We start from the raw sequence: 57,671 nt of genomic DNA, 5'->3' as shown, positions 1-57,671 counted from the left end.
ACAATCCGCAAGATTCCCTCGGGCGTCAATCCAAGGCCCCAGTGATTCTCGAGCGCCAGCACGACACCGCACTTCTCTGCGGTTGGCAAGCATTTTTCCAGTGCTTCAATTACCCACGGATAACCATCTTCATCGGTGTAGCCTTCCAAAGGTGGTTCTATGCCGCGGTTGGCCATCAGTTCGTCGAAACTTCCGGAGGTTCCCCAGCGGCCGGTGTTGACCCGCATGACCGGAATCCCCAATTCGTAGGCAATTTCGATCTGCCCAATCGTTCGGTCGATGTTTTCCTGGCGTTTCTCTCGATCTGGGGTCACAAAGCCTTGGTGCGTTGAGAGTCCCACAAGCGGCAACCCAAGCCGCAATGCATGTCGTTTGTACGACATCATCTTCGCATGGCTGAGTAGTTCGTTTTGTTCCAATTGATAAAGCAGCAGTTCGACCCCGTCGAATCCATATTCATCGGCGATATCGATGCACTTATGGAAATCGCGGAATTCTTCATTGCGAAATCGCCACAACGAATAGGTCGAAAGAACGATTGGCGAAGTTTTTCGTGCTCCGTTATCGTCGGCGGGCGTTTCGTCGTGTGCCTGGCAGGCCTGACTTAGCGGAATCAACGATGCTCCGGCAGCCGCGGCTAAGAAATTACGTCGGGTCGATCGGGATGAATTGGATGCCTGATTGCTCATGATGATTTTCTCTGACGAGTAAAAGAGGGAAGTAGAAGAGAGAAAACGGCCGTACCAGAGTCGATTAAGGTTCGGCCAGCATCGATCTCATCTTTTCCGCTTCCTCTGGAGGCAATGTCTTCAGAAGCGGACGCATCGTGTAGTTTCCGTAGATCTTGCCATTTCGCATGTACATCCAGTCAGAGATATCCCCTTTCGCGATTGTCCACTCTTGCCCCGCTTGGACGTTGGAGACAATCCCAGGGTCGTTGTCGATCGTTCCTGTAAACTGACCGTTGTCGAACTTCACTCCTGTTACCCAGAAATGTTCGACCTTTTTTCCATCTTCAATAGGTGCTTTGACCGCGAAACTCTCGCCGTCGTGGCTCTCGAGTTTTTCAATGAACTCGTCAACGGTTGCTTGTGCTTTTGCGATCGCCGCATCCATTTCCTTTTCATCGTAGCCATCTTGGACCAGCGTTTCTGGAGGAGAGCCACAACCGGTTAGCAGAAACACAGCAAGCAAAACTGACAGGCAAAATCGCATAGAGATTCGTCCCAATGGGTAGCACAAGGAAAGTAATTCACCGAAGAATCAGCATAGGGGCAGCATGTACGCATGACAATCATTTCACGTATCTTTTTACGCAAAGCGATTGCTTGGCAGCTTAACTTAAGTCTTGCCCGAAGAAGCACTCCATGCCCAATCGGCAGAAGCAGCGCGTTCCGATGGCGGTGGCCAAATTACCATCCGCCTCGATAGAGTCGCTTAATGCGCGAGGCCGAAGCGGCACCACTTACGCGACGTTTCTCTTCGCCATTCACGACGTAGACAAATTGTGGAATCGAACGAATTCCATACTTCTGAGCCAATGACGAATTTGAATCGACATTCACTTTGCGGATGGGATAGCCGGCATTTCGCAGTTCTTGATAGGCGGGATCAGCACGACGACAAGCTGGGCACCAGCCAGCGGTAAAGAACAACACCTTGCCCGGCAAGTCACGCGGGGCCACATCGTCCGTAGGTGAAAAGTCGCCGGAAGAATAACTTGCGAGTGTCAGAAGTACAGGAGCAGCGAAGCAAATCAGCGCCACTACAACTACGATTGCCTTTTGCATGAACGACTTTCCCCCTTATCTGTCGGTACGCACGACGCGTTAATCTGGCCTCCGTTACTTCAAATAAAGCTTACGGTAGAACTGATCCCCACCCATTCGAGTAGAAACCGATCGTCCTTTTCTCACGTGATCGGTCTAACCGTTACATCGAGCAGAAACGGATTACGGCGCGAGTTGCTGGAAATGGATCGCTTTCGCATCCCAAACAGGCTCCGATTTCGCGTCTCGACGGCCAAGTTTTCGTTGCAACGAGTACGCTTTTGGTTCAACTTCGGAGAATTCCAGAAGATTATTACCCTATGTTTTCCCGAGTAAAACGCACTGTTTTTGAATTTCCTTCGTCAAACGAGCGCGGCCCGTTGACACCCCAGTCGTTTCTGGTACTATTTGTCTCTTCCCAGTTGGGCAACATTGCTCGCAGGGACAAAAGCAAAACGCTTTTGATGGTGTGAGAACACCAAAATGATCTTTGACAATTTGGTAGTGACCTCTGTTTGAGAGCGAAGGTTGGATGTGTTTTTGGAGGCTGCTTGCAGCTGAAGAGAACGATCAACTTTTGAACTCAAGCTAGTTCAATTTTTTTTAAAACTAGTAGCTAGTTCAAACATTTTCGATTGCTAACTTGCTCATACGCTGGTTCACCTCGGTGGACTAGTTAAGCAAATATTTAATTGAAGGGTTTGATCCTGGCTCAGAATGAACGTTGGCGGCATGGATTAGGCATGCAAGTCGAGCGAGAACCAAGAAAGCTTGCTTTCGAGGGGACAGCGGCGAAAGGGAGAGTAACAGGTAGATACCTACCTCCAGGCTGGGAATAGCGTCGGGAAACTGGCGGTAATGCCCAATAACATCTACGGATCAAAGCTCCGGCGCCTGGAGATGGGTCTGCTCACTATTAGCTAGTTGGTAAGGTAATGGCTTACCAAGGCGACGATGGTTAGCGGGCGTGAGAGCGTGGCCCGTCTCACTGGGACTGAGACACTGCCCAGACACCTACGGGTGGCTGCAGTCGAGAATCTTCGGCAATGGACGCAAGTCTGACCGAGCGATGCCGCGTGCGGGATGAAGGCCTTCGGGTTGTAAACCGCTGTCAGAGGGAAGGAAATTTTGACCAAACCTCAGAGGAAGGTCGGGCTAAGTTCGTGCCAGCAGCCGCGGTAAGACGAACCGACCGAACGTTATTCGGAATTACTGGGCTTAAAGGGTGCGTAGGCGGCCATGCAAGTCAGATGTGAAATCCCACGGCTCAACCGTGGAACTGCGTTTGAAACTGCATGGCTTGAGGGAGATAGGGGTGAGCGGAACTGATGGTGGAGCGGTGAAATGCGTTGATATCATCAGGAACACCGGTGGCGAAGGCGGCTCACTGGGTCTCTTCTGACGCTGAGGCACGAAAGCTAGGGGAGCGAACGGGATTAGATACCCCGGTAGTCCTAGCTGTAAACGATGAGTACTGGATCGAGGGACCTCCCACAGTTTCTCGGTCGTAGCGAAAGTGTTAAGTACTCCGCCTGGGGAGTATGGTCGCAAGGCTGAAACTCAAAAGAATTGACGGGGGCTCACACAAGCGGTGGAGGATGTGGCTTAATTCGAGGCTACGCGAAGAACCTTATCCTAGTCTTGACATGCTTAAGAATCTCCCTGAAAGGGGAGAGTGCTCTTCGGAGAGCTTTTGCACAGGTGCTGCATGGCTGTCGTCAGCTCGTGTCGTGAGATGTCGGGTTAAGTCCCTTAACGAGCGAAACCCTTATCTCTAGTTGCCAGCGAGTAATGTCGGGGACTCTAGAGAGACCGCCGGTGTTAAACCGGAGGAAGGTGGGGATGACGTCAAGTCCTCATGGCCTTTATGACTAGGGCTGCACACGTCCTACAATGCAACATACAAAGGGAAGCAAAATCGTGAGATCTAGCAAATCCCAAAAAGTGTTGCTCAGTTCGGATTGCAGGCTGCAACTCGCCTGCATGAAGCCGGAATCGCTAGTAATCGCGGGTCAGCATACCGCGGTGAATATGTTCCTGAGCCTTGTACACACCGCCCGTCAAGCCACGAAAGTGGGGTGCACGCGAAGTCGCTAAGCTAACCTTCGGGAGGCAGGCGCCGAACGTGAACTCCGCGATTGGGACTAAGTCGTAACAAGGTAGCCGTAGGGGAACCTGCGGCTGGATCACCTCCTTTCTAAGGAAAACTTTTGGTCAAGTCGGTTTCACGACCGCAACGACCTAAAGTGGGACATCCACCAATCACTCAAGCAAGTCACTACCTTATTTATATTAGAAGCCTCTTAGAGCTGTTGCAGTTCTAAGAGGCTTTTTTTTATGCGCTCAACTTCCAATCAGCCGCTCCCAATCGCTTGAGACCTGTTCCGGTCCCCTGCCCTGTCGCTCGCGGCAGAACGTATCTCAAAGCCCCTCTGCCGAGCCACGCAAACTTCGCGCACGCTCCGCGCATACTACCTGCATACTTGGGAGATCGACGCGCAAGATGATGAAACGCCATGCTCACTCAGCGTGAGAATTCTGGAAATGGCTTACTGCGGCTTGGCTCTCGGGGCCACATCAAAGAAAGTTTCCCCCAACCGAAGCTCATCAAAGTCAGTCGAGTAACGGGCCTTGATGGTCTGGAGCTTTTTCTCATCAGTGTGGAGCTGCAAGGTGCCCGTTCTTTGTCTTCTGTTTTCAAGCTTGTCCCTCGAAGGGTGGTTCGATACACTTCGGCGGCTTTAATTTGGGGAGGCTGTGCTAGCTCGTTGGCTGGTGGGCCTTGTCCGATGGTGTTGTCCAGGAAGGAAGCTCGTCATGGCTCAGGTAGCCAGAACTGATCAGGCATGGAAGCAATGGGGTGATGTCGATCCCTACTATGGCGTCCTGACTGACGAAAAGTATCGTGGCAAGAACCTAGGCGATGCCGAGAAGGACGAGTTCTTTGCCAGTGGTCGCGAACGAGTCGACTACATCTTGCAGGAAGCAAGCCGTTTCCTGGGACGCGATTTTCAGCCACAGAAAATTCTCGACTATGGTTGCGGCGTTGGTCGCTTGGCTTTGGCGTTCGCGGATCGTGCGGCTGAAGTTACCGGAATCGACGTTTCCGAAGGGATGCTGCGAGAAGCGGAAGTCAACGCTCAGCGTCTAGGCACGCACAACATTCAGTGGTTGGCCATCGATGGAACCACGCTGCCGACTGACGAGCAGTTCGATTTTGTGCATTCCTTCATCGTGTTTCAACACATTCGACCCCAGCAAGGGCTTTCGTTATTCCAACAATTGGTCGAACGAATTCGGCCTGGGGGAATAGGAGCAATCCAGCTTACCTATTCGCGTTCGCAATATGCGGAATATCAAGGGTTGCCGTCACCTCGACCTTCAGCACGAGAAATTTGGCGACGCGTCTGGTTGAACTCGCCGGTTCGCCGTCACTTAAAGGCAATGCTCGGCAAGCCGGTTCAGCCAGAGATGGAAATGAATGCCTACCACTTGAACCAGGTTTTCTTTCTACTGCAATCGATTGGAATCGACCAAGTTCATACCGAGTTCACCAACCATGGCGGCCACCTGGGCGTTTCGCTAATGTTTGCCAAACCGAGTGCTGCTGGTCAGGTCTCGAAGGCGGCCTAGGCAGTTCTAGCCAGCCATAAAGATATAGGCCAGTGTGCCTGCGATTGGGGCGATGACTAGGAGCGTGAGGGCTGTCTGGAGGCACGTTATCCAGAAAGCTCTGGTGATTGGTGCGCGGAGGAAGAACGCGAGCATCAGCATCATGATGAAGAGGTTCAAAAAGACCAGACCACCTCGGAAGCCGATTTCGCCAGGCAAGCTCAGGTTAACTTTGTAAAGTCGAATCCCAATTTCGATAAAGACTGCCATGCTGATCAGTACGAGATTGATCAAGAGCATGATCCCCATGGCGATTCCGATCGACGGAACTTGGATTAATCCGTCGTAGCGCATTTGGTCGGCTAGCTTGTTGTGCAGGCGAACGGAAACTTGCAGAAAGCACGCCCCGATCATCGAGCCGACCAGAAGATAGATCGGCACAGCGCAGATGGAAAAGAGAAACGCCTCGACAGGATTTGCAGCCATGAGGGGACCTTGGCAAGGACAGAGTAATGCTCGCACGTCGGTGCAAGTTGCCGCCTAAGATACCACCTCGAACAGGCCAAAGGGACCGGGCATCCAGGAAGGGGTTGCCCGGTCTTGGGTTGGCTTTCAACAGAAGCGTTATTTCTTCGCTTCTTCGGCAGGCTTGAACTCGACTTTCGTCCGCGATTCAGGAATTGCGTATCGCGTTGTGCGAGCAAGATAGTCTTGGGCGAGAACCAATTCGATGTCTTGGTACGACTCGTCGTGCATCTTGCCGAGGTAACGAATGTTGAAGCTGATCTTCTGCGACTCGCCAGGAGCGACATGCCCGTGCGTATGATTCGGGGCCAGACTCCAGCGGGAATCGCGGCTAGTTGGTGTCAGCGTGAAGTCGATCGGTCGATCGGAAGGGTTCTTGATGACCGTGGTCAGCTTGCCCTTGAAGACGCCGTCTTCCACTTCTTCCAGCGTGGTGGTGACTTCCGGCTTTTGTTTTGCGAGCGCGATGACCTGCCCTTGCAGTTCCGCAGTGATCTCGCGAACGTCCATCGCTTCACCAACAGGGAACGCGGCCATGGCGACTTGCTTCGGACGAACGGTGACCAGGTGGTACTGATGCAAATAACCTGCTTCCGGAACTTTGCTCGATTGCCCACCGCCGACGGTTGCCAGAGTGACGTATTCGATGCCATCTTCCGGATCGTAACGCATGTAGTGGATATGGCCTGCGAAAACAGCGGTTACGTTGCCGGTCTTCTTCAACAGTGGGTGCACGCGTTCTTTCCAGTCGTTTCCATAGCCACGGCCGAGCCATCGCGGGTGGTGCAGGAAGATGAACTGGTGATCGCAGTCTTTGCCTCGTTCGAGCGATTCGGTGAGGAACTTCAGTTGCTCTTCGCTGATCTTTTGCGACTCCGGCTTGCTGAAGTTTTTCTCGCCGGTTTCTGGATTGCCTTCGTCAGAGTACAGCACGATGAAGTTGCAATTCTTGTGCTGGAATGAATACCAGAGCGGACCGAAGTGCATTTCGTAATGTTCGTCATGCTGGCCAACAGGCATTTGCGGATCGTCGAGTGGACGCCAATAGACGTCGTGATTGCCTGCGACGGGGAACCAAGGGCACAGCAGCTCTTTCATGATGGCTTTGAACTCGCGCATCTGCCCGAGCCAGGCTTCGGTGCCGTTATAGCCATTGATCAAATCGCCGACCGTCATCACCAAGTCAGGTTCGATCAAGTTCACGTCGCGAACGGCGTCGGCAAGGACGTTGACGCCTTCTTTCGGACCGCCGGTTCGGTCACCGAAAACGGCGAAGACGAATGCGTCTTTCTCGGTCGGCAGCGGCAAAATCACTTCGCTGTTACGCGTGGTGAAAAACCGCTTTGCGCTGGGCTGCTCGGTTTCGTGGTGGTGATTGTGATGGTGCATGTGACGGTCGTGCACCAGATTGGGAGTTTCACTGACCGGCTTTTCTGCGGCTGGCTTTTCCTGGGCACTTACCGCTCCGAGAAAAATAACCGAGAAACAAACCCAACTTTGTAACGCCAACGAGTACTTCATCGCGCTGATTTGCCTTTTGCACATTGGAGATTTTGCAGAAACTTTGTAGACCAAGACTATCTAAGACCATCGAGCGAAAACAGGGTGCCGTCGGCCATCCGCGTTGGACTAAACGATTTCTTCATCAAAAGAGCGGCTTGTCGCGGGGTGGGGAGCCCCTCCATTTCACGGTTTCCCCTCGGCTGAAGGGACCTCCGTTTCAGGGTTTCACCAGAGGTGAATCAGGTAGGACGATCCTATGCTAACCCGGATGACGTTGCCTGCTCAAGCAAGTCGAGGAAAAGATACGCAAAACGACGAGTCTCAATCGCTCAGGCGAGAGTCAGCCATGAATCGACTGTAAGTCGGCAAGTAACATCTCGCGTGACGATGCTTCCTCGACGCGCTCGACCAACGTCCGAGCTGCGGCTAAGTACTTTTTGGCGGCGGCCGAGTCACCAGAAATAACGGCTGCTCTGGCTAACGCTTCGTAGGCGTACGCTTCATAGAACGGCAGAGTCCCTCGGGCATACTTCAATGCCAATTGCCCACAACGCATTGCCATGCTCCCTTCACTCAAAAGTGCGAACGCGCGCGAGATCTGCCAGTAGCCGACCGAGCGAGATTGATTGGTTAAGTCATCGCGATGCTTCCAATGCCATAGCGAAGCAAACGCACGAGCCAACATCTCGAGTTCTTGCTCGGCCGTTCGATCCTTGCTGTCGATCAAGTCCCACGCCGTGTTGAAAGCCTCGGCCGCAAAGTGTCGATGGGCGGTTTGCAGGTCAAAAGGTGGGGACGCGTTCATGGGAAGAATCCAGATAACGGCGAGAGGTCGATTGCGTGTTCACAGTTCTAAGCAGCCGACTGGGCTTCTGCAACCAAATTTTGCGGCTACGTAATGCGAGAAACGTCCCCAAGAAAAGATGCATGCCCGTGCAGAACACGGGCATGACACCTGAGATGGTTGACTTGTCAGTCAGGCTTAGCGATATGCCAACGCCGACTTCGGCATGCGTTGGGACCGCAACTGAATGTGCAGCTGTTCCATCGCATAGCGATTGTTTTGAACCTGGAAGCGAATGTTCGGTGGAAGCGAATGCAGCCCTTCCTTTTTGACCATCGCTTGAATTTCCATCAGCTGATCGCGGAAGATCGGAATCTCGCGATCGGCTGTGCGAAGGATGCCCAAGTGCAGCACCAGGTAAGCAGGATCTTCCAGAACCAACTGGAATGGATCGGCTTTGCTGGCCGAGTGCTTTTCGCGGAAGGCTTGAGCCATCGCTTTTTGCTGAGCGACGAGCACTTCCGGACGTTCGACTTCTTCGCCAATCATGAGCAAGCTTTTCGCTTTCAGCTTCTGACCGATATCGAGGCTACCAAGCAGCATCGAAAGCGGAATCGAGAAGACCAAGCCGACCAATACCGGCGACAGCCAGAAGAGGAAGGCCGGGGCGGTGGCGTAAAGCGTCAACGTGGCAGTCAAACCGATCAACGTGTGCGCCCAATGCATCATAATGGCATCGTTCAGCGTCACACCGGTGTCGTCACGCTGTTGAGCGTTCCACTTCACCTTCTTACCACGCAGGGTGGCCAAAACGAACTGGCTGTGCAGCAGCATCATGATCGGAGCGATCAAGATAGCGATGCCGGTTTCCAGCAGGACGCTTAACCAGGCACGTTCGCGAACTTGTGCCGTATCGCAGTCGCGTGGACGCAAGTACAACGCGATCAAACCATAAGCTTTCGGCAGCAGCAGCATGCCCATCGTCGCGGCGAACAAGCCACCAGCAAGCGCACCCAGGATCGCACTTCCTTCGGCTCCTCCGGTCACGAAGGCGGCCACCAGCGAAAGCGTCAGGAAGACAAGCCAGAGCGGCGAAGCGAGGTAGCTCATCACACCCATGCTCAAGTGGAGTCGGCTGGCGGGATGGAACCCATCGGCCAACAGCAAACCCATGTGCTGCATGTTCCCTTGGCACCAACGTTGGTCACGCTGAGCGTAGTCCAACATGGTCGTGGGACATTCTTCGTAACTTCCTTGGAGATCATGTGCGAGGCAAATCTTCCAGCCAGCGCGACGCATCAAAGCCGCTTCAACGAAGTCGTGGCTGAGGATTTCGCCGCCGAGTGGACCGTTGCCTGGCAAAACCGGCAGATCGCAATGTTCCATGAAAGGCTTGATGCGAATGATCGCATTGTGGCCCCAGTAGTTGCCATCGCATTCCGACCAAAGCGCGAACCCTTCGAGGAAGACGCGGCCGTAAATCTGGGCAGCGAACTGCTGCGTTCGGGCGAAGAACGACTGACGATTGACCGGAGTCGGCGGGACTTGCAGGATGCCGATCTTCGGATCGTTCGTCATGCGGCGAACCATCTCGACGAGCGTTTCGCCTGCCATGACGCTGTCGGCATCGAGCACCGTCATATAAGGATAATGGTCACCCCAGCGTTGGCAGAAGTCGGCAATGTTGCCTGCTTTGCGGCTGATGTTCTTTGGGCGATGGCGATAGAAGACCTGGCACTGTTCCGGCAGGTCGATCACCAGCTTGGCCCAAGCACGCTCTTCTTCCAGCCAGATGTCTGGGTTAGTGGTGTCGGAAAGCACGAACACGTCGAACTTCTCGGCAGCACCCAACGAGTGCAGCGACTCGGCGACCGCTTTAACGTTCGCCATCACGCTGGTCGTATCTTCGTTGTAGATCGGCATCAAGATGGCACTCTTCGGCAAGCCATCCAGATAACCAGGATCGTCCGGGCTGATCGTCTGTTTCTTCTTGTGCGAAAACAAGATCGAAGCCAATCCCATCGTCGCCGTCCAGAAGCTGAACGCGATCCAGAAGAACAGCACGACAAACAAACCGACCAACGGATATTGGAAGAAGCCGGTGCCTGCGACCGTTTCCCAATAGACCGCGGCGGCCGTTCCGGTCGTCAGGACCGTCAGGAATGCCAACAGCCCACGCGTCACGTTAAAGCAGTTGAAGAACGAGCAATCGTTCTTTTCGCTGGCGTTGGATGCAGGGCCGTGGCTTGGCTTACGTTCCAGCTCGAAGCCAAACATTTCGGCCACTTGATGTCCCCAGCGAGGAAGCAGCGGCAACTCTTGCTTGGTCATCTCTTTCGGCTTCGCTTCCGGAACAACTGGCTTACGCTTGCTCTTTGCGGTGGCGACAACCGTTTCCGGCAGATCTTCACCGAGCAAACCTTCCGGATGCTGACTAAGCAGTTCCGGCAAGTGCGCTCCGATCACGCCACTAGGAATTGGTTGATCGCTGGCGTCGTTTTCGACTTCGATTGCATGCACCCATTTGGCCAGCTTTTTCACTGTCAAACGAATGGCCGCTTTCCGCAGACGTTTACCGCTCGCTTTCGGATCGGTCGCCATCTGCTCGAGGGCTTCGTTGACGATTCGTTTGCTTTCCGCGGCGATGAAATCGGTATCGGTCAGCCCGAGGTCGCGCAGGTAATCCGCAACCACGAGTTTCGCAGCACGAATGTCGGACTCGGGAATGTTGTCCAGTCGGCCTGCATTCGGAAATACAGTCGCGAGACCATCAGCGCTGAACGAGTCGAATACAGCGCTAATGTCAGTGGTTGAACTTAAATGGGACATAGGTATCTCCACGATTCAGAGAAGAGTTCGTCCTCGTCGGTGAGGAAGACTTCCATCTCCATTGCGTACGGTGAATCTGGAATCAAGTTGCACGACACCTCTACGGTGTTTTCCGCAGTACGTCGCACTTCGACGTTTTCTGCTTTGCCGCGTTGCACATCAATGGTTGATTGCAACTGGCGTTCCGGAGAGAGTTTGGAAATGGCGTCGCCCTTAAACACGACGGTAAGACGGAGAGAAGATTTATCCGAGCGATCCACTCGGAAATCAGACACTTTCGCAAGCGAATGCTGCTTGGGTGCCTGGTTAAGAAAAGCAATTTCATATTCCAGGTCGATCGGCTGGCCGACTTCCACTGGTTGTTTTGGCATCCAATAGGCACCGATGTTATCAATGCCCTCATGCTCCGATGGCAGTTCCAACAACTGGACGGCGCCATCCTTCCAAGGTGTCTTGGGCGTGATCCACACGCTGGGACGAAGATCGTATTTCGCTTCGTTATCGTTATAACGTTCCGGAGCACGCTCGGCTTGCATCAGACCGAAGCCATGAAGTTCCTTCGCGTCGTAGTTACTGAGCGAAGGAAAATCGAGGCGATTGAGCGAACGGCGAATCCAATCGTTGTCGCCTTTCTGAATGAGCAAACTGTCCGCATCGTGAACGCGGGGACGAGGATCCCCTTCAGGTCCCTTCTTGCCCATGCCCCACATGAACATGCTGGTCAGCGGCGCGAACCCGACTTTTTCAGGCACCTGGCGAAAGAACAACTTGGCTTTCACGTCGATGGTCATCGTCTCGTTCGGATGGATTACCAAAGCGTACGCACCGCTGACACTAGGACTGTCCAGCAATGCCCACAGTTTGAGCTGCTTGGCATCCATGCTTGGCTGTTCGATCCAGAACTCGCGAAAGACCGGAAACTCTTCCGTCTTCGCCAGTCCGATATCGACCGCCAATCCGCGAGCGCTGGTTCCGTAGAACTGGCCCGGCGAGATCGCTCGGAAATAGCTTGCCCCTAAGAACGAAGCGATTTCCAGCGGATGTTCCGATTCAGGAAACTTGCCGATGATCTTGATTCCGGAGTAGCCGAGATCTTTCGGAGGATCGAGCCCGGCAATTTCGCCGCGGTATTGAAATAGCGACTTATCAAAGTCCATCCGCTGAGCCTGTTCGGCCGAGGAAGGTTCTTCCGGCAAAAGCGAAACCTGGACTTCGTCGCGGAAGATGTAACCTCGGTGAAACAACTCAAACCAAAACGGCAGAGCTTCTTTCTTCCAGATCGAACGTTCGTGCTCGAACGCGATCAAACGGTAGGTATCGTAATTCAGACTTTTGAGATCGTCGGGAAGCTCATGCGAAGATTCGTAGGGCTTCGCAGAAGTTGCCTTCGCTTTGGCGACCATTGCTTGAAAGATCGGGTCGGTCGACGCCTCGGCAGCGGAGCGGTTGGGTGCCATCGTTTCTTCCGCGCTCACTTGGCAGGCGACCGCCAAGAGCAAAGTCAAACCAAGAACCGATCCACGAATCGTTAACTGACGATCCGAGCGAGCGGGTTGATTTACGAGCGCGTGTTGTTGTGTCCTATTCGAACAATCAAACATGGAGAGGGCCTGTGGTGTTGGTGTTGCTGCGCGTCGGTGCGCGATGTGCCCTCAGAATTGCACGCGCTGTGCCAAAGTTTCATTTGGTTTTTCCTGACAGAAGATGTTTACCCATGCGCTGCGCAGAAGGCGTTCCAACGCCGAGAACTGGTCCCATATCACGTGCTCAAGGGACGCCATGCGAAGAGCTAAGATCACGTGCGGATTGGATAAATTTTGCTCACCTGGTCGAACTGGCAGACAACCTTTCGAAGTGATGCCAAATTGACCGATGTCATGTGCAGATATTGCACAAACAGACGTCGAATCTACAAATTCACATGGTTTTAAGGGATCGCGCAGTGGACAACGCGTAATTTGTCGTCTGGTTCTGGACACTCTTGGCCGTCGTGCCCCCTGAATACGAAACATTTGTACACGCAGTTCAGTTGGCTTATCCTAAAAACCAGCCAACCGCTGGCAGGCGCGCGTCCAGAGAGATCGCATTGTTACCGCATCTTCCGTTAGCCATCACACCGACCTCACGGTTGTCGGCGTAACAATGAGCTCCAAGGACTTGGCCCGTTAGTTGCTTTTCTCAAAGGGCCTTCATTCGTCTTTTTCACCCCAGGGCCAAGCACGATCATGATTTTGCCGAATTTCTCTCTTTCGCATGTCGATCAACAACCGGCGACAAGTATTCCTCGCGATCGCTTTTTGGATGACTCGCTGGCCGGGCTCACACGCTCGCCAAAGCAACTGCCGTGCAAGTATTTCTACGATCAACGTGGTTCGCAGCTGTTCGATCAAATTTGCGAGACGCAAGACTACTACGTCACGCGGACCGAGGCCGAGATCATGCAGCGGTACGCAAAGGAGATGGGAGAGTGTCTCGGCGAGAAAGTAATGCTGGTCGAATTCGGTAGCGGCAGCAGCACCAAGACGCGCCGTTTGCTGGATAACCTGATCGATCCGGTGGCGTACGTACCCGTCGATATTTCGCGCGAGCATTTACTGGCCTCAGCCAAACAGATTTCCAGCGAATACCCGACGATCGAGATCTTGCCGGTATGTGCCGACTTCACCAAGCCGTTCGCGCTGCCGAACCCACGTTTGCGACCAAGCCATGACGCGGTTTACTTTCCTGGCTCGACGATTGGCAACTTCCGACCTGATCAGGCAAAGACGTTGCTGGAAAGTATCGCCCACATGTGCGGCGAACAGGGAGGCCTTTTGATTGGGGTCGACCTGCAGAAGGACAAAGCGGTTCTTGAAAAAGCCTACAACGACGACGATGGCGTCACCGCTGAGTTCAACTTGAACTTACTGCATCGCATGCAGAAGGAACTTGGCGCGAGCGTCGACGTCAGCGCGTTCGAGCATCATGCGTTCTACAACGAAGATGAAGGGCGAATCGAGATTTACCTTCGTAGCCGCATCGACCAAACCATTCAGCTGGATGGCCAAACGGTGCAAGTGGAGGCGGGCGAATTGATCCACACCGAGTACTCGCACAAGTACACCATCGATGGCTTCGCCGAAATGGCTGCCGATGTCGGCTGGACGCTTCGCCGAGCGTGGACCGATCCGAACAACTACTTTGCCGTGCTTCACTTCGTCGTACTTGGCAACGACCAATCGCGATAAATCATTCGGGGGAAAATCTGATGAGTTCCATCCAGACCGACCTGTCCGCGCTGGCCAGCGGCTTATTGCCAAAGTATGAATCGGTTCGCGGTTTCTCACATGTGCTTTGCGAACCGCTAGAGATCGAAGATTTCGTCGTTCAATCGATGCCGGACGCCAGTCCGATTCGCTGGCACTTGGCCCATACCACATGGTTCTTCGAGACGTTCATATTGAAACCGTTCGCGAAGAACTACGAACCGATTCATCCGATGTACGAGTACCTGTTCAACTCGTACTACAACGGAATCGGCGAGCAATTCTCGCGGCCGAAACGGGGGCTGCTGACGCGACCGACGGTGGCCGAGGTGATGAGTTACCGTCGAGAGGTGGATAACCGGATGGGGCAGTTACTTTTGGAAGCAAGCCCTGAACTGGCCCAACAGATTGCTCCGTTGGTCGAGCTCGGTCTGAATCACGAGCAGCAGCACCAAGAGCTGATGCTGACCGATCTCAAACATGCGTTGGCCCAGAACCCGATGTGTCCTGCTTACGATCCAGCAGCGATCGTCAATTCAAGCTTAGCAACGCCGCAATCCTGGCATGGCTTTGAAGGAGGCATCGTCGAGATCGGCCATGCCAACGAAAGCTTCGCGTACGACAATGAAACGCCACGGCACGAGGCATTGATCTACGACTTTCAGCTGGCTGGCCGGTTGATTACCAACGGCGAGTACCTGCAGTTTATCGATGACGGCGGCTACCAGCGACCGGAGCTATGGCTATCGCTGGGCTGGAACATGGTCCAAAGCGATGCTTGGATCGCCCCTTTGTATTGGATTGAGCGAAACGATCAGTGGCACGAGTTTACCCTGGCCGGGCTGGAGCCACTCAACGAAACCGCCCCCGTCACGCACATCAGTTACTTCGAGGCGGACGCATTCGCGCGCTGGCAAGAGGCACGTTTGCCGACCGAGTTTGAGTGGGAGACTGCCAGTCGCCGGGTAACGTTGGAAGGGAACTTTGTCGAATCAAGGACCTTCCACCCTGCCCCGGCCACAACCCAGGACGGCCTTCGCCAAATGCTGGGAGATGCCTGGGAATGGACCGCGAGTCCTTATATCCCGTACCCTGGCTACCAACCTGCCGAAGGTGCCATCGGTGAGTACAACGGCAAGTTCATGTGTCAGCAGTACGTCCTGCGAGGCGGATCGTGCGCGACATCGAAGAGCCACATCCGCAAGAGCTATCGCAACTTTTTTCCACCGGAAGCCCGCTGGCAATTCACCGGGCTACGCTTGGCAAAGTAACGCTTAGTACTCGATCAAGCTGAAAGAATCGAAGGGGGCGATGCGTTGTTCCCCTTCTAAAGCTTTCAGATGAATCAAGAAGCAGCAGCCGACGACGCTGGCGCCGATCTTTTCGACCAAGTTACAGCAGGCTTTCATCGTGCCGCCGGTGGCCAAGAGATCGTCGACCATCAACACATTCTGGCCAGGCTGGACGCCGTCGATATGGATTTCGAGCGTATCGGTGCCATACTCCAGTTCGTAATGGAACGCATGGGTATCAAATGGCAGCTTGCCGGGCTTACGAACTGGCACGAAACCGCAGTTCAGCTTCAGCGCCAAAGGAGCTGCAAAGATGAACCCGCGAGCTTCTGCGGCGACAATGGCGTCGATCTGCTTGCCTTCGTAGTGGGCCGCCATTTGATCGATCGCTTCATTAAAAGCGTGCGGATTGGCGAGCAGCGGCGTGATATCTCGGAACAGAATTCCCGGTTTGGGGAAGTCAGGGATATCACGGATGTACGCTTTAAGATCGATTTCCGACATGCTGCTCTCTCCAGCCAATAAAAAAGCACCTGAGACTTGGGTAAGCTCCAGGTGCTGAATATACGAGGAATTTCACGCCGCGTGAAGAATGGGCAGCTGAGGCCTCTTCCTATATTAACGTCGCGTTCGGCGTCGGATTGGGCCTTCGAGCATGCGTTCGCGCGGGTCTTGCAGTCCTTCCGCCAAACGATTGAGGGCCTCGGTTTCGATCTGGCGAACACGTTCTCGGGTCAGGCCGAGCTTCTCGCCGATTTCTTTTAGCGTGTGTGGTTCTTCGCCATGCAAACCAAAACGCATCTTCAGCACGGTCGACTCGCGGCCATCCATCGTCTTGAGCATCTCGCGGACATGCTTCAAGTCGTCATGTTCGACAAGTTCGTCTTCCGGGTTCTTCAGACGTTCGTCGGTGACCATCTCGCCGAGCGACCAACCGTTGTCGGCTTGATCGGTTTGCGGGGTGCTATTGTAGATGCGGATTGCCTTTTTGATGATCGGCAGCTTCTTCTTCTGCAGACCCAGGACGCGGGCAATCTCTTCTGGTGTCGGCGTACGACCGAGTTCTTCCGTCAGGCGGTTGGTGGCCCGACGCCACTTCGAAAGCAGTTCGACCATGTAAGCCGGAATGCGGATCGTCTTGGCGCAGTTGATCAGGGCTCGCTTGATCGACTGCTTGATCCAGTAACTGGCATAAGTGCTGAACCGCGTTCCCATCGCAGGGTCAAACCCCTCGACCGCACGCAAGAGTCCGAGGTTGCCTTCTTCGATGAGGTCTTGCAGGCCCAAGCCTTTGCCAGTGTAGCCGCGAGCGATATTCACGACGAGACGCAAGTTGGCACGCACCATGCGATCGCGAGCTGCCACGTCGCCGTTGCCGATCGCGGTGGCGAGTTCGCGTTCCTCTTTGGCCGAGAGGAGAGCGGTCTCGTTGATTTCACGCAAATAGGTTTCGAGAGGACTTTGCACGGATTCGAAATCGTCGAACTCCGTTTCACTCCGTTTGGTCTTCGTGGCCATGGTTTCGTCTATGCTTTCGATACGTGGCGGGGGAAAAACTTTTCACGCTGTCACACCACTGCTATCGTCCATGTGCTATCACTTTCTTTGGCAGGTAGAGAAACGATCCCCAATGCGCCGAATGTTCCGGTCGTACGGGATGCACTTGGAACGACCCTGCGTTTGGGAGAATTCGTAACGAGGGTTTCGATTAGAAGCATTAAAACGGACTAAGCACGCACCACAGGCAACAATCTTTCGACTATTGAATGACGTTCCCAATGTCACGAGAATAGTGCCCGGCAAGTCTTCCGACTTCCATTCGCCTCCACTGCATAACTCTTACGAAAGCGCCTACATCGATGGGAACATGGTCCGCAGAACCGTTTGGTAACGATACCGCCGCAGACTGGGCCTATGGCCTGGAGGAAACAAACGACTTCTCACTGATCCAGGAGACCCTGGACGCTGTCGTACAAGAGGAGGACTACCTCGACGCCGACCTCGCACAAGAAGCGGTCGCCGCGGCAGAAACCTTGGCCAAGCTACTGGGGAGGGGATCCCAGGTAGATGCGTACACTGAATCGGTCGACGAGTGGGTTCAATCGGTATCACTAAAGCCAGACGCTAAGTTGCTCGCGACGGCGGACAAAGCGCTGGAGAGAATTCTGGCCGACGAGTCCGAACTGAAGGAGCTTTGGGAAGAAGGGGACGAAGGAGGAGAGTGGACCACCTCAATTCGAGACCTGCAAAAGCGTCTTCGCAGTTAGTAAACCGACGCGCCCTGCTCACGTATTAGTAGACAGAAAAACGGAATGAAGGCTTGCGAATCAAGTCGCAGGCATGGCACCTGCTGTACCGTTTTTTTCACAATTCACCACCGTCTGTTGCCACCGCAGAAGCGTTCATAAAAAAAGCCTCGAGGTTTCCCTCGAGGCTTTTCTGTTTTTTGAATGATAACGAAGTACAGCGGACTAGCCGTTGTCTTCTTCGCTTTCGTTGTTCTCTTCTTCGGCAGGCATCGAGAACATTGGGCCGCTCGAGCCGAGACCACCCTTGAGTTCGCTCGGAGCTGGCGAACCGGTGCGGCCTTCGCCACCGCCGCCTGCAGCACCTTCTGGAGCTTCGTCTTCGGCCCACTGAACTCGCTTGCGGGAGAGACCAATCTTGCGGTCTTCGGTGTCGACTCGCAGGATCTTGACTTCGATCTCTTCGCCCACTTTGACGACGTTCTCTGGGTTTTCGACTTTGTCGTCGGACAGCTCGCTGATGTGCAACAGGCCTTCCAGACCATCTTCCAGGCCAACGAAGACACCGAAGTTGGTGATCTTGGTGACTTTACCCTTAACCAACTGGTTCGGCTGGTATTTTTCGGGAATGGTGGTCGCCCATGGATCGGATTCGAGCTGCTTCAGACCCAGTGCAATACGACGACGTTCTTCGTCGATGCTGAGGACTTTGCACTCGACTTCCTGGCCCTTTTCGAGCATTTCGCTCGGGTGACCGATCTTGCGAGTCCAGGACATGTCCGAGACGTGCAACAGACCGTCGATGCCTTCTTCCAGTTCGACAAACGCACCGTAGTTGGTGAGGTTGCGAACACGGCCTTTGACGACCGATTCGACAGGGTAACGGTCCTTGATGTTTTCCCAAGGGTTGGACTGGGTTTGCTTCATACCCAAGGAGATCTCTTGCTTCTCCTTGTTGATGCCCAGGATGACCACTTCGATTTCGTCGTTGATGTTGACGATTTCGCTTGGGTGGCTGATACGCTTGGTCCACGACATTTCGGAAATGTGGACGAGGCCTTCGATGCCTTCTTCCAGCTTGACGAAAGCACCGTAGCTCATGACGTTGACGACCGAACCCTTGACCTTCGAGCCAACAGGGTACTTCTCTTCGACGCCGTCCCATGGGCTTGGAGTCAGCTGCTTGAGACCCAGAGCGATCTTTTCGCGTTCGTGATCGATGTTCAGGATTTGAACTTCGATTTCGTCGTCGATGTTGACCATTTCGGTCGGATGACCGATGCGGCCCCAGCTCATGTCGGTGATGTGCAGCAGACCATCGATACCGCCCAGGTCGACGAACGCACCGAAGTCGGCGATGTTCTTGACGACGCCCTTGCGGGTTTGGCCAACTTCCAATTCCTTGAGCAACGATTCGCGATCGCTCTTACGCTTACGTTCGATAAGCGAACGACGGCTGACGACGATGTTGCGGCGTTCGGCGTCGATCTTGAGCACTTCGCACTCGACCGTCTTGCCAATGTAGTCGGCGATGTCGTGTGGACGGCGAATGTCGACCTGGCTCGCTGGAAGGAACACATTGACGCCGATATCGACGAGCAAACCACCCTTGATTTTGCGGGTAACTTCGCCAGAGACGACTTGACCTTCGGCGATGGATTCCATCGTCCGTTCCCAGTCGTCGATCTTGCGAGCTTTTCGCTTCGACAGGGCAACCATGCCGTGTGGGTCGTCGGTACGGCCGAATTCGTCTTCGACGTCTTCAACGAGAACACGAACGACAGCCCCAACTTCTGGCGGATCTTCGTCCTCATCCCATTCGTCGCGGGGAACGCTGCCTTCGCTCTTCCCGCCGATGTCGATCAGCACGAATTCGTCGTCCATACGAAGAATTCGTCCTTCGACGATTTTGTTGATTTCGATCGATTCTTCCATCTCGATCGTGTCGAGCCAGCTGTCCTCGTGAGCGGACGCCAAGCTATCAATTTCTGCTAAGAGAGTGTCGTCACTTTCGAGATTGCGAATGAGATTACGGTTGACCATGCTTTAAAGTTTGAACCAGGGGGCTCGAAGTCGCGGGAGATAAAAAGGGTGCCGCAATAAACGATGAAATGGCGGCTGAGCCTGATCTCCGAAGGCGAGGTTTCGAGTGCAAAATGCCAGGATGAATGAACCTGCGCAGGGTAAACCACTATACCCTTCATAACGCTCGATCCAGCGAGAACCCGTAAAAGTATCAAATCCCCAAAATACCATCAACCACAGAAGGTGGGGTGAGGCACTCCGTTTCGGGAAAAACGGTCAAAGAAAAGTCGGTTTAGGCAAACTGGGTCTTATCTTCGGTATGTACGCGGGGATTCATCGAACGTGCTCGCGAGTATTGCACTTCCCGAAACATGGTATGCATTCGCTCTTGCAGCAAAGTCAAAAGCTCGTCGTCCGACAACGTCGAAATCTCCTCGGGCACGATCGGCTTTCCGATCAATACGTGCACCACACCGATCGATGGCAAAATCTGCCATTTAGGCCATGCCTGAAAAGAACCATCGAACACAACCGGAACGATCGGCACTTTTCCTTTGCGAGCCACGGCAATAAACCCAGGCTTCAACTGGCCGATCTCGCCCGTTTCACTACGCGTTCCTTCCGGGAAAATTAGCACGAAGTCCCCTCCGCGCAGTCGTTTGAGCGTTTCCTTCAGCCCATCAAGCCCCGTTCCAGCTCGATTCACCGGAATAGCGTTCAGCTTTTCAATGAAGGTTTTCAGAGGAAACTTGAAGAGCGACTTCTTTGCCAGGAAGCTCAGTTGACGATCGCAACTCAAGCCGACGATCAGTGGATCGAAGAAGCCTTGATGGTTCGAGCAGACTAACGCTCCCCCTTCGGTGGGCCAGTTTTCGCGGCCGAACACGCGAACACGATAGAACCCAACCGCGACGATTCGTGCTGCCACGCGTAGAAATCGATACAAAAGCCGTTGTGCCCACGACTTCGTTCGTTGCTTCTTCGTTTCACGCATGCTGGCACCGCTGCACGATCTGAACCAACTTCGCGAGCACTTCTTCCTCGGTCATTCCGTCGGTCATCACTTCTGTCGCATCCTCTGCTTTGCGCAAGGGACCTACTTCCCGCTGGCTATCTTCTTCGTCTCGCTTCGCTTGTTGCTGCAAGATATCGTCGAATTCCACCGATTCGCCACGAGCGGCTAAATCGTTAACACGGCGGCGAGCCCTTTCCTCGGGCGAAGCGGTCAGGAAGATTTTGCACTCGGCGTTGGGAAAGACAAGGGTTCCCTGATCGCGACCTTCGGTGACGATATCCTTTCCGTGTGCGATTTCTCGTTGCAAACGGACCAATTGCTCTCGGACGCCAACGTTTTTCGCCGAGTAGCGTGTAACGGCGGTGACACGCTGCGTGCGGATTTCTTCGGTGACATCTTCACCAAACAATAGAACGCGGGGGCCACTCAGATCCATCTCGACAGTTCGCGCGAAGTCGACCAATCGCTGTTCATCTTCCCAGTCGGTGTTGGCCCGCAGCCCAAGCAGGGCAATGACTCGATACATGGCCCCAGTGTCGAGAAACTCGTATCCGATCGTATCCGCCAATCGACGGGAGATACTGCTCTTTCCTGCCCCGGCGGGGCCGTCGATGGTGACAATCATGCAGAAAGGTCAACTTTATCGGGAAACTTCTGACAGATTCGCGCTGAGCATGAATGCTCGTACGCAGTTATAGCAAGAAGTAAGTCGACCTTCGACGGGCCCCGTCTCGTTGAGCAAACCGTGACCAGCTACGCAGTTGCCTCCTGAGCAGGCTGCGGCTTCGCTCCCAGGAAAAGCGAAAACAACATGGGCCGTCGCAACACCAACCCCGTCCACATGATGCCGCCCACAATGACAGGGAAGAGCACCTCGAACCAACCATCACCGACTCGCAAATGCGTGAAGACTGCTCCTCCCAGATAGCCCGTCGTCAGAACCGCTCCGAGAAATGCTGTGCGAGGAATCAAAAACAAGACGGTAACCGCGATCTCAATCACTGCGATCGCGGGCAACAAATTTAACGCAATGCCCATGTGTTCCATCATTTCTTCTTTGCCAGGCCAATCGAAGAGGAACTTAGGCAGGCCGCTCGCTCCGATCAGGAACAGCCCAACGAGGCCTGTCAAAATCCAGCCGATGACGGTTTTGATGGTTGAGGATTGCATCGCGTGTTTCTCCGCTCGTTTCGATGATGTGGTAAATCAGGACTCACCAGCTAATCGAACGGGCAACATGTGACTCGACATGTTCTTGAAAAGAATTGGCACATTGCGCGGAATTGCGATCGGGGCTACAGCATGCTGAGCGATCTTCCACAGTAATCTTTCGCGAATCCGGAAATTCTGAAACAATCGGCAGTTAAGAAGCCACCCTTGTTGCGAAGCGGTCCATGCAAAGCTCGTCCACCTCGAAATCCTGCCAGAACGTTGTCGTCCTCGGATCTACCGGGAGTATCGGCTGCAGTACGCTGGATGTGATTCGAGCAAGCAAGGGGGCGTTCGCTCCCTTTGCCCTGACAGCGCATGGGCGTCTGGACGACCTTCTGAAGTCGGCCATCAAGCATCAACCAAAGTTTATCGTTGCGAGCGACGAAGCTGCCGCCGCCGAATTTGATTGGTCCGATCTTCCCACCGAAACGACCCTGCTAACCGGAACGGCCGGGCTGCAGGAAGTGGCCGCACACCCCGAAGCGGATATTATTGTTTCAGCCATAGTTGGCCGAGCCGGACTGGAAGGCACCTTCGCAGCAATTGCGGCCGGAAAACGAGTCGCGCTGGCCAACAAAGAGACTTTGGTCGTTGCGGGACATTTGGCCACACAAATGGCTGCCGAGTCGGGCGCCGAGATCCTTCCGGTCGACAGCGAACACAGCGCCATCTTCCAGGCTCTGAAAGCTGGCCGAGAAGCCGATGTGAAACGCGTGATCCTGACCGCCTCGGGCGGCCCGTTCCGTAAGTTCACGCAGCAACAGCTTTTAGAAGTTACCGCTGAAGAAGCCTTGGACCATCCGACATGGAAGATGGGCCCCAAAATTACGGTTGATTCGGCAACGATGATGAACAAGGCCCTCGAATTGATCGAAGCCAAGTGGCTTTTCGATTTGACGGTCGACCAGATCGACGTGGTGGTCCATCCCCAGTCGATCGTCCACTCCCTTGTGGAATTTGTGGATGGTTCGGTTGTGGCCCAAATGAGCCCGCCCGACATGCGAATGCCCATTCAGCTGGCGATGACCTATCCCCAGCGAACCGAGTGTCCGGCGAAAGAGCTGGACCTGACGAAAGCCTTCCAACTGCAATTCGAGCCTCCAGACTACGAGCGATTTCCCGCCCTTAAGCTAGGGAAAGAGGTTGCTGAGCGGGGAGGCACGTGCGGAGCGGTCTTAAATGCGGCCAACGAAGTCGCCGTGCAGCAGTTTTTAGAAGGTAAAATTCGTTTCGTAGACATTTACCGGGTATGTCGTCACCTTTTGGACGAACACCCGTTTGAAACCAACCCAGAATTAACCCGGCTGCTCGAGCTTGATGCTTGGGCCCGAGAGGAGTCTATCAAGTGGATCACTTGCTGTTTGCGGCAAGCGAAGGACCAAGCCTGCTCCAATACTTAGGCGGCATTTGGGCCTTCATGCAGGGCATCATCGGCTTGGGCATCGTGATTTTCGTACACGAACTGGGTCACTTCCTGGTCGCCAAAGCTTGCGGCGTGCGTTGCGACAAGTTCTATGTCGGCTTCGACGTGCCGATCACCCTCGGTCCTTGGACTTTTTCCGCACTGTGGAAAAAGAAGTGGGGCGAAACCGAATACGGTATCGGAACGATTCCGCTGGGTGGCTACGTCAAGATGCTCGGTCAGGACGACAACCCTAACAATGCAGATGACGAGTCGGCCTCGACAATGATCGAGACCGTCGACGAAGCTGGCAACAAGCAGGAAGTCGTGAATCCCCGCAGCTACACCGCCAAAAGCGTTCCTCAGCGCATGGCGATTATCTCGGCCGGCGTGGTGTTCAACTTGATCTTCGGCGTGATCTTCGCCGCGGTCGCCTACAACATGGGCGTTCCTTACATTCCTGCTCAGATCAGTTGGGTTCAGCCTGGCTCGCCTGCGTGGGAAGTTGGTCTCAGCCCTGGAGATGAAATCGTCGGTCTTAACGCTCAAGGCGACATCCGCAAGGATCTCCGCTTCGATAAAGACATGACGCTGCAGATCATCATGAACGGCGACGACAAACCAATGCCGTTTGTCGTGCAGCGAGCCGACGGCGAAAAGGAAGTGATCGATATCACGCCGAAGAATACCTATAAGGATTCCAAGCGGCCGACGATCGGCGTCGCTCCGATGTACACCACGCAAATGGTCATCGCCCCGGAATTGATGGGCATTGTCTTCGGCAGTGAAGTCGCCGACCAAATGAAACCTGGCGATAACCTGATTGGCATTAACGATCAGCCGATCAAGAACTTCCTCGACTATCAGAAGTATGTCGCCAATCACCCTTACGATGCGTTAAAGCTTAAGCTCGAACGCAAAGTCGAAAGCGAAGGGGACACCGAAGCGACCGAAGAAGTGGAAGTCGAAATTCCAACGGTGCCTTATCGCGAGACCGGTCTCGTGATGGAGATCAGCCCTATCCGCGCGATTCGTTCCGGCTCACCAGCCGAAAAGGCAGGTCTGAAAGTGGGCGACAAGTTGATTTCGATCAACGGCGAACCACTTGGCGACGGTTACACACTGCCTAGTCGCGAAACGAAATGGGCTGGCGACACCGTCGATGTCGTCATCGAGCGAAGTGGCAAAGAAGAAACGTTTTCGATTGATACGGTCGTCCCGCAGGGCTTTTCCTCGGAATACATGCCCGGCTATGAAATCGGCCTCCAAACGCTTGGCTTGACGTTCGACTTAACCACCACGATCGCAGAAGTTTTGCCTGGCACGTCTGCCGCTGAAGCAGGTCTCGCTGCCGGCGACGAAATTCTCATCGTTGGCTTTGAAGGCACAACCGAAGCGGCCAAAGTGGTCAACGAGAAGATGAAGATCGGTGCCAAGGACGTGAAAGTCAAAACGGACGAAATCGCTTGGCAAGCCGTGCAGTGGACACTGCAAGTCGCCCATCCCGATACGGCGATGATCCTGACGGTAAAGAAGAAGGATACCGGCGCCGCGAAAAACGTTTCGGTCGAGAACAGTCTTTCCGAAACCGAAATGCTTCAAAGCCGCTACTTGCGATTTGAGATCGAAGAAAAGATTCAATACGCGACCAGCATTGGCGATTCGCTTTACCTCGGCGTCCGTGAAGTGGGCGAAGGGATGAATCAGGTCGTCATGGTGATCCGCAAGATCTTCTCCGGCGAGATGCAGATCAGCGGACTCGGCGGACCAGGCACGATTTTGTACGTCGCCACCGCCGAATCTTCTCGAGGCGTTTCACGGCTGCTGACCTTCCTGACGTTGATCAGTGCCAACCTGGCGGTGGTGAACTTCCTGCCGATTCCGGTTCTCGACGGCGGTCACATGATGTTCCTGATTTACGAAGGCATCCGTGGCAAAGCGATGAACGAGAAGTGGATGCTTCGCCTGACCTATTTAGGGTTAGCCATGGTGCTGACATTAATGGTCACCGTGATATTCCTCGACATCAACCGCTTCTTCCCTTGGGGTTAGTCCGCTGAGGGAAGCAGGTAAACCAATGCCGCGTCCGAAGGTGATTCTTCTGGACGCGGTCGGAACGGTGATCGAATCATTTCCTTCGGTCGCCGCGGCCTATCAATCCGCAGCCCTTTCTATAGGGCTCGGTCGTGATATCGACCAACTGAAAACGCGATTTCGCGAAGCGATCCGTCGGTACAGTGTTCAGGCCTTTCAGGCATCGCGGGGACAAGCAGATCCGCTTCAAACGGACGAAGCAGCCGAGCGTCAGCGATGGTTGGCCATTGTGAGCTATGTGGTTGATCCCCCAGAGCACTTGCAGCTCGATCTATTCGAGAAGCTTTGGGACCATTTCGCGGATCCCCAGCATTGGCGTGTTTTTCCAGACGTCTCCCCTGCCCTGTCCAAGCTTGCCGCTGCTGGCTTTCGCTTGGGGCTAGCATCGAACTTCGACGAACGCTTGCGGCCGATCGTCGCCCAGCACTTCCCAGCGTTTGATCTATGCTTGTTTATCTCTTCCGAAATGGGATGGGTAAAACCTTCCCATCATTTCTACGAGTCGGCGACCACCCAGCTGAATGTCGCCCCGGATGAAGTTCTTTTGATCGGCGACGACTGGGAAAATGATGTCGAATCGCCGAAAAATTTCGGCTGGCAAACGATCTTCCTCAATCGAACGGACCAGGCGTTGCCCGGTGATATCACGAATCACTTCCGCAACTTAGACGAAACGGCAGAAGCCATTTTGCGGGACTAATTCTCCCAGCTTCCGCGACTAATTGATGTTGGTCGCTGTGGGGCAAAACGGATACATTAGGGCGATCCGTATCGCAATGACCCGCTTTGGAAAGGATTCCTCCATGGGCACCACGCTGGCACAAATAGCCGAACTTGTTGACGGCAAGGTCTTCGGCGACCCTGATCGCGTCATCACCGGCGCGAATATCATCCGCGACGCGGTGGCCGGCGAAATCACCCTGATGGACAAGCCTGACCAGGCAGCACTGCTGATGGAAGACTGCCAGGCATCGGCCGTCCTCGTGCGCGAAGAGTCAGACAAACTGAGCATCGACGGCATCGTGGTGGCGAATGTTCATGAAGCGTTCGGCAAAGTCATCCGCTTCTTTCAGCCGTGGGAACAGAAACAAACCGTCGGCATTCACCGCTCGGCAATTGTATCCTTGGCCGCCGTCGTCGATCCAACAGCCACTGTCGGTGCTGGGGCGATCATCAGCGACGGGGTGACGATCGGCAAAAATAGCGTCATCCATAGCGGCGTTCATATCCAAGCTGGCTGTCACATCGGGGATGACGTAGTGATCTTCCCCGGCGTTGTCCTATACGACCGCACCGAGGTAGGCGATCGCTGCATCATCCATGCGAATGCCGTGCTGGGCGCTTATGGCTTCGGATACGATTCATCCTCCGGCAAGCATCTCCTTTCCGCCCAACTGGGGAATGTTGTTCTGGAAGCAGATGTGGAAATCGGTGCCGGGGCGATGGTGGATCGAGGAACCTATGGTTCGACACTGATCGGCGAGGGAACCAAGATCGACAATACCGTACAAATTGGACATAACTGCCGTATTGGTAAGCACAACCTGATTTGCTCGCAAGTTGGTATCGCTGGTAGTGCCACGACCGGCGACTACGTGGTGATGGCTGGACAAGTCGGTGTTCGCGACCACGTCCATATCGGATCTGGGGCGATGATCGGCGCGAAAGCTGGTATTGGCTCCGATATTCCAGAACACCAACAAACGCTGGGAATTCCGGCAGGTCCTGCCAAGGTGATTCTGAGCGAACACATGGCGATCAAAAAGCTGCCAGAGATGCGTAAGACGATCAAGATGCTGGCCAAGCGTATCGAGCAATTGGAACAGGAAGCCGAAGCGATCGCCGAACCGATCATTCGCAAAGCCTCGTAGGTCGCACATCATGGATGCATTACCTTCGACCCCCGTGGGCCTACTGGCTGGTTGGGGAAATCTACCGATCGTCGTTGCCGAAGCGGTGAAACGAAGCGGACGCCAAGTGATCTGCGCCGCGGTCAAAGATCATGCCGATCCCGTGCTCGAAGAGATTTGCGACGCGACTGTTTGGGTCGGTCTCGGCCAGCTTGGCAAAGTGAAACGCCATTTTGTGAAGCATCGCGCCGCCGAAGCGACAATGGCCGGCAAAATTCACAAGATTCGTCTGTTCGATCGTGGGGCCGTTTGGAAACATCGTCCAGACTGGTTCTGCATCCAAACGTTTGCTCCGCAGCTTTTGTGGGGCAGCAAAGATCGCAAGGACGATACGTTGCTGCTGGCGATTGTGGACGGCTTTGCCAAGAGTGGAATTACGTTTCTGCCTGCTACCGATTATGCCCCGGAGTTGCTCGTGAATTTTGGAGTCCTCGCTGGTCCTCAGCCTGGCGGAAAACTGCTGAAGGATATCGAGTTCGGGTGGGAAATGGCCAAGGAACTCGGCCGACTCGATGTTGGACAAAGTGTTGCCGTCAAGAATCAGGCCGTTCTGGCCCTGGAAGCGATCGAAGGGACCGACGCTTGCATTCGCCGCGCCGGCGAACTGTGCAAAGCGGGCAACTTTACCGTCGTGAAAGTCGCCAAACCCCAGCAAGATATGCGGTTCGACGTCCCCACCATTGGCGTGAAAACATTGCAGACGATGGTCGACGCCGGGGCAAGCACGCTCGTATTGGAAGCAGAAAAAACAATTCTCCTCGACGAGCCTGCCGTGTTAGAATTTGCAAAGACGCACCGTTTGTCGATCCTTGCCGTGAGCGAGGATCGCCTCGCCGAATTCACTCCTTCTTCCGAAGCGGCCTAAGGAACACGTTCCCGGCCGCACTTGCCGAGAACCTATGTTTCGCACCTACGCTTTCGCCGCTGCTCTTCTTTGCGCCACTGCCTGCCAAACTTATGCCCAGGAAGGGGTCGAGCAGATTGATGGCCGTCCGGTCTACTTAGGTCGGCAGATCGCTCAAACCATGCACTATACCGGTGCTCCGTGGCTGATTCGAGAAAGTCGTCAGCGCGAAGAAGACTGCGAAAAGATGCTGAAGAACCTCGGCGTTGAACCTGGCATGACGGTATGCGACATGGGCTGTGGCAACGGTTTCTATAGCCTGCAGATGGCGAAGCTGGTGGGCGAGAACGGCAAAGTCCTTGCTGTTGATATTCAGCCAGAAATGTTGCGACTGCTCAAAGCCCGCGCCGCCGAGCAAGAGATCGACAACATCGAATTGATCCTTGGAGATATCGACGATCCTAAGTTGCCCAAAGAAAAAGTCGATTTGATTTTGTGCGTCGATGTTTACCACGAGTTCTCGCACCCTGTGGAAATGCTGAAAGGGATGCGCGAGTCGCTTAAGCCGGACGGCAAGATCGCCCTGCTAGAGTTTCGCATGGAAGATCCAAACGTTCCGATCAAGTTGCTCCACAAGATGAGCAAGAAGCAAATGCTCAAGGAATATGAAGCAAATGGTTTTCAACTGGCCAAACAGTTCGACGGACTGCCATGGCAACATATGATGTTCTTTGAAAAGGCCAAGCCGAACGCCGAAAACTAAGAGGCTGCCTAACGCTCGGCAGCATGGCATGCGACTTGCACCCTCGATGGCGTTTTGATTTCCCTTTCTTCAAGGAACGCCACAATGGATGCCATATTCCACGATCAAGTTGTTCTGGTCACCGGCGGTGGCTCTGGAATCGGCCAAGCAGCCGCCATTCAGTTTGCTCGACAAGGGGCCAGGGTCGGCGTTCTCAACCGCAGCTTTCCTGAAGAGACCGTCAAAGAGATCGAAGCGGAAGATGGCTTGGTGATGGCGCTGCAAGCCGATGTTACCAAGCCGGACGAAGTACGTGTCGCGATCGAACGTTTAGTCGAGAAATGGGGACGCCTCGACGTGCTGTTCTGCAATGCCGGCGTAAATGGTGTTTGGGCTCCTCTGGAAGAGATGCCGGAAGAAGAGTGGGAGAAGACGTTCAACATCAACGTCCATGGAACGTTTCGCTGCATTCAACAGGCGATCCCCCACTTGAAGAAGGGCACTGGATCAATCGTTTTGAACGCCTCGGTCAACGGAACGCGAATGTTCAGCAACACCGGAGCAACTGCTTACTCGGCAACCAAAGCGGCGCTGATTGCGATTACTAAAATGTTGGCCCTGGAATTCGCCGATGCGAAAGTTCGAGTGAACGCCGTTTGTCCTGGCTGGATTGAAACAGAGATCGACGATAACACCGAAAAGCGTGACCTCGACTCGGTTGCCGAACCGGTCGAGTTCCCCGAAGGCAAAGTTCCCCTGACCGACGGTAAGCCTGGCACGCCAGATCAAGTCGCGAACGTAGTTTTGTTTCTTTCGTCAAAAGCAGCCAGCCATGTGACCGGAAGCGTTATTTATGTCGACGGAGCCCAGTCGCTGCTACAAGGCTGATCCTTCGCACTTTGCCCTGCGGTGACGTCTGGCGTATGCTGGTAATTTGGCAGACAAATGCCCACGAGTACGTGAGCATGGACCTCAATTATTTTGTTCGTTGCCAATGCCTTACAGAAACTTTCGCAGATCAACCGACTCGCCATGTCGATAAGGGACTTCCGAACGATGCTCCGCGTTATCGCACTGCTGATGCTCTTAGTGCCACTCTCCAATACCTATGCCGGTGAATACAATCCTGTGCTCAGCATCGGTGATGTTGCTCCGCCATGGGAAGATCTGAGCGGGACGGACGGAAAGTCGCACAGTTGGAAAGACCTGGAAGGCAAACAGGCCATCGTTGCGATCTTTACCTGCAACGGTTGCCCGTACGCTGTCGATTATGAACCACGGATCAAGCAGTTAGCCGCTGATTGGAAAGCCAACGACAAAGTGGGAATCGTCGCAGTGAATTCCAATCTGATCGAGGAAGACTCGCTGAAAGCCATGCAAGAGCGAGCCAAATCGGCAGGCTTCAAATTCCCGTACCTTAAAGACGAAAATCAGGAACTGGGCAAAGCGTGGGGAGCGACACGAACGCCTGAGTTCTTCGTGCTCGATGGCGACCGCAAAGTGGTTTACATGGGAGCCATGGATGACGATACCGACGCGTCAAAAGCCAAAGTGAACTACGTCTCTCAAGCGATTGAAGCAGTACTCAAAGGGAAATCGCCTGAGGTAACGGAAACGGTCCCGATCGGCTGCAACATTCGTTACAAGCGAACACGACGCCGCTAGGGTGTTTAATCGACAGCGACGAATTGAAACAGCTTGATACGGTTTCCATCCGGATCCGAAACCGTCCACTGCAAGAAGCCTTCGTCGCTTACTTCGATCGGTAAAGCAGGCTCCTGCAAATAGTTGGAAACATGCTCTCGAGCTGCGTTCAGATCGGTCACTTCAATTGCCAGGCTAATTGCGGAACGATCGCGCGGTGCGTCATCAGCTTGCTGAAGCAGCGAAAGCCGCCATCCTTTCCCAGCCAATAACGCGTAGCCTTCTTCCGTGCTGCGAACGGCTGACTTCATTCCGAGAGCGGCCGTATACCAAAGAATCATCGGTTGCCACTGGGTGGTCCGAATCTCAACGGCGAACAATTCCATCAACGGCACCTTCGCTAATCTTGCCACGCGGTCATTTTGCCAACTGCGAACCAAGGTACCACGCCACCCACGGAGAGTCACGCCCCGATCAATCAGCTGGTTGTAAACTGCTGTTCGAACGAGACGTTTCCGTCGACATCGCAAAGCTGAAAGGTGATTGACGAACTGTTGACCGAGACGTTCAAGAACCCGCCTTGGACTTTGTGGAAACGATGCATGTTGGGGTCGCGGCCAGGCGTTCCTCCAGCATGCGAGTTACTCGCTGCACCAACGCTAAACTCTTTCACCCCGGTTTCGGGATGGACCGAATGATATTGCCAGTGCCGATCGCCACAAACGACAAAGAAATTGTCCGGCACATGCTCCTGCATCCAGCGACGAATCTCGTTTCCTTCGTGGGCGAAACCTTCGTTGGCATGATTGTCGTTCTTACGTTTGCGGTCCGGCCCCACAATCGGCGTAGGACTGATCAAGATTTTCCAAGTCGCATCGCTCTCGCGAACGGTTCGCTTGAACCAGGCTTTTTGCTCGGTACCCCAGATGGTCTTCTCGGGACCGTCGGGCATTTTATTAGGCGTGCGAAAATCACGACCATCGGTCAGCCAGATCTGCAGATCTTTTCCCCAGCGAAACGTCCGGTAAGATTCGCTTCCCAGGGGAGCCTGCTGACGGAAGATATCCTGGCCTTTCTCGAAAGTCAACGTTCCATACTTCTGACCTGGCCACGAGTCGTCGTCGAGCGTGTCGTGGTCATCTTTCAGCCAGTAAGTTGACGTTTTGCTGAGGGCATCGACCAATCGAGGCAAGCTGAACATCCGTTGCCAATGCAAACGAGCCAAGTCGACCGACATCGCACTGGGGGCATCATTATCGTAGTAGATTAAATCTCCGGTAAGCGAAATGAAATCGGGATCTTTCGCCGTCATTGCCGGATAAATCGGATGGCCATCTTCGTGATCGCGATCCGGATATCCCTGGCATGTCATCACGCAGAAGTTGACCGGCTTCGGTTCATCTGGTTTTGGTGCCGTGCGGAAGTTTGCCAACCGCGCACCGTCGTGTACCTCGCCGTCGACTTGGGTCTGGCAGATCACGTGGTATTCCGTGGCTGGCTGCAAATCGGTTAGTTCAAATTGATGGATGAAATCGGTCGATTCATCCACTTCGATCCAATCGGTCATTTGCAGAGCGTTTTGATTTGGATCGTTGGTATAATGCAATCGGATCTTGCCCGGCTGCCCAGGACAGGCTCCTTCGATTTGCTCGACGGGGGTCTTCAGTGCTTCTTCCGACTTGCCACGCTTCTTGAAAACGATGCCGTCGTTAGTCCGCGTTGCGTTCTTCGTCAGACGCGTCCAAACGATTGCCGATGTCGGCGTGACTTCCCCGACACGAATTCCTGTCGCTTGAAAGACCGGATGCTGCACAATTTTCGTATCGTTCGCCTGGGCGGAACTAATCAATGCAGCCGTAGCGACCGACGACTGCAAAAACTTGCGGCGGTTAAATGGCGAAGCGGTCATGGGGAGGGGATCCTGAACGGTGTTTGGAAAAGGGGCGTGACGGAGCTTTCTTGGTCGCTTCGCCGGTGGGATTCCCTTTAGAATATAACCCAGCGGACTGAACCGCAAATTTTCCGAATACCGGAGCACGCTTGTCATGGATTTTCAAGCCGAAGCGTTATGGAACAAGATCGAAGCGTTTACCTTTGACGACGAAGGAACCACGCTCACGTTCGCTGCCCGATTGGCGAGAGAGAATGGTTGGCGGCTCGGCTACGCTCAGCGAGTTGTCGATGAATATCGCCGATTCGTGTTCCTATCCATGGTAGCTGGTCATGCGGTATCGCCTTGCGAAGCGGTCGATCAGGCATGGCACTTACATCTGACGTATACGCATTCATATTGGCAGAAGCTGTGCGAAGAGATCTTGCCTCGTCCGCTGCACCACGTGCCGACGACCGGACGAACGGAAGAAGCCGGTAAGTTTGAAGACTGGTATTCGAAGACACTCGAAAGCTACGAACGATTCTTCAAACATGCGCCGCCCTCGGACATCTGGCCACCGCCAGGAAAGCAAATGGAATCGGTGGTCGATAGCCGCTGGGTGAACGTACGGGATTATTTCGTGATTCCCCGCAATCCGCTGAATTGGTTTGCCCTTCTATTGCTGGTCGTCCTACCGCTGCTGAGCATTGGTGGCTGCCAGGCAGAAGTCGCTGGCGATGTTACCCCATTCGATTTTGACGGCGTGACGTTTCTGAAGTTCTATGCGATGGTGGCCGGGGTATCGTTTGTGCTTGCCGTAATGCTTCGCTGGATGATTCCTATCTCGGAACCTCCGATACCTGTTGACGTGAGCGATCCTAATTTGGCCGCTTATCTGGCCCATGGCCCCAAGGGACTTGTCCTGGCAACGATTGCCAAGCTGCTGCAGGAAAAGAAACTGGAAATGGCCGAGGGCAGCTACAACGGTGGTCGAGTCGAGAAGCAATTGATTGCGGTGAATACTTCGGCGAGCAATGCCTCGACATTGGAACGCCACATCCTGCGGGAAGCGAACTCGACCGGCAAGGACAACCTGAAGAAGGTCATCGCCAACTCGGTTCCCATTGCCAAAGAAATGGGGGCCAAGCTGACCGAAATGGGTCTGTTCGAGCCCAACCCGTTCGAGCCCACGATACGTCGGTGGCTGCCGAGCCTGATCTTATTGGGGATCGCCCTATTCGGTTTCGTCAAAATGGGCATTGGGATCGCTCGAGAGAAACCGTTTCTGTTTGTCGCTATCATGGCCGCGGCGGTTTTGGTAGCAAGCATATGGCTGGCCATCCGCAAAGGACGAACCCCTCGGGGAGACGCGATCCTGGCCGACTGGCAGCATAAGCATGCCCATCTAAACCCAGCCGCCCCAGGGACGCAAATCAACACTCCGGACGACTATTTCCTAGCGACGGGGCTGTTCGGCATCTTTGCATTTTCATCAGGCGATCTTTATCCGCTTGCCCAAGAGTATCGTCAGGAGCAAAATTCGTTTTGGGGCGGCTACGGAGCTGGCTGCTCGTCTGGATGTGGCGACGGAGGAAGCGGCTGTGGAAGTAGTTGCGGCAGTGGCTGCGGAAGCGGTTGTGGAGGATGTGGATCCTAGCTCTTACACCATAAAAAGGAGAACGATTATGATGCAAACGGAAATCACCTACGTCTGCAATGCTTGCGGTGAAGACATCGTCATCCCGCTCGATCCATCGCAGGGAAGTGCCCAGCAGTTTGTCGAAGACTGCCCGGTTTGCTGCCGACCACATGTGATTCATGTCCAGATCGACCCTGACGGCGAAGCAACCGCCTGGGCCGAGCCGGAACAAGATTACGACTAGTCGACTAGCATCGACCGATCAATAGGGAAGTGCGGCTGGGCCTAGATGTCCATCTCGACTCGCTGAGGCTTCCAGATATCGAACAGAACGCTCAGCAGGACTGGGACAAGGAACATCGTGAATACGGTCGAGACGACCAAGCCACCGACAACCACTGCCCCAAGACCTCGATAAAGTTCGCTCCCAGAGCCAGGCATCAGCACCAGCGGCAGCATACCACCGACCGAAGTCAGCGTGCTCATCAAGATCGGTCGAACGCGACTTTCGACACTCTTCGAGATCGCCTCGCGTGGCGTCAAATCGCTGACGTCTTCACCTTCTTCACTTCGCCCGCCGAGGAAGTTGATCGTCTGGTAAACGATCAAGATCGCGTTGTTCACCACCACGCCAGCGAGAATCACAAAGCCAAGAATCGTCAGTACGTCCATATTTTGGATCGGCATATAACGGTCGATTTCGCTCCAATGATGCACCAAAGCCAAGCCAGCAAAGCCGCCCAAAAGCGCCAGCGGCACGCTCACCATAATCACCAACGGATAAGTCCAGCTTTGGAACAGCACCACCATTAGCAGATAGACAATCACCAAGGCGAGAAACAGCGAGCTGAAGATCGTCCCCATAATGGTTCCGTCTCCCATCAGTGCTTCGCGAATCTGCGACAACTGCCCTGCGGAACCTGCCAACTGCATTTCCACGTCCGGCGTAATGGCCCCGGCTTCGCGTAGTTCGCCCACCGTTTTTTCAACCGCATCAATTGCCTCTTGCAGAGGAAGCCCCGGCGGAGGAGTGAACTGCAAAGTCACCGCTCGTTGACGATCGACATGTTTAATCTGATCAGCCGCTTCAACACGTTCGGGCGTCGATAAACTTTCCAAGTCAACGACCGCTCCGCTTGGTGTCGCGATCGGCGAGTTAAACATCGCGTTGGTCGGATCGCTACTCAATGCTTCCGCGTTGATCACTTTCAGGTCTTTGAGTTCACCGCCGACATCGAACGCACGAGGCAACAAGATCCCGTCACCATTGGCGGCCACGGCCAAGCCGATATCTCGTCGCGTCATGTTGACATCTTGCAGCCGTTCATCATCCGGCGTGATCCGAATCTCAGGCGTTGGCAACGCAAAGTTAGCTGGCTCTGGAGTCACCGAATAAGGTCCATAGTTTTCGACAAGTTTCCCCAGCAAAGCCCCAGCGGCGCCACTGACACGATCGAGATCGTCCCCGATCAGATCAATCTTGATAGCCGACCCTGTCGTTCCCCCGGTACGGAACAGCGGCATCTGGAAAGCGAAATTAATCACCCCCGGAGCTTGATCACCCCCGGCCGCGTCGCTGAAAAGTGGCAACGTATCGACGACTTTCTCTTTGTCCTTTGAGATACCAACTTGAAACACCTGACCATCCCAGGCAACCAGGAAGTAGTGATCCAGCGGCGGAGGCAACACCGTTTCCTCCGTTCCCATCATCGGCACAGGAACACGGTTATCCTCACCGTCCCACTCATGCCCACGAATGGCTGCTTCAGCACCGAACTTATCGCCGGCCGCTTCCCAAGCTGGTTTGATCTTCGCTTCCATTCGAGCACCGATCTCAGACAATTGATCGACGTTGTATCCCGGCGGAGGAAGCAGCATCCCCAGAACGATGTTTCGATTACCTGTCGGCAGGTAATCGAGAGGTGGAATCAACAGCCAAATGCCAACGATCGTGGCAACACCGAAACCGCCGATGACCGCTAAGCGTGTAGCCCAGTTGCCAATCAATGTATAGACAGTGCTCCCGACCATCGCCGGCACGTCGGTGATCGCTATCATCCATTTCCAAACCCGAGCACGAAACGTCTTCGGTTTCGCATTCGGATTCTTCATGATGGCCGACTCGCTGGCGTGTTGTTGAATCGACTTCGCCTTCAGCCACTGCCCCGCGGCTGAAGGAATAACGGTCGTCGAGACAATAAAACTGACCCCCACGGCTGCCATGATGGCCAAAGCAATATCGCGGAAGAGCTGACCAGCTTGCTCTTCAATCAACAGAATCGGGAAGAACACAACCAACGTCGTCAGCGTCGATGCCAGTACTGCCCCGGCCACTTCCTGCGTACCATCGGCGGCGGCTCTTGTGGCCGACTTGCCCATCTCGATATGCCGGAAGATGTTCTCGATTACCACAATCGCATTATCGACCACCATCCCGACGGCAAATGCCATCCCGGCCAGCGAAATAATATTCATCGAACGGCCCATCGCCACCATCACCACGACAGCCACCACTGTCGAAATCGGAATCGCAATCGCGATAATCCCGATCGTTCGTAGCGATCGCAAAAACAAAAGCAGTGTGGCGATCGCCAGCAAACCGCCCATTAAAATATTGCTTTCAACCAGCGCAATCGCGTCCACGACATAGGTCGTCGCATCGTAGGTTTGTACCAGTTCCAGCGTGCCGTTGAGCCCCAGTCGGTTTGCTTCCTGCTCGAGCACACCGCCTGGTTGGTTCAACTCTTCCAGCTCTCGATTGATGCCATCCATCGTCTCGAGCAGGTTGCCGCCGCTTTCCAGCATGAAATTAAAGAACGGCATCGTCTGCCCACGAGCACGCACCCATTCGGTCATCTCCTTGTGAGCGACTTCAACGGTGGCAACATCTCGCAAATAGATCGGCCCGGTCGTTTCGCGGCGGATCACCAGGTTCTCAACCCACTGAGCATCACGAAAACGGCCGACGCTACGCACCCGAATATCGCTCTTCCCCTCCGGCAGCTTTCCGCCAGAGAAGTTTCCGTTGTTGTACTGCAGCGCGTTGACGAGTTCCTGGTAGGTAATGCCACGCTGAGCCAGCGCGACAGGGTCGACACGAATCTGGACTTCCTTTTCACGAGCCCCTCGAATACCGACTTGCGACACGCCAGGAATACGCTCGAAGCGAGGTCGTAGTCGCCGCTCCATGAAGTCGTATAACGTCGTCGCATCGAAGTTCGGATCGGTCGAAGCCAATCCGATCCAAGAGATATAGTCGACCGATTCAGGATCGAAGTCTTCCACTTGCGGCTGATCGACTTCCGGGGGATAGCCCGAAACTTCCGATAACTTCTGATCGACTTCGGCCATCGCTTCGTCGATGTTCGTGCCGGTCATGAATTCGAGACGAATTTGCCCTGAGCCTGGCTGGCTGATGCTCGTCATCGAAACGAGCCCCGACAAGTCGCCCAGGCGTTGCTCTTGCTCTTCGATGACGTCCGATTCGATTTCCTGAGCCGAAGCGTTTTCCCAATAGGTCATCACCGACACAACGACCGATTCGACTTCCGGTGTCATTCGAATGGGCATGCGAGTGAACGCAAGCACCCCAGCCATCAAGCTGAGAATAACGCCCACCGCGACGGTGATTGGCTGTTTGACCGCAAGGTGAATGAAGTTCATAACGTGGTCCTAAGTGATCTACTAAAAGCACTTCTTGCGGCAGGAAATCGGCCTGGTTCGTTCCGAGGCCGACAAGACGATTAGCGAGGCTGCGACGACATATTGACGGCAGTCTTGGAATTCATCGGTGACTCTTCCGAAACCGCAATCGGGGTGCCTGGCAGAAGTCGTTCGTTGCCTTCCACGACGACGAGATCTCCATCGGCAAGTTGCGGCGATTCGACAACGGCCAAATTGCCTGTTTCAAATTTGACGGTTACCGGAGTTCGCATTGCCGTGGTTTGTCCTTCGCCGTTGACAGCTTTAAACACGTAAGCCAATCCGGCCGAACGAATGATCGAGTCTTTGGGAACAGTAAGCGATGGTGCCGAGGGCCCTGTGGGAAGCCATGCCTCGACTGACATTCCCGGAGCGAGAATGGCGTCTTCAGCATCCAGCGTCAGAACGTACTGGAACGTACGTGTTCGCGGGTGCACTTCATGTACTCGTTTGGCCGATGCCGAAACAAACTTGCGATCGGTACCCACAATATGGACCGGCACTTTTTGAGCGTACTGCGAGACGATCCCGGCATAACGTTCCGGCAGTTCCAACCAGGCTTCGACTTGTCCGGTTGAAACCAGGGTCACGAACGGCTCTCCGGCTCGAATCCATTCCCCAGGTTCCGTGTGTCGCATGATGACCTGGCCGTCATACGGAGCACGAACGATCGTATCGTCCAGACGCACCTGAATGAGCTCCAACTGTCGGCGGATTTCGTCGAGGCGGCGGCGATCAGTGGTCAGCTTGGCCTGAGCAATCGTAAGCTCGGTTTCGCTTCGTTCATGCTGTTGTTTCGAGATGGCATTATTGCGGATGAGCGTCGCCGAGCGGTCCATGTCGAGATTGGCTTGGCGGAGTTCGGCTTCGCGTTGAGCGATCAATGCTTCTGCCGTTCCATAGGCCGCTTCCAGTTCACCCTTTTGAGCTTCCAAGCGACGAGCATCGATTCGAGCGATGACGTCGTCCTTCTTCACGGAAGCACCTTCACGAACGGTAACTTCAAGCACGCGACCATCTTCCAACGCCGCGACACTGCCTCGAGCGACCGCTTTCAGGCTTCCGGTGAAGCGATGATGCGGCTCGACCGTCATCGTTTTGGCAGCTACGGCTCGAACCGCCGTGGGCGGCATCTGAGCCATTAATGGAGAAATCATCGTCATCAAGCCTAAAAAGGCCATCATTGTTGACCGCGCCATCATCTCCATCTCCAACGTTAAATGAAATTAGTAGACCAGTCGTCTTGTTCGGATGCCAGGAAAACGATTCGGTTTCAGCTTCGTTTCAGGAGGACCTGAAAAACGAAATGCAGGAACTGGTTCACCGGGCGAATGTGATTATCTACCTGAACGCGTATCATTGCCCCCTCAAAGGAGTAAATGATAAATTCCGCGAGCGATTCAGGGTCGTGTTCCGACGCGATTTCGCCAGCGGCTTGCGCTTCGCGAAGGCATTCGGTCATGATTAAACGCCACTCATCCCAACCATGACGCACGGCGTCGCGGAGGGGTTCACTTAAGGACGATAATTCTAAAGCTAGCTTACAGATCAAGCATTCTTGTCGCAATTCTCGCGAATTAATGTCGTCTCGGGCCCAGATGAAGTATTCCTCTAACCTCTTCAAGGGACTCAACTTCGCGTCCGTTAAGGCCTCGCGAAGTTTCTCGGTGTTCTCCGTTACGGACGACTCAATCACCGCGACGCCCAATTCCTCCTTCGATTTGAAGAAGTGATAGAACGAGCCCTTCGGCACGCCGGCTTCGGTCAGAATCTCGTTCAGTCCGACTCCGTTGTAGCTTTTGGCGATCATCGCCTTGCGGCCTGCCTCGATGATTTCGCTTTTGGTCTCGTTGCCCACGTCGTTATACCTTCCAACCGAATTGGGGTGTCCGCGGAAATATTAGACCAGTCGTCTAGTAGCGTCAAGGGCGAGACCACCACGTAGTTTCCGCAGATATTCCTCGCACACTGGACAAACACTTGTTAAAAACTTCATCAATAAAACCATATAATGGAACAACCCAAGCTGCAAACTCTACGCGCCACTCAACTTCCGCTGGCGTTCGCCCCTCAGATTGGCCGTCATGCTATCGACACATTTCCGATTGAGCGATAGATTGAGAGCATCAATTCACCCGCCGATTCCAATTGCAATTGCCTCTCACAAATGGAAGAACATGACCTAGTCGAACGGATGCTCAGGGCCATTCGTCGGGTGATTTTAAAAACGTCTCGCTACTCGCGATCGCTGGCGAGGAATTCTGGCTTGACGATTCCCCAGCTGCTTTGCCTTCGGGCCATTCGTGACTTGTCGCAAGAGAAAGACGAAGTCACCGCAGCTCAAGTCTCCAATCGTGTTGGTCTGGCAGCTCCGACTGTTTCCCGCATTCTGGAACGGATGGAACGTGGCCAGTTGATCGAACGGATCCGCAACAGCCCTGATCGCCGCCGCGTGCTGATTCACCTGACCGAGACCGGCAAAGAAAAGCTGGCCGGCATTCCGACTCCGCTGCAAGAGCAGTTTGTCAATCGCGTAACGTCGCTCGATGAAGAAGAGCAGCGCAACTTAGTCGCATCGCTCGAACAAGTTGTCGAACTCATGGAAGCGGCCGACCTTGATGTCGAACCGGTCATCTCCGCCGAATACGAACCACGCGACGATCGCCGACTCTCTTAATTGCCCCGATGTATTGCCGGGACAAACTTCTTTCGATCTAGAAGCATAAAGCCGCAACCGTTGCCCTCTGCCTAAGCTTGGAAGAGGGCCGAGCATTTTCGTTCGAGTCTTCTGCGATCCGCGTAGCTTTTCGGCTGCCTACGGGCGATAGCTCAAAAACTTGGGCCGAGGTGGGGTTCCAGCAAACGGGGCTTGCAGTTGGTTCTCGACGCTGTTGAACACAAGAAACAAGTTCGTCCGCGGTTGCGGGCTCAAGTTGCCGACCGAGGCATGCATCGTGTTGCAGTCGAACATTACCGCGGAACCAGGACCACCTTTGGGAGCGACGATCGCTCCGTTCTCGACCAACTGCTCGAGTGCTTCCTGACTTGGTACACCATACTCCTGCTTTTTCAACGAGCTCCGGAAGTGATCCTCCGGCGTCTCACCGACACAGCGGACATACGATTGATGCGAACCTTCAACGAGCATAAGCGGCCCGTTGAATTCGTTGTTCTCGGTCAAACTAATCGAGACGCTCACGGCCCGCATCCGCGGCATGCCATCTTCCATGTGCCAGGTCTCGAAGTCGGAATGCCAGAAGAACTCTTTCCCTTGGAAGGCTGGCTTGAAGTTGATCCGCGACTGATGCAGATAAACATCGCTACCGAGAATTTGCCGTGCGATACCAACGATACTTTCGTCGCGACATACCTTGGCGAAGTAGTCGTTGTCTTCGTGAACGCGAAAGATCGAGCGGATCTCGTGGCTTGTCGGTTCTGAGATGACATGATCCAGATGGGGATCCAAAGACTTTTGCAGATACCGAGCTTCGGCGAGTAAGCTGCGTGCTCGATTTTCGCTGACGAGCTGAGGAAACGGATGATATCCCCATTGCTCGAAGTTTTCTAACTGTTCTCGCATCAGAGGGCCAGCGGCGTCCGGATTCCACAGAACGGGATCCATCCGAGGTGCCATCTGCCAGGTCGTGCTAAAACGCGATGCGTACGGGTCCGTATCAACCGAATGTGCTTGCGGCATGATCCTTCAAAGTACTTAACGGAGTTCGTGATTCGTGGGTTCGACGGTCCCATTCGGCACACAGCCGATCAGGGCGGTCGCGATCCGGTCAGGGACCGTCACGATTCACGACGCATATCCCAGCGGCCCATGGGGGCGGCCGCTGGAAATCGCATGATGCGTCGAGTGTCGCCGTTCGTCCGATCTGAAGTAACTACGGAATGGGACATGCCCACGCAAACGTGAGCATGGCACCCTGACCCATTGCTTCAGATCAGGCAATCGGCTCGCATTAACTGTCGGTCGCCGCAGGATAAACGCCATTTTCGTCGTGGACTTCGTTACCCACCACAGCTGGATTGAATACACAAACCATGCGTGTATCGACGTGCGCCGTCAGCAGATGCTTGTCGTTTTTGTCGAGTGCATAGACCGTGCCAGGCTTGATCTCGAATTTCTCGCCGCTTGGGACGAGCTCGACGGTGGCGTGGCCTTCGATGCAGTAGACCGCTTCCAAGTGGTTCTGGTAATGAATCGGCGTGGTGGTCCCTTCACGCAAGATCGTGTCGTGCAGCGAAAAGCCCATCTTGTCGCCAGCGAGCAGCAAGCGACGGCTGTTCCAGTTGCCACCTTCGACGTCGCGGTCGGTTCCTTTGATCTCGTCGAGACTTCGTACCAGCATGTTGAATAACTCCTGATTTTCTATCGATTAAACGTGAGTGATTTTCCGTTGAGTCTCCGGAAGCAATGCCCGAATGGGGTCAAGCCACGAATTCATTGTGGCGACATTCGACGGCACTTCCAGAGGCAGGATGCCACGGGGGGACAACCTATAAAAAAAACAGGGGCACTCCACCTTAGCAGAGGCCCCCGGGTATTGCTTACCGGAACATCGCCACAACGGACGATGCGGTTGGGCTGTTTTTAGTTGCCGTCGGTTACGACTTGGCAGGAACGATCGACTTCGTCGAAACTTCCGAGCGAAGGTTTTCGTGGATCGCTTCGGTGATGATCCGCAGACCTTCCTTCAGGGCGTCGTATTCGATCGTCAGTGGCGGAAGAACCTTCAGGACTTCGTCGTTTGGTCCGGCCGTTTCAACGATCAAGCCGCGGTTGAACGCCGACTTCGAGATCTTGTTGGCCAGCGATTTGTCCGAGAATTCAATCCCCTGGATCATCCCGCGACCACGGACGCTACCGTCGTATCGATCAGCCATTTCGAGGAACGCATCCTTGATGATGCGGGCCTTCTCGTGGACTTCCTTCGACAGACGATCGTCACGCCAGTAGGTTTCCAGAGCGGCAGCGGCGGTCACGAACGCAGGGTTATGCCCACGGAACGTACCGTTATGCTCGCCAGGATTGAAGGCGTCGAATTCAGGCTTCATCATCGTCAGTGCGAATGGCAAACCGTAACCGGAAAGCGATTTCGACAGACAGATGATATCGGGCTGGATGTCAGCGAACTCGAAGCTGAAGAACGGACCGGTACGACCGCAACCGACTTGAATGTCGTCGAGGATCAACAACGCACCGGAAGCTTTGGCCAGTTCGGCAATCCGCTGCAGCCACTGCTTGGAAGCGACATTCACGCCACCTTCGGCCTGAACCGTTTCCAAGATGAACGCCGCAGGCTTATCGATCCCGCTGCTGTTGTCTTCCAGATAGTTTTCGATCATCGAGATTGTGTCGGTCTCGGCGTCGAAGTAATCGCAGAACGGCATGTGAGTCGTGTTGTGCAGAGCAACCCCGGCACCGGCTCGTTTGCCACTGTTTCCGGTGATCGCCAGCGAACCGAGCGTCATACCGTGGAAACCGTTGGTGAACGAAATAACGTTCTGGCGGCCGGTGACTTTACGGGCAAGCTTCAAAGCGCTTTCGACCGCGTTGGTTCCCGTTGGTCCAGGGAACATCACTTTGTATTCCATACCGCGAGGAGCGAAGAGGACGTCCTGCATCGACTGCAGCAACTTCTTCTTAGCGACGGTGGTCATGTCGAGCGCGTGGGTAATGCCATCGTTCGAGATGTACTCGATCAACGCGTTTTTGAGGGTTTCGTTGTTGTGGCCGTAGTTCAGCGAGCCAGCACCAGCGAAAAAGTCGATGTACGCTTTGCCTCGCTCGTCGATCATCAAGTGGTCCTTCGACGTCTTGAACGTCGTAGGGAACGATCGGCAATAACCACGTACGTTTGATTCCATTCGGTCAATAATATTCATGATCTCTCTTATTGGTTTGAGGCCAATTTCGAATATTCGATTACTGTTTGGGGCTTATGGGGCCAACCCGGCATAGCTCTTCCGGATCGTGCGCAAAGTTTCCGAAGTGTTCCGCGAGGAAATAGGGTGTGAATGCTATTTCTGTATGCAAGGAACGTGCCAGGGCAGCAAAGAGTCCGCGAGATGGCTGGTTGTCAGGCGTAATGGTCGCCTCGACCCACTCAAGCTTGTCTGCGGGGAATTGAGCAATCAGTGCTTCTAACATCCGCTTGGCTAAACCCTGGCGTCTCGCTTCCGGCGCGACAACGACCTGCCAAACGAATAAGGATGTTGGTCGCGTCGGCGGGGTATATCCCGTAACAAAACCAACGATGGATCCATCAAGTTCCGCGACGACACAAGTGTCGGCGAAATCTTGGCACAACAGTAAGTAGAGGTAGCACGAGTTATCGTCTATCTCTTCGCTGTTGGCGACCAACTGACGAAGCTTCGCGCCGTCTTCGACGCAAGGTTTCCGGATGATCATCCGGGCTGATTACCTCCTCTAGAGTCCATCTGCTTCGCGTCCCGTCGATCCACACGACCGAGGGGAGTACCCAGGCAACTGGATTCGCGAAAATTACTGCAGCAATGGTTGCTGCCGCAACTAATTAGCTTTAGAATTTAGCACGTTTGGGCTCCGAGATCAATGTGCTCACAACTGTTTTCTCGGAGAACATGCCAAAGACACAACTTGTCTCGCTATCAATAGTTACGAAACGAACAAAATAATGTTCGATGAAAATAAGTCTGAGATTTCATTAACCGGTATATCAGTACTGCTAATACTAGTAGCAGGCCTGGGCGTAATCTTTTGGCAAGCAACCCGGACTAACGTCAATGATGAAAACACCTTAGCCCGGATTCAGCGGACAGGAACAATCCGCATCGCGTTCGCCAATGAGGCCCCCTACGGATACCTCGATACAACTACAGGCGAGGTCACCGGCGAGGCTCCAGAAATTGCCAAAGCGATCTTAAAAAAGATGGGTGTCGACCATGTGGAACCCATTGTGGCGGATTTCGGATCACTCATTCCTGGTCTGAAAGCGAAACGAGTCGACATGATTGCCGCGGGGATGTACATCACCCCCCAGCGAGCCAAAGAGATCTCCTTCTCCAATCCGACGTACGGAATCGGTGAGTCGTTTATCGTGAAAGCAGGCAACCCGCTCGATTTGCACGGATACGAAGATGTCCGCGACAACCCCGACGCCAAGATCGGCGTGATGGGGGGAAGCGTCGAGCAAGGGTATGCCCGAGATATGGGTGTCAGCGATAACCAGGTGTTAGTCTTCTCGGACTACAACAGCGCTATCCTGGGACTCAAAGGTGGGCAGATCGATGCCGTCGCCGCGACCGACTTAACGGTCAACGATTTGCTACGCAAGCAAGACAGCGACGAGATCGAGAAAGCAAGCGACTTCCAAGACCCAGTGATCGATGGCAACACGATTCGGGGCTACGGGGCGTTCGGCTTTCGCCAAGAGGATGTCGCACTGCGAGAACGTTTCAATGAAGAACTCGCCAAGTTCATTGGTTCGCCGGAGCATCTGGAACTGATCGAACCATTCGGCTTCGACGAGTCGACCCTGCCAGGCGATGTTACTGCGAAGGAATTGTCTGAAACACCGTGAGCAATCTCCCCCCTCCCTTTGACCTGCTTCCCTTCCTGCTGCAAGGGCTGCACATCACTGTCATCATCACGCTCGGCGGCTGCGCTGTGGCGATCTTTTTGTCGGTGCTGTTTGGCGTGTGGAGCAAGTCGACCGATCCAATTCTGCGTTGGCTAAGCGCGTTTTACATCACCGTTTTCCGCGGTGCGAGTGCGTTGATCTTGCTGTATTGGTTCTACTTCGCGATGCCGGAGCTGACCAATATCCGCCTCGATGCCATCTCGACCGGCATCTTGGTTTTGGGTGCGAACGTCGGAGCCTATGGCGCCGAAGTCGTGCGGGCCAGTCTCGAATCGGTTCCTAAAGGACAATATCAAGCTGCCGCCGCGTTGAACCTCAGCCGATGGCAAACGATGCGATACGTCATCTTTCCTCAAGCAATCCTGGCGATGATTCCGCCGTTTGGGAACTTGATGATCGAACTTCTCAAAGGAACCGCGTTGGTCTCGACAATCACCGTGACCGACCTCACGCTGCAGGGCAAGTTCCTGCGAGACGATACTCATCGTTCGTTCGAGATCTTTGGCTTGCTGCTGATCGTTTACTTCCTGCTCTCGATGATCATCACCGCCATCTTCCGCGTGCTGGAGCATCGCTATTCCCGAGGACGTGATTACGGAGGAGGGAACTAACCATGTGGAAATGGGACGTCGTGTGGCAAGTCATGCCGCACATCCTTAGCGGTTTAATCGTCACCCTGGAAGCGGTCGCCGGCGGCATGGTCCTGGCGTTGATCCTTGGTTTGCTTTGGGCCGTGATGCGCCGCTCGAAATCGACTTACATCAGTTGGCCAGCGTGGGGCGTTGTCGAGTTCGTCCGGAGTACGCCGCTACTGGTACAGCTGTTTTTCGTCTATTACGTCATGATCGACGTGGTCGGCCGAGGCTTCTCGCCGCTGATGACCGGTATCCTGGTGCTCGGCGTGCATTACAGCTGCTATACGGCTGAAGTCTATCGGGCAGGGCTCGATGGTATCGCTCGGGGCCAATGGAACGCGGCCAAAGCGCTGAATCTGACCCCGCTGCAAACCTATCGCTACGTGATCCTTCCCCAAGCGATTCCGCCCATCCTGCCGAACCTCGGCAATTACCTGATCGCGATGCTGAAGGAAGCACCGCTGCTGTCGACGATTACTGTCTTGGAAATCTTGAACGAAGCAAAGATCTTCGGCAACGAACATTACCGATACCTGGAACCCCTGACGATCGTGGGTGTGCTTTTCATCCTGCTAAGCCTATTGGCTGGGCTGTCGGTCGAATGGCTTCGCAAACGCACCGCGGCAATGACCTCATGAGCGACACGACCCCTCAACTTCAAATTCGCGATCTCCAAAAGACCTACGGCACTAACCAGGTGCTGCGAGGCTTGAACGTCGATATTCATTCCGGCGAAAAGATTGCCATCATCGGTCCCAGCGGTTCCGGCAAAAGTACGTTGCTACGGATCCTGATGACGCTGGAAGCCCCCAACGGCGGCACGGTGATGGTCGATGGCGAATCAGTTTGGACGATGAACGTCAACGGCACCGAGAAGAAAGCGGACGAAGCCCACATGCGGCGGATGCGTTCGAAGCTGGGGATGGTTTTCCAGCACTTCTTTTTGTTTCCCCATCTTTCCGTTCGTCAGAATTTAACGCTCGCCCCGAAACTGGTGAACAACGTTTCCGGTACCGTCGCCGACGAGAAAGCGATGCAGCTGCTGGAAATGGTCGGCATGGATGGCAAAGCGGACGCGCACCCGGCCCAACTTTCCGGCGGGCAGAAACAGCGCGTCGCGATTGCGCGAGCCTTGGCGATGCAGCCAGAGATCATGCTGTTCGACGAAGTCACCTCCGCGCTCGACCCCGAGTTGGTACACGAAGTGCTCAACGTGCTGCGGAAGCTGGCCGAAAAGTCGGACATGACGATGCTGTTGGTCACCCACGAGATGAACTTCGCACGAGAGATCGCTGATCGCGTGCTGTTCTTCGACCAAGGCGTCATCCTCGAAGAAGGTCCGCCGAGCCAGATTTTCACCGAACCCAAAGAAAAACGCACCCAGGAATTTCTCAAGACGGTATTGGAAGCCTAGCCCCACGATGCTTAGCCAAGAGCTGATTGACTCCGCGACACTGCTACTAGTTCTCTTAAATCCTTTTCTCCTGTGCATCTACCTGCTTGATCTAATCGAAGGATTAGACCTGCAGAGTTTCACCAAAACGATGGTGCGCACCGGGCTTATGAGTGCTGCCATTTACTTTGGCTTTGCGGTTGTGGGAGATCAGGTCTTCACCACAATCTTCAAAGTCCGCTACGAGTCGTTCTTGATGTTCGGCGGAGTGGTGTTTTTGCTGGTTTCGATTCGCCTGGTGATGAACGGCAGCAGTGCCCTTAAAGGCCTGCGAGGTGAACAGCCGCACGGCGCCGAAGGAACGGCTTTGCCCTTTATGCTGGGACCAGGAACGATCAGCGCTTCGATCGTGACAGGCTCCAAAGTGTCGATCCCGGAAGCGGCTGGGGCGATCGGATTTGCCGTCTTCGTCTGCGTGATCTCGATCATCGTCCTGAAATGGATTCATGACATGATCCGCAAACGCTGGGAACCGATCATGGAACGCTACCTCGACACGATCGGCCGAATCATGGCCCTGCTCACCGGCACGATCGCCGTCGACATGATCCTCAACGGCATGGGCCAATGGCTAGGAACCGGGGCAAGCTAGAGAGTGCTGAGCATGTGTTACGCCCCATCAACGATTCGATCGGCTCGTTCTAAACGACGATCGACGACGACAATGTAATACCGAATTTCGACAGATCAACCTGGGCAGTGTCAGTTCAGACAAGTCAGTCGAGACAATCTCCATGATCAGGCAATAATCCCGGCTTGAGCAAGACGGTCACGAACGCGTTGGATTACCTCTTCTTTGTTAAGCGGCGAAAAATTGCCCGATTCGCTATCAGCGATGGCCTGCTGGGTTTTCGCGTTCCACTGGAGAACGGCTTCCTCTTCCATGCGATCCAAGGCATCTATCGCTTGGCGCAACACTTCCTCTTCACTGTTAAAGTTGCCCTTAGCAATTCGAGCCGCGATTCTTTCCTGAACGTCTGGGGGAATTTGTTGGTTCATAAAATGCATTCTAGCTTTGCCCACACGTTCGACAATCAAAATCGGGATCATTAGACTCCGAGACATCACGGAGGCTCTTCGGTAGAATCAGGCCATGCAACGCACGTCCCAAAAACTTTGGCAACTGGGTGCCGCCCAGTTGGCCCGATTGGTTTCTTCCGGCGAGGTCTCGTCGAGCGAAGTGGTCGCCGCACACATTCAGCGGATCGAAGCGGTCAATCCTTCATTGAATGCCGTGGTCGAAACGTTCTTTGATCAGGCCACCGAAACGGCCAAACGGCTCGACAACGATCCTCACTTTTGCGAAGGAGGCTTGCTGCGCGGTGTTCCTCTTTCGATTAAAGAATGCTTCCACGTAGCGGGCGGAAAGTCGACGCTGGGGATGACGACTCCCGCGGTCGAACATCCCAGTGACGGGCCTTTGGTCGCGCGGCTTCGGCAAGCTGGTGGAGTGGTCTTGGGGCTCACGAATGTGCCGCAATTAATGATCATTCACGAGACACGCAATCCGGTCTTCGGCACGACGCACAATCCTTGGAACGTCGATCGCAGTGTCGGCGGAAGCAGTGGTGGCGAAGCAGCCATTTTGGCGGCCGGCGGAACGGCCCTCGGACTGGGCAGCGACTTGGGCGGAAGCATTCGCCTGCCGAGTCACTTCTGCGGAATCGCCGGTTTGAAGCCGACATCGCGGCGACTGGTCCGCAGCGGAGCGGTCGAAAACTTACGTGGCATGTCGTGGCTCGAATTCCAGCCAGGTCCCATGGCACGGCACGTGGCCGATCTTCGCCTGGCGATGCAGGTTTTGTCGCGTCGAGATCCCCAAACCAAATGGGACGAGGCGGAAGATCCTCCGCTGGGATTTTCTGACCATGGTCCGATCGATATTGCTCAGCTGCGCATCGGCGTTTATGACGACGACGAGTTCTTCCCCCCCTGCCCCGCCGTGCGAAGAGCGATTGCCGAGGGCGCCGCAGGCCTGAAAGCTCAAGGGGCGACGATCGTTCCACTTCCACCTCCCCGCACGCTGGAGGTGCTGAAGTCGTACTTTGCGATTGCCAGCGCCGACGGTGGAAAAGACTTTCGTCGGATGCTGAAAGGTAGCAAGCTCGATCCAGAAGTGGCCCGACTCGTTCGCTTGGCCGCGATGCCCCGATGGCTACGGCCGCTGGTGGCGATGCTCGCGCTGAAGCCATTTCGGAAACGTAAAATGGCTTCCCTCTTTCAAGCGTCGGGGCCACGCTCGGCCAATTCGCTATGGCAAATTACGTACGAAGCTGCCCAGCAAGTCGGCGAGATCTTCCAGACATGGGACGCGGCAAACGTCGATGTCGTTCTGTGCCCCACCCATGCCACTCCCGCGCTGAAGCGGAACTACGCCGTCGACATGATGCCTGCGGCAAGCTACAGCGTAGTGATGAACCTGCTAGGCGTGCCGTGCGGTAACGTTCCCGCGACACGGGTACAGCCTGAAGAAGAAACCGACCGCGAAACCAAGTCGGACGCCAGCTACCGCCTGGCGAAGTCGGTCGAACTGGGCAGCACGGGGCTTCCTGTCGGCGTGCAAGTCGCCGGTCGGTTTTGGCGGGAAGATCAAGTCCTCGCCGTCATGGAAGCCCTCGAGTCGCACTACCGCACGCGGCCTGACTTCCCCGATATCAGCGAGCTTCCTCCGCTCGCGAAGTCGTAAAGGCAGATGCATGTTGACCTGGCTTAAATCGTGGTGGCAGCCCAAGTCGCTAGGTCAACGTGGCGAACAGTTCGCCTGCAAGTACCTTCGCCGCCGCGGCTACACGATTGTCGCGACCCAAGATCGTTCGCGACTCGGCGAAATCGACATCATTGCGGTGCAAGATCACACGATCGTTTTCGTCGAAGTGAAAACCCGCGCCGCGGAAGAAAAGGGCTCGCCGGATGAAGCGGTGAATCGCGACAAGCAGCAGCGACTCACGCGTGCCGCGCTAGCGTATATGCGACGACACGACCTGCTGGGAAACTGCCCGGCCCGATTCGATGTCATCGCCATCGTCTGGCCGGCACACCAACGTACGCCTGAAGTCCGGCATTTCGAGAACGCCTTCGAACCGACAGGGCAGTTCCAGATGTTTTCCTGATCGATACCATTCTTTCTTAATCTCCTACAGCACTGGCACTTACAACGCGTGCCGATTGTTTTTCCTAATTATTTTTCTACGCCAAATCGGAAGTGACCCAACGTGTCATCCGGCTAATCGATAGTACCTGTGTCGCGGATGGGAAAGGTTTTCCGCCGGGCTGCACACGACACAAACACATCACTTTGCCGAGATATGGAGAGGTCTGTCATGGCTTTGGGAATTGGCCTGGAATTGGGTGATTGGATCGAAGAATCGACCGAAACAAAGTCCGCTTTCGCGGAGTTGTCCCTGCTGGAAGATCTGTTCGAGGGTGTCGATGCTCAGCCGCGTCCTTATCAAAAACGAATCGTCACCAAGGCGATCAAGGCTCTCTTAAACGCACACGCCGATCCGTTCGACGAGTTCGCTGGGTCGAGTGCCTCGGTCCTGGTCGAAAGTCCCACGGGCAGCGGGAAAACGGTCATGGGCCTGGCAATCGCCCAGTGGATGCAAAAACATTTCGGTCTTTCCATCGGCTGGGTTTCGATGCGTCGCAATCTGCTTAGCCAGGCTCAAGCCGAAAACCTGGCTCGCGGCTTCGATGTGAAGCTCGAACTGATCTCGATGTTCGACAAAGATCCTCCGAAAGTCGACATGCTGATTGTCGACGAAGCCCAGCACGATGCCGCAATGAGCATGGCCAATCTGCACTGCACGATTCGTCCGCAATACATCCTGGGGCTGACCGCGACTCCCTTCCGCGGCGACCGTGTCAAGCTTTGCTTCGATCATGTCATTCGCGATGCCGGAATCCATCAGTTGATTCAAGATGGTTACCTGAGCGAATACCACCACTACACCATTCCGGAATATACCCCGGGTGCCGTCGCGGAGACCTACGCGTCGGACATCACGCGGTGGGGGAAGTCGATTGTCTTCTTCCACCGCCACGACCAATGCGTCGAATGCCAAGAGGAGCTCACGCTTCGTGGCATTCGCAGCGAGATTGTGACCGCCAAGAGTGATCGCGATCGGCAACTGGCCGACTTCATTGCCGGCAAAGTCAACGTGCTGATCAACATGAACATTCTGACGGAAGGATTTGACTGCCCCGACTTGAAGACGGTCTTCTGTCGTCCTTCAAGCAAGGCCTGCACCATCCAGATGTGCGGCCGAGTGTTCCGCAAGCACTCGGATCACCCGCACAAGCAAGTGGTGCAATGCCAACAAACCCCGCATCCGATTCTGAAAACGGCCGCGGCCAACGAGCAGTACGTGTGGGCCGGCGATCAGTGGAACAGCCTCAAGATGAACCGCCAGATTGAAGCGATCAGCCAGCGGTCGCGCAAACTGATCGCCGGTACCCCAGTCAAACTGCCCAAGCTAGTCGCTGCCCTCAAAGAAACGAGACCGATGTGGGAACAGCGGCGGAATCGGTTTTAGTAGGGCTCGCTGTGCGGACCAACGTCGGGATGGCACTTCGCACTTAGTCAGCCATCACGATCATGCCAACCAAGCGTTCCTCCTTGGTATCGCCTCAGGAGGATGCAAGCCTACGGAGTCTGGAACCCAACTGCATTTTCGGTCCGCACAGCGGACCCAACGGGAGAAAATCTCATGAAATGGAACTTTGAATACGGACATGCTCGCGTTTCCGATTTTCGTGTCGAAGCGGAGCGGGACGCAAAATCAGGCCGGGTAAATGTGACGGGGATCGAATTGCATGGCGAGAAGCTTCGCCCGACCAAGCGATTCTGGAAGTCGATGTTCATGCGATTTGGTTTTTCCGAAAGCGTCTTCCGTTACTTCGACCACGGCGAAGTCTTCCAGCGAATCTCGGAAAAAGCCCCGAACGACTCGGTTCGATTTTGCCTGGAACGTGGTGGTGCCAAGGGGCCGCGTTTGCTTTCGGTGAGCAATCCAAAACGCCCCGTTATCACGCATGAAGAAGTTCGCGGGCTGCTCGATCAATACGATGGCAAAGACATCAAGTACACCGAGGGAGTGATTACCAGCACGCATCGCCCTCGCAGTGGTGACTGCGATTTTGAAATCGGCGGCGATCGATTCAAGCATCGCTTTGTCATGGAAACGCCGATCGATGGATTCAGCCAGCCGAAAATTTACCTTTCGTTTCTCCGCATGTTGTGCAGCAACGGGGCGATTGGCTACAGCCGGGCCTTCCGCAGCGACATCAGTCTAGGCAAAGACATCGGCCACTGCATCTCGCGGGCCCTGGAAAGTTACGACAACGGCGAAGGCTACGCCGGACTGCGTCAACGTTTCGAGAGTTCGCAAACGTCGTGGGCTTCGCTCAACGAGTGCAACAAGCTGTACAAGTTGCTGTTCAAGTGGGACCGCTCGAAGTCGTTCGATCGCCCCAACGTGCTCGGCGACTTCCACCGTTTGACGGGGCGGATGAATCAGCTGTACGGTCTGACTAATCTCGATGCCCTCAGCGAAAAGCGACTTCGCGTGCTACCAGCCAAGTGCCGCGTGTACGACCTGGTCAATTTCGCAAGCGAAGTAGCCACGCATCACGCCGATGAAGCAGCTTCGCGGACGTTGCAAGCCTACATCGGCAGTCTCATCTCGGACGAATACGACATGGAAGGGACCGCTGGGGAAGGCTCCGAATTCGCCGACTTCTTTGTCACCGACGAAAAACCCGCGAATGTCCTGATGAACTAGAGTTCTGTCGCCCTTACAGAGCTCTTTGATTTGTATGGCAACCGATACCAGGGGCTCAACGCCCCTGGCTATTTTCTTTCGTCCCTTCGGAGTCTATGGGCCTTCCATTGATCGCTTCTGATGCGATGCACGCCAATGCTTCTCGATGTGAGTGGCTTTGCATTCCTGGAATCGTTTTGGCAAAATATCGGCTCTTTCGCTTTTCTCTTTTCTGAGCCCCGATGTCTGAAAACGCCCCGCCTCGTCCTTCTGCTGTCCTGATAGGATTTGCCCTGATCGTGATCGGCAGCTGTGTCTACCCGGTCGGCGTTGGCTTGGAAGCTCAATGGATTTCTGATCCGATTACCAATTGGCTAGGGCTGATTCTCATCGCCACTTTCGGCTCGCTCGCATTTTCCCAGTACGTGGCCGTTTTCCGGAAATCACGGTTCTTCTCAAGCGTTGCCATCTGCTTGTTGGTGACGATCAGCCTGCTGACGTTCGTATTCGTTTTGTTGATGTTCAAAGCCGTCACATCGTCGAATGACGCAGCAAACTTCATGCTGCCAATTCTCGCCTGCATGTGCTTGGTGTACGCGTGCACGGTCGTATTGACGTATCGCTGGCAAACCGAATTGATCAACGCCAAGCTGTCGCAATGCGTGAGTGAACCAGCCAAGAACCTGAGACTGTTCGATCTGTTCGCGATCACCTCGTTCACGGCAGGCATCGTCGCGTATTTGGCTTCCGTCTTTTAGCGATTCAAGACACGAACTGGCGTTTCGGCAAAAACGTAGGGTCCGCTGTGCGGACGCAGTAACGTGTTTTCAAACGGAAACCGCAATGACTAAGTAATGTCCGACATCGATTTACGACGCAATGCGTTCTGCTCGTGGTCGCCGTAAACCGCGTCCGCACAGCGGCCCCTACTTAGTCGTAGAGGCGGAACAAGCGTTTCAGGGCATCGAGAAGTCCCCCTTGGGCGCCGCTTTCGATGTCGTCTCGTAGCGACTCCAGTGGCGGATGCAGCAGTTTATTGACCAAGCGATCGAACGAGCGTTCGATTTCCTTTTGCATCTTTGGGTCGAGATCGGCCAGTTTGTTGAGCAGGCGTTTCAGTTCATCCTGCTTCAGTTCGTCGGCCGCTTGTTTCAGCCGTTTGATTGTCGGTCCGGTCGCGCGGTGATGCAGATCGGCCATGAACTTGGCCGTCTCTTTTTCGACAATCCGCTCTGCTTTGGGCCATTCCAGCTCGCGCGACTTTCGGTTCTTCTCGCACGCTTTTTGCAGATCGTCGATGGAAAAGAGATAGACCCCAACACAGTCTCCAATCTTCGGATCGAAGTCTCGTGGAATGGCCAAGTCCAAAATGAACAACGTCTTTTGATAACGCTTCGATTCGACTTCCTGAAACTGCTCGTACGTGATGATCGGCTCGGTCGCTCCCGTCGTGCTGATGACTACGTCGGCACGTACCAGTTGCCGCGTCAGCTCTTCCCAGGAGAAGGCCTGAGCGTCGAACGCTTCAGCCAGTTTCTGCCCTCGCTCGAGGTTGCGATTCACCACGCTGAAGTCTTTCACGCCCATGTCGCGGAGGTAGTTGAGCGTCTCTTCGCCCATTTCTCCGGCACCGATGATCAATACCTTCTTGTCGTCGAATCGATCGAAGATACTCGAAGCGAATTCACCGACAGCCACGCTCGGAATGCTGACGCGTTTCTGGTGAATGTTCGTTTCGTTGTGAACCCGCTTAGCGACGTGAATGGCCGCTTGAAAGACACTGTGGGTCAACGTACCAGCACAGTCGGCATCGGTTGCCATCTCGTAGGCTTGCTTGACCTGGGAAAGGATCTGCGCTTCGCCAACGACCATGCTGTCTAAACTGGCCGCCACGGTAAACAAGTGCCGCACGACATCTTCGCCGGTCCGTTCAAGCACGTTGTCGAAGATCTGTTCCGATTCCAGCTCGTGAAACTGAGCGAGGAAGTCGACCATGTCGTGATGGCTGGGGAACTTCGTCGGATCGATTGCGGCGGTATAAAACTCGGTCCGGTTGCACGTCGAGAGGATCACCGATTCGGTATCGGGGAAGTTCTCGCGCAGCAGCAGCATCGCCTTCTTGGCTTGCTCTGGCGTGAACGCCAAACGCTCGCGGACTTCGACATTCGCGTTGTGGTGACTACAGCCGATCATGTGGAGCTTCATCGGGTGAGGCTCCTTTCCCTGGCGATCGGCATGGCGGCTGGAGCGGCGGAGATTTCTTCCGTCGAACTACCGGTTTTGCGGGCATGCTGTGACGGACCGAACAAGATCAGCGCGAGCACCAACGCCAGGAACACAAAGTTGGCCATCGTCAGGTAAGCGACTTTTTGCCCACGACGCGCCGGACGATAGACCACCTCGAAGATCATCGCGGCGACCAGCCACAAAAACAAAATCGCCGAGCTCCAGATCACTGGGTCGGTCCAAGGGAAGCTGTTGTGATTGATCTTCAGCAAGATGCCTGCGAACATGCCCCCGGCCAGCAGACAGGTCGAGATCACTAGCGCGCGGCGGTTGGTCGTTTCGAGCCACTCCAGGCTCGGCAGCTTGAAACCTTCGGTCGACAACATCTTATGTTTTAGTCGATACGACTGAATCAGATACATGATCCCCGTCACGAACCCCAGCATTACCACGACGGTGCCTGCCAAGAGTGCGGTACCGTGGATGACGCCCCATGTCTCGGCCGAAGTCTCGGCGCCAAACGGTGCGACTTGATCCATCAAGTAAGCCACGCCGATCAACAGCAACACCAGCGGCAGCAGAAACAAACCCAGTGAAGTCCCTGGCTGCGCGAACGCGGCGATCACGTACAGCGACATCAACACCCACGCCGCCATCAAGCACCATTGGTGCCACGACGAAATCGGCCCCGATTGAATAACCCCTTGCTGCTCGGCAATCAGGTACAGCGTATGCGTCACCAAGCCGACGACGCCGAAACCGAGCGAAAAGATGGCCCGCGACCGTGCACGAATCCAGATCCGCGCAATCTCAAGCCCTAGCGTAATCGCGTAACAAGCAGCAAAACAAAGCAGGGTGATCCCAGACAGCATGACCGTTCTAATCGGACCTTCGTGGCAAGAAGGGGGTTCTTTCTTCAGTAAGTGGGATCGGCGAGGCCAGTCGGAAGCTTCATCGGCATCGGCATCTTCGCCCCGCTTCCCGGCAAGGTAGGTAACGTCGACTCTGTTATTCTAGTCGACGCTATTATTTTAGTTGTGAGGCCCCCTCAAGGGTAACTCCCCCTGGGCGTGGTATTTAGGGGGAAACCGACGCCAGCGATATGTGGGCTGGGTTAGCAAACGCAGATCACCCTGGCCAAAAAATCTCTTTTCCAGGGACAGTTACGGCAACGAGACCACGTTTCCGTCGGCTCGATAGCCCAGATTTTGCCACGTTGGCTCGTCGATCGTCTCCGAAATCCGCGAGACACCGCCGTCGGCTCTGGCCATCAGCACAATCCCGGGGTGAGGTCCGCCGAAGGTGAAATGGCATTCGTCGCGAATCGTTCCCGTCCCCTTCCCCGAGTCAGGATGTTTGGCCTGCATACATTTCAGCACGGAGGCATAAGGGGGCCAAAACGTCGAACGCATGCTATGCAGATCGCCTTCCATCCACATCGCGTGCAAGCGGCCATCTCGATTAGAGGGCACCACGTAGTCGTCCTCGGCCGTGTCGTACTGGGCCGCTTCTCCCAGCAGAAACGTATGACTCATCCCATCGGTGATCGCTTCAAACCGCACGCATCGATTGACGAGAAACGGTCCCTGGACGTCGGAATCTTCATCTTTGAAGCTTGTGACGAAATAATCGCGACGCCCACCGACGTTCCATTTTCCGCCAGCGTTGAATGCGTAGCTGGTCACCAGCACGTTGTCGTACTCTTCCACATCGGCCCGGGCATAACGTGGCGAGACCCGCTGGCCTGCGAACGGATCGGAAGGGCATTGATAGGTGCCCATCTCGGCGTCGTGCATCTCCTGGTAAGCCCCGATCGGAGCGTTCCAGTCGATTCCCTTAAAGCGGTTGTGCAAAGGAGACTGCTCGATGAACGGCAGCAGCTGCATGAACCCCGTCCAGCGCCAGTCGGCATCGTTGGGGATATCCTTGGTCGCCATCGCTCCGTACGGCAGCGAGTGAAACGTATCGTGATAGGTATGACACGCCAACGCGATCTGTTTCAGCTGGTTGCTGCATTTCATTCGCCGAGCCGCTTCGCGTGCTTGTTGAACGGCAGG

The 57,671-nt window shown here is 54.7% G+C and carries 52 protein-coding genes and 1 rRNA gene (2 of these 53 cut by a window edge); 26 read left to right on the top strand and 27 right to left on the bottom strand.

The features are described from left to right. The 3 genes from LA756_RS24375 to LA756_RS24365 form a co-directional block, all read right to left on the bottom strand. Positions 1-689, bottom strand: partial view of a sugar phosphate isomerase/epimerase gene (locus LA756_RS24375; protein WP_224437330.1) — the 5' portion only. 295 nt of this gene lie to the left of the window's left edge; the window shows 689 of its 984 coding nt (coding positions 1-689); it begins with the start codon at positions 687-689; its stop codon lies off the left edge, out of view. 64 nt (positions 690-753) lie between these two features. Continuing rightward, positions 754-1,215, bottom strand: coding sequence for a YegJ family protein (locus LA756_RS24370; RefSeq protein ID WP_224437329.1), 462 nt, complete (start codon positions 1,213-1,215; stop codon positions 754-756). 197 nt (positions 1,216-1,412) lie between these two features. Continuing rightward, complete coding sequence (locus tag LA756_RS24365; RefSeq protein ID WP_224437328.1) at positions 1,413-1,790, bottom strand: thioredoxin family protein; 378 nt, start codon at positions 1,788-1,790, stop codon at positions 1,413-1,415. Between the two features lie 668 nt (positions 1,791-2,458). Here LA756_RS24365 and LA756_RS24360 point away from each other — a divergent pair. Both LA756_RS24360 and LA756_RS24355 read left to right on the top strand, forming a co-directional pair. Continuing rightward, positions 2,459-3,966 (top strand): 16S ribosomal RNA (locus LA756_RS24360). Positions 3,967-4,586: 620 nt separating this feature from the next. Then, positions 4,587-5,402, top strand: a complete 816-nt coding sequence (locus LA756_RS24355; RefSeq protein ID WP_224437327.1) for a class I SAM-dependent methyltransferase — start codon at positions 4,587-4,589, stop codon at positions 5,400-5,402. Between the two features lie 6 nt (positions 5,403-5,408). On the opposite strand, the gene LA756_RS24350 is transcribed toward LA756_RS24355, so the two are convergent. The 5 genes from LA756_RS24350 to LA756_RS24330 form a co-directional block, all read right to left on the bottom strand. Beyond that, entirely contained in the window at positions 5,409-5,867 is a 459-nt protein-coding gene (locus LA756_RS24350) for a hypothetical protein (RefSeq protein WP_224437326.1), read from the bottom strand. Between the two features lie 138 nt (positions 5,868-6,005). Then, the gene (locus LA756_RS24345; protein ID WP_224437325.1) at positions 6,006-7,427 is read right to left on the bottom strand and encodes a metallophosphoesterase; all 1,422 of its coding nucleotides are present in this window, start codon (positions 7,425-7,427) and stop codon (positions 6,006-6,008) included. A 322-nt stretch (positions 7,428-7,749) separates the two neighbouring features. Next, positions 7,750-8,214 carry a hypothetical protein gene (locus LA756_RS24340; RefSeq protein WP_224437324.1) on the bottom strand — a complete coding sequence of 155 codons (465 nt, stop codon included), beginning with the start codon at positions 8,212-8,214 and terminating at the stop codon, positions 7,750-7,752. A 177-nt stretch (positions 8,215-8,391) separates the two neighbouring features. Beyond that, positions 8,392-11,022 carry a glucans biosynthesis glucosyltransferase MdoH gene (gene mdoH, locus LA756_RS24335; protein ID WP_224437323.1) on the bottom strand — a complete coding sequence of 877 codons (2,631 nt, stop codon included), beginning with the start codon at positions 11,020-11,022 and terminating at the stop codon, positions 8,392-8,394. Continuing rightward, positions 11,010-12,479, bottom strand: a complete 1,470-nt coding sequence (locus LA756_RS24330; protein WP_224437322.1) for a glucan biosynthesis protein — start codon at positions 12,477-12,479, stop codon at positions 11,010-11,012. The genes mdoH and LA756_RS24330 overlap by 13 nt, the downstream gene beginning before the upstream one ends. 768 nt (positions 12,480-13,247) lie before the next feature. Here LA756_RS24330 and egtD point away from each other — a divergent pair. Both egtD and egtB read left to right on the top strand, forming a co-directional pair. Further along, a complete protein-coding gene (gene egtD / locus LA756_RS24325; protein ID WP_224437321.1) occupies positions 13,248-14,249 on the top strand; it encodes an L-histidine N(alpha)-methyltransferase in 1,002 nt (333 codons plus the stop codon). Between the two features lie 20 nt (positions 14,250-14,269). Beyond that, on the top strand, positions 14,270-15,538 hold the full coding sequence (gene egtB, locus LA756_RS24320) for an ergothioneine biosynthesis protein EgtB (protein WP_224437320.1): 1,269 nt from the start codon (positions 14,270-14,272) through the stop codon (positions 15,536-15,538). 3 nt (positions 15,539-15,541) lie between these two features. Here egtB and LA756_RS24315 read toward each other — a convergent pair whose 3' ends face one another. Both LA756_RS24315 and LA756_RS24310 read right to left on the bottom strand, forming a co-directional pair. Beyond that, positions 15,542-16,063 carry an adenine phosphoribosyltransferase gene (locus LA756_RS24315; protein ID WP_315858329.1) on the bottom strand — a complete coding sequence of 174 codons (522 nt, stop codon included), beginning with the start codon at positions 16,061-16,063 and terminating at the stop codon, positions 15,542-15,544. Between the two features lie 114 nt (positions 16,064-16,177). After that, positions 16,178-17,077 (bottom strand): RNA polymerase sigma factor RpoD/SigA, encoded by a 900-nt coding sequence (locus LA756_RS24310; RefSeq protein ID WP_224437319.1) that lies wholly within the window; start codon positions 17,075-17,077, stop codon positions 16,178-16,180. 341 nt (positions 17,078-17,418) lie between these two features. Here LA756_RS24310 and LA756_RS24305 point away from each other — a divergent pair, with 341 nt between their 5' ends. Next, positions 17,419-17,826, top strand: coding sequence for a DUF4259 domain-containing protein (locus LA756_RS24305; protein ID WP_224437318.1), 408 nt, complete (start codon positions 17,419-17,421; stop codon positions 17,824-17,826). Between the two features lie 204 nt (positions 17,827-18,030). Here the strand turns inward: LA756_RS24305 and LA756_RS24300 are convergent, their stop codons facing one another. The 4 genes from LA756_RS24300 to LA756_RS24285 all read right to left on the bottom strand — a co-directional run bounded on the left by LA756_RS24300 (position 18,031) and on the right by LA756_RS24285 (position 22,015). Then, a complete protein-coding gene (locus LA756_RS24300; RefSeq protein ID WP_224437317.1) occupies positions 18,031-19,848 on the bottom strand; it encodes a 30S ribosomal protein S1 in 1,818 nt (605 codons plus the stop codon). A 274-nt stretch (positions 19,849-20,122) separates the two neighbouring features. Then, positions 20,123-20,824, bottom strand: coding sequence for a 1-acyl-sn-glycerol-3-phosphate acyltransferase (locus tag LA756_RS24295; RefSeq protein WP_224437316.1), 702 nt, complete (start codon positions 20,822-20,824; stop codon positions 20,123-20,125). Continuing rightward, positions 20,817-21,470, bottom strand: a complete 654-nt coding sequence (gene cmk / locus LA756_RS24290; RefSeq protein ID WP_224437315.1) for a (d)CMP kinase — start codon at positions 21,468-21,470, stop codon at positions 20,817-20,819. Before cmk ends, LA756_RS24295 begins: the two co-directional genes overlap by 8 nt. A gap of 128 nt (positions 21,471-21,598) precedes the next feature. Next, positions 21,599-22,015, bottom strand: a complete 417-nt coding sequence (locus LA756_RS24285) for a DoxX family protein (RefSeq protein WP_224437314.1) — start codon at positions 22,013-22,015, stop codon at positions 21,599-21,601. Between the two features lie 224 nt (positions 22,016-22,239). Between LA756_RS24285 and dxr the strand changes: the two genes are divergently transcribed. From dxr to LA756_RS24245, 8 genes are all read left to right on the top strand, one after another. Further along, on the top strand, positions 22,240-23,457 hold the full coding sequence (gene dxr, locus LA756_RS24280) for a 1-deoxy-D-xylulose-5-phosphate reductoisomerase (RefSeq protein WP_224437313.1): 1,218 nt from the start codon (positions 22,240-22,242) through the stop codon (positions 23,455-23,457). Further along, entirely contained in the window at positions 23,403-25,511 is a 2,109-nt protein-coding gene (locus tag LA756_RS24275) for a site-2 protease family protein (protein ID WP_224437312.1), read from the top strand. The genes dxr and LA756_RS24275 overlap by 55 nt, the downstream gene beginning before the upstream one ends. 25 nt (positions 25,512-25,536) lie before the next feature. Beyond that, positions 25,537-26,253 carry an HAD family hydrolase gene (locus tag LA756_RS24270; RefSeq protein WP_224437311.1) on the top strand — a complete coding sequence of 239 codons (717 nt, stop codon included), beginning with the start codon at positions 25,537-25,539 and terminating at the stop codon, positions 26,251-26,253. A gap of 103 nt (positions 26,254-26,356) precedes the next feature. Continuing rightward, positions 26,357-27,424 (top strand): UDP-3-O-(3-hydroxymyristoyl)glucosamine N-acyltransferase, encoded by a 1,068-nt coding sequence (gene lpxD, locus LA756_RS24265; RefSeq protein WP_224437310.1) that lies wholly within the window; start codon positions 26,357-26,359, stop codon positions 27,422-27,424. A gap of 10 nt (positions 27,425-27,434) precedes the next feature. Further along, complete coding sequence (locus LA756_RS24260; RefSeq protein WP_224437309.1) at positions 27,435-28,328, top strand: LpxI family protein; 894 nt, start codon at positions 27,435-27,437, stop codon at positions 28,326-28,328. Positions 28,329-28,362: 34 nt separating this feature from the next. Beyond that, complete coding sequence (locus LA756_RS24255) at positions 28,363-29,070, top strand: class I SAM-dependent methyltransferase (RefSeq protein WP_224437308.1); 708 nt, start codon at positions 28,363-28,365, stop codon at positions 29,068-29,070. A gap of 84 nt (positions 29,071-29,154) precedes the next feature. Then, the gene (locus LA756_RS24250) at positions 29,155-29,937 is read left to right on the top strand and encodes an SDR family NAD(P)-dependent oxidoreductase (RefSeq protein WP_224437307.1); all 783 of its coding nucleotides are present in this window, start codon (positions 29,155-29,157) and stop codon (positions 29,935-29,937) included. Positions 29,938-30,105: 168 nt separating this feature from the next. Beyond that, entirely contained in the window at positions 30,106-30,714 is a 609-nt protein-coding gene (locus LA756_RS24245) for a thioredoxin family protein (RefSeq protein WP_224437306.1), read from the top strand. A gap of 5 nt (positions 30,715-30,719) precedes the next feature. Here LA756_RS24245 and LA756_RS24240 read toward each other — a convergent pair whose 3' ends face one another. Further along, a complete protein-coding gene (locus LA756_RS24240) occupies positions 30,720-31,079 on the bottom strand; it encodes a VOC family protein (RefSeq protein WP_224437305.1) in 360 nt (119 codons plus the stop codon). Between the two features lie 92 nt (positions 31,080-31,171). Next, complete coding sequence (locus tag LA756_RS24235) at positions 31,172-32,602, bottom strand: alkaline phosphatase (protein WP_224437304.1); 1,431 nt, start codon at positions 32,600-32,602, stop codon at positions 31,172-31,174. Between the two features lie 136 nt (positions 32,603-32,738). On the opposite strand from LA756_RS24235, the gene LA756_RS24230 reads away from it, so the two are divergent. Both LA756_RS24230 and LA756_RS24225 read left to right on the top strand, forming a co-directional pair. Further along, positions 32,739-34,223 carry a TIGR04222 domain-containing membrane protein gene (locus tag LA756_RS24230; protein ID WP_224437303.1) on the top strand — a complete coding sequence of 495 codons (1,485 nt, stop codon included), beginning with the start codon at positions 32,739-32,741 and terminating at the stop codon, positions 34,221-34,223. 28 nt (positions 34,224-34,251) lie between these two features. After that, positions 34,252-34,449: a CPXCG motif-containing cysteine-rich protein gene (locus LA756_RS24225; protein WP_224437302.1), complete on the top strand. Its 198-nt coding sequence runs from the start codon at positions 34,252-34,254 to the stop codon at positions 34,447-34,449. Between the two features lie 41 nt (positions 34,450-34,490). Here the strand turns inward: LA756_RS24225 and LA756_RS24220 are convergent, their stop codons facing one another. From LA756_RS24220 to LA756_RS24210, 3 genes are all read right to left on the bottom strand, one after another. Further along, positions 34,491-37,868: an efflux RND transporter permease subunit gene (locus LA756_RS24220; RefSeq protein ID WP_224437301.1), complete on the bottom strand. Its 3,378-nt coding sequence runs from the start codon at positions 37,866-37,868 to the stop codon at positions 34,491-34,493. Between the two features lie 80 nt (positions 37,869-37,948). Beyond that, positions 37,949-39,091 (bottom strand): efflux RND transporter periplasmic adaptor subunit, encoded by a 1,143-nt coding sequence (locus tag LA756_RS24215; protein ID WP_224437300.1) that lies wholly within the window; start codon positions 39,089-39,091, stop codon positions 37,949-37,951. A gap of 89 nt (positions 39,092-39,180) precedes the next feature. Continuing rightward, on the bottom strand, positions 39,181-39,765 hold the full coding sequence (locus LA756_RS24210; protein WP_224437299.1) for a TetR/AcrR family transcriptional regulator: 585 nt from the start codon (positions 39,763-39,765) through the stop codon (positions 39,181-39,183). A 408-nt stretch (positions 39,766-40,173) separates the two neighbouring features. Between LA756_RS24210 and LA756_RS24205 the strand changes: the two genes are divergently transcribed. After that, positions 40,174-40,584, top strand: coding sequence for a MarR family winged helix-turn-helix transcriptional regulator (locus LA756_RS24205; RefSeq protein WP_261362058.1), 411 nt, complete (start codon positions 40,174-40,176; stop codon positions 40,582-40,584). Positions 40,585-40,722: 138 nt separating this feature from the next. On the opposite strand, the gene thpD is transcribed toward LA756_RS24205, so the two are convergent. The 4 genes from thpD to ectA all read right to left on the bottom strand — a co-directional run bounded on the left by thpD (position 40,723) and on the right by ectA (position 44,328). Continuing rightward, a complete protein-coding gene (thpD, locus tag LA756_RS24200) occupies positions 40,723-41,529 on the bottom strand; it encodes an ectoine hydroxylase (RefSeq protein WP_224437298.1) in 807 nt (268 codons plus the stop codon). Between the two features lie 346 nt (positions 41,530-41,875). Next, the gene (locus LA756_RS24195; RefSeq protein ID WP_224437297.1) at positions 41,876-42,265 is read right to left on the bottom strand and encodes an ectoine synthase; all 390 of its coding nucleotides are present in this window, start codon (positions 42,263-42,265) and stop codon (positions 41,876-41,878) included. A gap of 256 nt (positions 42,266-42,521) precedes the next feature. Further along, positions 42,522-43,802 (bottom strand): diaminobutyrate--2-oxoglutarate transaminase, encoded by a 1,281-nt coding sequence (gene ectB, locus LA756_RS24190; RefSeq protein ID WP_224437296.1) that lies wholly within the window; start codon positions 43,800-43,802, stop codon positions 42,522-42,524. Positions 43,803-43,842: 40 nt separating this feature from the next. After that, complete coding sequence (gene ectA, locus LA756_RS24185; RefSeq protein WP_224437295.1) at positions 43,843-44,328, bottom strand: diaminobutyrate acetyltransferase; 486 nt, start codon at positions 44,326-44,328, stop codon at positions 43,843-43,845. Between the two features lie 244 nt (positions 44,329-44,572). Here ectA and ehuB point away from each other — a divergent pair, with 244 nt between their 5' ends. The 5 genes from ehuB to LA756_RS24160 are packed head-to-tail and all read left to right on the top strand — an operon-like array spanning position 44,573 to position 48,218. Beyond that, positions 44,573-45,478 (top strand): ectoine/hydroxyectoine ABC transporter substrate-binding protein EhuB, encoded by a 906-nt coding sequence (ehuB, locus tag LA756_RS24180; RefSeq protein ID WP_224437294.1) that lies wholly within the window; start codon positions 44,573-44,575, stop codon positions 45,476-45,478. After that, positions 45,475-46,149: an ectoine/hydroxyectoine ABC transporter permease subunit EhuC gene (ehuC, locus tag LA756_RS24175; RefSeq protein WP_224437293.1), complete on the top strand. Its 675-nt coding sequence runs from the start codon at positions 45,475-45,477 to the stop codon at positions 46,147-46,149. The genes ehuB and ehuC overlap by 4 nt, the downstream gene beginning before the upstream one ends. Positions 46,150-46,151: 2 nt before the next feature. Beyond that, a complete protein-coding gene (gene ehuD / locus LA756_RS24170; protein ID WP_224437292.1) occupies positions 46,152-46,811 on the top strand; it encodes an ectoine/hydroxyectoine ABC transporter permease subunit EhuD in 660 nt (219 codons plus the stop codon). Beyond that, entirely contained in the window at positions 46,808-47,587 is a 780-nt protein-coding gene (gene ehuA, locus LA756_RS24165) for an ectoine/hydroxyectoine ABC transporter ATP-binding protein EhuA (RefSeq protein ID WP_224437291.1), read from the top strand. The genes ehuD and ehuA overlap by 4 nt, the downstream gene beginning before the upstream one ends. Before the next feature lie 7 nt (positions 47,588-47,594). Further along, the gene (locus LA756_RS24160; protein WP_224437290.1) at positions 47,595-48,218 is read left to right on the top strand and encodes a MarC family protein; all 624 of its coding nucleotides are present in this window, start codon (positions 47,595-47,597) and stop codon (positions 48,216-48,218) included. A gap of 146 nt (positions 48,219-48,364) precedes the next feature. On the opposite strand, the gene LA756_RS24155 is transcribed toward LA756_RS24160, so the two are convergent. Next, a complete protein-coding gene (locus LA756_RS24155; RefSeq protein ID WP_224437289.1) occupies positions 48,365-48,664 on the bottom strand; it encodes a hypothetical protein in 300 nt (99 codons plus the stop codon). Between the two features lie 55 nt (positions 48,665-48,719). On the opposite strand from LA756_RS24155, the gene LA756_RS24150 reads away from it, so the two are divergent. The 5 genes from LA756_RS24150 (at position 48,720) to LA756_RS24130 (ending at position 54,146) form a co-directional block, all read left to right on the top strand. Continuing rightward, entirely contained in the window at positions 48,720-50,312 is a 1,593-nt protein-coding gene (locus LA756_RS24150) for an amidase (RefSeq protein ID WP_224437288.1), read from the top strand. A 10-nt stretch (positions 50,313-50,322) separates the two neighbouring features. Continuing rightward, a complete protein-coding gene (locus tag LA756_RS24145) occupies positions 50,323-50,736 on the top strand; it encodes a YraN family protein (protein ID WP_224437287.1) in 414 nt (137 codons plus the stop codon). A gap of 210 nt (positions 50,737-50,946) precedes the next feature. Next, a complete protein-coding gene (locus LA756_RS24140) occupies positions 50,947-52,161 on the top strand; it encodes a DEAD/DEAH box helicase (RefSeq protein WP_224437286.1) in 1,215 nt (404 codons plus the stop codon). 174 nt (positions 52,162-52,335) lie between these two features. Next, positions 52,336-53,409, top strand: a complete 1,074-nt coding sequence (locus tag LA756_RS24135) for a DUF932 domain-containing protein (protein WP_224437285.1) — start codon at positions 52,336-52,338, stop codon at positions 53,407-53,409. A gap of 221 nt (positions 53,410-53,630) precedes the next feature. Then, positions 53,631-54,146, top strand: coding sequence for a hypothetical protein (locus LA756_RS24130; RefSeq protein WP_224437284.1), 516 nt, complete (start codon positions 53,631-53,633; stop codon positions 54,144-54,146). A gap of 172 nt (positions 54,147-54,318) precedes the next feature. Here the strand turns inward: LA756_RS24130 and hemA are convergent, their stop codons facing one another. The 3 genes from hemA to LA756_RS24115 form a co-directional block, all read right to left on the bottom strand. Next, positions 54,319-55,593 (bottom strand): glutamyl-tRNA reductase, encoded by a 1,275-nt coding sequence (hemA, locus tag LA756_RS24125; RefSeq protein ID WP_224437283.1) that lies wholly within the window; start codon positions 55,591-55,593, stop codon positions 54,319-54,321. Next, entirely contained in the window at positions 55,590-56,486 is an 897-nt protein-coding gene (gene ccsA / locus LA756_RS24120; RefSeq protein WP_224437282.1) for a cytochrome c biogenesis protein CcsA, read from the bottom strand. The genes hemA and ccsA overlap by 4 nt, the downstream gene beginning before the upstream one ends. Before the next feature lie 291 nt (positions 56,487-56,777). Continuing rightward, on the bottom strand, positions 56,778-57,671 hold the 3' portion of the coding sequence (locus LA756_RS24115) for a DUF1559 domain-containing protein (RefSeq protein WP_224437281.1). 105 nt of this gene lie beyond the right edge of the window; the window shows 894 of its 999 coding nt (coding positions 106-999); its start codon lies off the right edge, out of view; the stop codon is at positions 56,778-56,780.

It is taken from the genome of Bremerella sp. TYQ1 (genome assembly GCF_020150455.1).
Taxonomy (GTDB): domain Bacteria; phylum Planctomycetota; class Planctomycetia; order Pirellulales; family Pirellulaceae; genus Bremerella; species Bremerella volcania_A.
Note: the sequence above shows the minus strand (reverse complement) of the source record. Positions and strands in the feature narration are given on the sequence as shown.

What these genes read in the sequence shown, in the direction of transcription:
- LA756_RS24370 (WP_224437329.1), bottom strand. Translation starts at nt 1,215, where the DNA reads ATGCGATTTTGCCTGTCAGTTTTGCTTGCTGTGTTTCTGCTAACCGGT.
- LA756_RS24365 (WP_224437328.1), bottom strand. Translation starts at nt 1,790, where the DNA reads ATGCAAAAGGCAATCGTAGTTGTAGTGGCGCTGATTTGCTTCGCTGCT.
- LA756_RS24355 (WP_224437327.1), top strand. Translation starts at nt 4,587, where the DNA reads ATGGCTCAGGTAGCCAGAACTGATCAGGCATGGAAGCAATGGGGTGAT.
- LA756_RS24350 (WP_224437326.1), bottom strand. Translation starts at nt 5,867, where the DNA reads ATGGCTGCAAATCCTGTCGAGGCGTTTCTCTTTTCCATCTGCGCTGTG.
- LA756_RS24345 (WP_224437325.1), bottom strand. Translation starts at nt 7,427, where the DNA reads ATGAAGTACTCGTTGGCGTTACAAAGTTGGGTTTGTTTCTCGGTTATT.
- LA756_RS24340 (WP_224437324.1), bottom strand. Translation starts at nt 8,214, where the DNA reads ATGAACGCGTCCCCACCTTTTGACCTGCAAACCGCCCATCGACACTTT.
- mdoH (WP_224437323.1), bottom strand. Translation starts at nt 11,022, where the DNA reads ATGTCCCATTTAAGTTCAACCACTGACATTAGCGCTGTATTCGACTCG.
- LA756_RS24330 (WP_224437322.1), bottom strand. Translation starts at nt 12,479, where the DNA reads ATGGCACCCAACCGCTCCGCTGCCGAGGCGTCGACCGACCCGATCTTT.
- egtD (WP_224437321.1), top strand. Translation starts at nt 13,248, where the DNA reads ATGATTTTGCCGAATTTCTCTCTTTCGCATGTCGATCAACAACCGGCG.
- egtB (WP_224437320.1), top strand. Translation starts at nt 14,270, where the DNA reads ATGAGTTCCATCCAGACCGACCTGTCCGCGCTGGCCAGCGGCTTATTG.
- LA756_RS24315 (WP_315858329.1), bottom strand. Translation starts at nt 16,063, where the DNA reads ATGTCGGAAATCGATCTTAAAGCGTACATCCGTGATATCCCTGACTTC.
- LA756_RS24310 (WP_224437319.1), bottom strand. Translation starts at nt 17,077, where the DNA reads ATGGCCACGAAGACCAAACGGAGTGAAACGGAGTTCGACGATTTCGAA.
- LA756_RS24305 (WP_224437318.1), top strand. Translation starts at nt 17,419, where the DNA reads ATGGGAACATGGTCCGCAGAACCGTTTGGTAACGATACCGCCGCAGAC.
- LA756_RS24300 (WP_224437317.1), bottom strand. Translation starts at nt 19,848, where the DNA reads ATGGTCAACCGTAATCTCATTCGCAATCTCGAAAGTGACGACACTCTC.
- LA756_RS24295 (WP_224437316.1), bottom strand. Translation starts at nt 20,824, where the DNA reads ATGCGTGAAACGAAGAAGCAACGAACGAAGTCGTGGGCACAACGGCTT.
- cmk (WP_224437315.1), bottom strand. Translation starts at nt 21,470, where the DNA reads ATGATTGTCACCATCGACGGCCCCGCCGGGGCAGGAAAGAGCAGTATC.
- LA756_RS24285 (WP_224437314.1), bottom strand. Translation starts at nt 22,015, where the DNA reads ATGCAATCCTCAACCATCAAAACCGTCATCGGCTGGATTTTGACAGGC.
- dxr (WP_224437313.1), top strand. Translation starts at nt 22,240, where the DNA reads ATGCAAAGCTCGTCCACCTCGAAATCCTGCCAGAACGTTGTCGTCCTC.
- LA756_RS24270 (WP_224437311.1), top strand. Translation starts at nt 25,537, where the DNA reads ATGCCGCGTCCGAAGGTGATTCTTCTGGACGCGGTCGGAACGGTGATC.
- lpxD (WP_224437310.1), top strand. Translation starts at nt 26,357, where the DNA reads ATGGGCACCACGCTGGCACAAATAGCCGAACTTGTTGACGGCAAGGTC.
- LA756_RS24260 (WP_224437309.1), top strand. Translation starts at nt 27,435, where the DNA reads ATGGATGCATTACCTTCGACCCCCGTGGGCCTACTGGCTGGTTGGGGA.
- LA756_RS24255 (WP_224437308.1), top strand. Translation starts at nt 28,363, where the DNA reads ATGTTTCGCACCTACGCTTTCGCCGCTGCTCTTCTTTGCGCCACTGCC.
- LA756_RS24250 (WP_224437307.1), top strand. Translation starts at nt 29,155, where the DNA reads ATGGATGCCATATTCCACGATCAAGTTGTTCTGGTCACCGGCGGTGGC.
- LA756_RS24245 (WP_224437306.1), top strand. Translation starts at nt 30,106, where the DNA reads ATGCTCCGCGTTATCGCACTGCTGATGCTCTTAGTGCCACTCTCCAAT.
- LA756_RS24240 (WP_224437305.1), bottom strand. Translation starts at nt 31,079, where the DNA reads ATGGAATTGTTCGCCGTTGAGATTCGGACCACCCAGTGGCAACCGATG.
- LA756_RS24235 (WP_224437304.1), bottom strand. Translation starts at nt 32,602, where the DNA reads ATGACCGCTTCGCCATTTAACCGCCGCAAGTTTTTGCAGTCGTCGGTC.
- LA756_RS24230 (WP_224437303.1), top strand. Translation starts at nt 32,739, where the DNA reads ATGGATTTTCAAGCCGAAGCGTTATGGAACAAGATCGAAGCGTTTACC.
- LA756_RS24225 (WP_224437302.1), top strand. Translation starts at nt 34,252, where the DNA reads ATGATGCAAACGGAAATCACCTACGTCTGCAATGCTTGCGGTGAAGAC.
- LA756_RS24220 (WP_224437301.1), bottom strand. Translation starts at nt 37,868, where the DNA reads ATGAACTTCATTCACCTTGCGGTCAAACAGCCAATCACCGTCGCGGTG.
- LA756_RS24215 (WP_224437300.1), bottom strand. Translation starts at nt 39,091, where the DNA reads ATGATGGCCTTTTTAGGCTTGATGACGATGATTTCTCCATTAATGGCT.
- thpD (WP_224437298.1), bottom strand. Translation starts at nt 41,529, where the DNA reads ATGGATCCCGTTCTGTGGAATCCGGACGCCGCTGGCCCTCTGATGCGA.
- LA756_RS24195 (WP_224437297.1), bottom strand. Translation starts at nt 42,265, where the DNA reads ATGCTGGTACGAAGTCTCGACGAGATCAAAGGAACCGACCGCGACGTC.
- ectB (WP_224437296.1), bottom strand. Translation starts at nt 43,802, where the DNA reads ATGAATATTATTGACCGAATGGAATCAAACGTACGTGGTTATTGCCGA.
- ectA (WP_224437295.1), bottom strand. Translation starts at nt 44,328, where the DNA reads ATGATCATCCGGAAACCTTGCGTCGAAGACGGCGCGAAGCTTCGTCAG.
- ehuB (WP_224437294.1), top strand. Translation starts at nt 44,573, where the DNA reads ATGTTCGATGAAAATAAGTCTGAGATTTCATTAACCGGTATATCAGTA.
- ehuD (WP_224437292.1), top strand. Translation starts at nt 46,152, where the DNA reads ATGTGGAAATGGGACGTCGTGTGGCAAGTCATGCCGCACATCCTTAGC.
- ehuA (WP_224437291.1), top strand. Translation starts at nt 46,808, where the DNA reads ATGAGCGACACGACCCCTCAACTTCAAATTCGCGATCTCCAAAAGACC.
- LA756_RS24160 (WP_224437290.1), top strand. Translation starts at nt 47,595, where the DNA reads ATGCTTAGCCAAGAGCTGATTGACTCCGCGACACTGCTACTAGTTCTC.
- LA756_RS24150 (WP_224437288.1), top strand. Translation starts at nt 48,720, where the DNA reads ATGCAACGCACGTCCCAAAAACTTTGGCAACTGGGTGCCGCCCAGTTG.
- LA756_RS24145 (WP_224437287.1), top strand. Translation starts at nt 50,323, where the DNA reads ATGTTGACCTGGCTTAAATCGTGGTGGCAGCCCAAGTCGCTAGGTCAA.
- LA756_RS24140 (WP_224437286.1), top strand. Translation starts at nt 50,947, where the DNA reads ATGGCTTTGGGAATTGGCCTGGAATTGGGTGATTGGATCGAAGAATCG.
- LA756_RS24135 (WP_224437285.1), top strand. Translation starts at nt 52,336, where the DNA reads ATGAAATGGAACTTTGAATACGGACATGCTCGCGTTTCCGATTTTCGT.
- LA756_RS24130 (WP_224437284.1), top strand. Translation starts at nt 53,631, where the DNA reads ATGTCTGAAAACGCCCCGCCTCGTCCTTCTGCTGTCCTGATAGGATTT.
- hemA (WP_224437283.1), bottom strand. Translation starts at nt 55,593, where the DNA reads ATGAAGCTCCACATGATCGGCTGTAGTCACCACAACGCGAATGTCGAA.
- ccsA (WP_224437282.1), bottom strand. Translation starts at nt 56,486, where the DNA reads ATGCTGTCTGGGATCACCCTGCTTTGTTTTGCTGCTTGTTACGCGATT.